We start from the raw sequence: 56416 nt of genomic DNA on the forward strand, positions 1-56416 counted from the left end.
AAAGCTGGGGATCACGGTCAAGACATATGTGACACTAAAAGCTGCAAATGATCGCTGGATCACACTATTTTAATTCATTAATTGGCTGCGGAATGACAGCTCGAAGATGGCAGTAGTTTTTTCATTATTGATGTTATTTTCATTCAACTTTCTATCCTCTAGCCTACGTGAATCATCAAAGACACCTTTGAAACAGGTTTACCACGGTGTATTGTTCAATACAAGTCTTAGATCCTCACTTTGAGTGCCAATATTTCATTGAAAATAAAAAAATACTTTTTATTAACGGTGAGACTTCAATAAGAGACGACGTGATGTGGGATAAAAAACCTCGCCAAAATTTAACAATTAACGACACACTCGTTTGTTATCTGCTTGATTCATCGTAAAACATATCACGTGTCATCGTATATGCTTTATGTACTTCATAGTTTTGATCTGTAACTTCTCCTGAAATCATACCTTGCCAATTTGACTTTAAACATTTTAACCGACCTTCAGTAAGATTGATCATCGACTTAGCACTCTCTAATGTAAACTGATCGCTCGGCTTGAACACAGTATTTTCATGATAGCCAGAATAAAGCCCCATGTTTTTTATCAAATCAAATTTCTTTACAAAATCTAATTGCGTTTCGTATCGCTTTAAATCTCGATTTCTTATTAAATCCAACTCATCATTTATATAGTCGAATTGTGCGAGCGATCTTAGTTTAGATTGATGACCTGTGAGCCTTTTATTGAAATGTTTCCAATCTATTTTTTCGTCACCTTTCAACCGAACTCTAGTTCCGTAAATCATTGGAATTTTAGCTATCTCTTCACTTGCTAGATGAGCTAACACGTAAGCTCGCGGAAAACGACTTGCATTGAAAAGAATTAATGATTCTTCTAGAAGTTCACAAGCATTTTGGTACGCCATTTCAGATAATTGGTTTAACTCGTTGTCTGCATACATAAATATAATCTCTCTGTACAGCCCCGAATTCAACTGCGAAGCGGCGCGTCTCAGGTGTCCACCTCCCGTGACTTGTTAAGGCCGACTTTGCAAAAGCTCCGACACCTCCATGTCAATTCGCTCGATCTTGATACCATTCTCGTAAATTTCATCGACATGCCAGTTTTCTGGTTCAAGCCAGTAACTACTTTTCTCTCCGAGCCGACGAGCTAGGTCAGGACCAAACTCCCGTGCATGTACTCCTGCAATTGACCAGAGATTTGATAGCTCATGCTCTTTTTCGATTGAGCGAGCCTCACCTCTATTGCGGAGCGCCAAATATTGCTTGGTTTCTTGCAACGCCTGCCGGATAGCCGATAAAGCTTGCTCTTGCTGGCGACGCTTGTAGTGACGCTCATCTCGAAAGTATTTCAGCAGTTCAGTTAGACCTTGAAGCATGACTTTCTCTCTAGCCTTGACGCCTGGGCTCAGGGGCGCGGAGGGAGGTACGAGCGAAGCGTCCCTTGTAGTCCCTTGTAAGGCAATTCATTTATGGCCTTACACTAAGAAAAGAGGCTCAAGAAAAAACTCTTAAGCCTCTTTCTGCTTCACTGGTTTACCACTCGTGCCCGCAGTCTCTGCACTGGCAATTGTCATCACCCCATGGGATAACATCATCAGAACCACAACTCGGACATTTGTCACAGTCCTTAACGGTGATGCAATGGATTCGTGAAATAGTTTTTTTGAAAAAGGTCATCTACGTTACTCCTATCAATGGTGTCCCGCCACGGGGCGTATCAACACAAAATCAGTTTTTATCTTTTCTACGCTTCTCATCTCCCGATTTCTGAGATGGTGTTCGGTCATTTCCTCTGTTCGTTCGGTGATCATGCCCTCCTGCGTTTTTGTTTTTTCCATAATCGATCACTCCATGCCTCTGATCGGATGATTCCGATTTTCCACCAAGCAATCCATCTAATATACCAATGCAACTACCTCATGATATTTGCTTGCTCATGTAAAAATCATTGGCGCTGAGCACTAGAACGCCTGACATTGTATTAGTGCGCATCCGCGGTTTCCCAAAACCGTTATCCGCACTCTCTTCTACCTAAATGTCTGCTAAAAATAGAATTTTTAACCTCTAATGAATACTGCCTTCCGTGAAAGTGTGCATGCCGCCTATCTCTATTCTGGGATAATGTGAATCTGTCATGGATAGACGCGCACGTTTTTGGCTGCACCTAGCCGATAAGCTGGTTAAGCATCCAGTCTTTAGCCACGCTACCGCCGATCAGTTGTCGGCACCAACACGCCATCGAGTTGGTAGATTTGGGGTTAGTTTATCAAGGGCTGTTTTGGTTTTCATGCGCTATTGTCCAAAGTGTTAGATAAGCCATATTTTGTGAGATGGGTGCAAAAGGCGGGACTGTTCGAAAGCTGTGCTCAAGCAAGCTATCACTAATATCGAACCTGAGAATGGGTATGGCAGGTGGGGAGTGCGAATCAACAGGACCTTTTATGGCGATTCATTTGCTACATATGTGCTACACAGCAAAATAAAAAGCAAAAGGCCTGAGTGGTTACTAACCTCTCAGGCCTTTCTATAACTGGTGGCCCCTCCCAGACTTGAACTGGGGACCAATCGATTATGAGTCGACTGCTCTAACCACTGAGCTAAGGGGCCGAGTGGATTGGGATTATAGGGGAAGGCAAACAGGGTGTCTAGTTGTAAGGGGGGTCAATTCAGTATGGTTTTTGAGCACTTAGCGCAATGGTGGCAAAACAAGCGCCGCCAGTGTGACGGCACTCATGCTTTACTTACTGAGTTCTGTGACACCACTTACTGGATGGCGGGGTCTTCGCTGTTGTCATCGGCGGGCCAGGTTTCTTCTTCCGGTGGCCAGGCGCTGTTGTCGTCTTCTGGTATTGGCTGGGTGTCGCAATCCGTGCCACCTTCAGGGCAAGTCACCGCTGGCTGGCCGTCTGCAGGCTGCATCGGCTCGTCATTCGCCATTGCCGGGCCCGCTAGGCCAACTATCATCATCAGTGCGCTCAGAGTCAGTGCTTGGTTGTGTGTTTTCATGGTGTTCTCCTTCCTAATAGTGTCGTTGCCCTTGAGGACAGAAACACTATCTCGCACTCGTCGCACTGCCCTGTCATTCCCTCGCTATAAGGCGGTAAAAGGATTGTGTCGTTTGTCGCCAATTTATCAGCATTGTCAGTGCTTGATTAAATCCCCCTCCTGCGGTCAGAAAACCTTCAAAATGGTGTGTTAATGGTTAATTGATGGCCTTTACGCTCGGATTTGTCGCTTGCATCTTGCTGACACGCGCTTTACCATCAAAGAATAATTAAACACAAATATCGATTTAATATTCAATATAGCGCGTCATTTAGGGATAAATATGAAAAGCGACCTCTACCAGCAATCACTGCTCACCTTACTCGACTTGTCACCTCAGCAAATCCACGATCTGATTGATGATGCCGCCGCCCTTAAAGCGGCCAAAGCCTGTGGTGAGGAAACCCCACAGCTGACGGGCAAAAACATTGCCCTGATTTTTGAGAAAACCTCAACCCGTACGCGCTGTGCGTTTGAAGTGGCGGCGTTTGATCAAGGCGCACAAGTCACGTATCTCGGCCCCAGCGGCAGCCAAATTGGCCATAAAGAGACCATGAAGGACACCGCGCGGGTGTTAGGGAGAATGTACGATGGCATTCAGTATCGTGGGTTTGGTCAAGAGGTGGTAGAAACCTTAGCCGCCCATGCCGGTGTGCCGGTGTGGAATGGCCTTACCGATGATTTTCATCCCACTCAAGTACTGGCGGATTTACTCACCATGCAAGCGCACAGTGACAAGCCGCTCAATCAAATCGCTTTTGCGTATGTGGGTGATGCGCGCAATAACATGGGCAATTCGTTGATGGTGGGCGCGGCGAAAATGGGGATGGATTTACGCCTGATTGGCCCTAAAGCCTATTGGCCTGAGGCGGATTTGATTGCCACCTGCCAAGATATTGCCGCCAGTACTGGAGCAACGATCACACTCACGGAAGATACGGCGGCGGTGAAAGGCTGTGATTTTATTTATACCGATATCTGGGTGTCGATGGGCGAGCCAGAATCGGTTTGGGCGCAGCGGGTGGCGGATCTCACCCCTTATCAAGTCAACCCCGGTTTGATGGCCGCTACCGAGAACCCAGATGCCAAGTTCATGCACTGCTTGCCCGCGTTTCATAATGACGAGACTGGCGTGGGCAAAAAAATTGCCGATCAATACGGGCTCAATGGCCTAGAAGTGACCGACGCGGTGTTTGAATCGGCGCAGTCGATCGTCTTTGATCAAGCCGAGAACCGCCTCCACACCATTAAGGCTGTGATGATTGCCACACTCGTCAAAGCAAGCGTGTAAACGATTGCACTTTTGCTTGCACAGCACAAATAGGGGCGTATAATTCTGCCAGATTTCACTACACGGCCAGAAGTTATGTTGGTTATTCCACCCACAAACAGCGATTTATCCGCCCCATCGCGGGACGGCATTCGCATTGGTCGTGATCGTAAAAGCCTCCGTCTCGGAGGTTTTTTTTTGCCTGTAGCACACTGCAAAGAAAGGGACTCGCGTTATGGCCAATACGCTTTATCACAAACATATTATTTCCATTCCCGAGCTCAGCCGCGACGAGCTAGAGTTAATCGTTGCCACGGCGGGCGAACTTAAAGCCCGACCGAACCCGACGCTGTTAAAAAATAAAGTGATTGCCAGCTGCTTTTTTGAAGCGTCAACCCGCACGCGGTTGTCCTTTGAAACCGCGATTCAGCGCCTTGGCGGCTCGGTAATTGGTTTTCCCGACGGCGGCAATACCTCGTCAGGCAAAAAAGGCGAAAGCTTAGCCGATTCGGTCCGTGTGATTTCTTCTTACGTTGATGGCTTTGTCATGCGTCACCCAAAAGAAGGCGCTGCGCGATTAGCGTCGGAGTTTTCACAAGGGGTGCCGGTGGTGAACGGTGGCGACGGCGCGAATCAGCACCCGACCCAAACCTTGCTCGATTTGTTCTCGATTTACGAAACCCAGGGCCGCTTGGATAACTTAAATATTGCCATGGTGGGGGATCTCAAATATGGCCGTACCGTGCATTCGCTGACCCAGGCGTTATCAAAGTTCGAGGGCAACCGCTTCTTTTACATCGCCCCGGATGCACTCGCCATGCCAGAGCACCTGCTTGATGAGCTTGCCGCGGGCGGCCACCCTTATAGCCTGCACAGTAGCATTAGCGATGTGGTGCCTGAGTTAGATGTACTTTACATGACACGGGTGCAAAAAGAGCGCTTTGATGAGTCAGAATACGCCCACATTAAATCAGCGTTTATTTTAAGTGCCGGCATGCTGCGAGATGCCAAGCCGAATATGAAGGTGATGCATCCGCTGCCACGCGTGGATGAAATTACCGTTGATGTCGATAAAACCCCGCACGCGTATTACTTTGAGCAAGCAGAAAATGGGGTGTATGCCCGAGAGGCTCTACTCGCGCTGGTGTTAAATGAACAGGTTGAAGGAGTTGCAAAATGAGCACGGATAATAAACTACAAGTCGAAGCGATCTGCCACGGCACTGTGATTGATCATATCCCCGCGCACATTGGCTTTAAGATCTTAAACCTGTTTCAAATGCATGGTAGCGATCAGCGGATCACCATTGGTTTGAATCTGCCTTCGTCGGCGCTCGGCAGTAAAGATCTGATCAAAATAGAGAACGTGGTGATCAGCGAAGATCAAGCCAGTCAGCTTGCCTTGTACGCGCCACAGGCAACGGTAAATCAAATTGAAGATTATCAAGTGGTCGCCAAGCTGCCGCTGACATTGCCTGAGGTGATTCAAGGGGTGTTTAGCTGCCCAAACTCTAACTGCATTACCCATGGCGAGCCGGCTGTCGATAGCTCATTCCGAGTGCTCACGGAGGCAGACGATGTGAAGCTCTGCTGCAAGTACTGTGAGAAGGTATTCTCACGCGAGATCATGACCGAGCGTCACTAGTCCTCGCTGTCTAGCCCTAGTGCGAGGGTGCTCGGTTGCGGGCGCGCTTGCACTGCGCCTGCCGCGCGCGTAACACATAAAAAAACCAGCATCGAGATGCTGGTTTTTTGTCATCGTTTAACCTGCCAAGTGGTTATTTCACCACGGTAAGCGTCGGCTTGCCTTTTTTACTCGGCGTCGCTGGCGCTTCTGGTTCGTCATCGGCCTGTGGCAGTGCGTCTGGATCGTCAACACTGTCAACAGAGACAAGCGATGGCTCGTCCTCTTCGGTCGGTGCCGGCTCGAAGGTCTCGTCCTCGAACATCTCGTCATCAGCGTTGGCGTAGGCAGGCTCCATTTCAAACATGGTCCCGGCGCCATTTTCACGCGCATACAGTGCAAGCACGGCTGCCATTGGCACCATCACTTGCTGCGGTTTACCGCCAAAGCGCGCGTTAAAGCACACATGCTCGTTACTGAGTTCAAGATTACCGACTGCTCGCGGGGCGATGTTCAGTACAATTTGCCCGTCTTTGACGTAATCAAACGGTACTTGCGTCCCTGGTAAGGTCGCATCGACCACAATGTGTGGCGTGAGATCGTTGTCCAGTAACCAGTCGTAAAACGCCCGAACCAAATAAGGACGGCGCGGTGTCATGGCAAATTCAGATGTAGACATTATTGACCTGTTAGTCGCATTTCACGTTCAGCTTCTGTCAGTGAGGCGAGAAACGAATCACGCTCAAACAGACGCGTCATGTAGTCTTTGACTTGCTTTGAGCCCTGACCGGTCAGTTCGATACCCAGTGCAGGTAAACGCCATAAAAGTGGCGCTAAGTAGCAATCAACAAGGCTAAATTCTTCACTTAAGAAGTAAGGATCTTCGGCAAAGACAGGCGCCAGAGCCAGGAGCTCTTCACGTAATTGCTTACGGGCTTTATCCGCCTCATCCGCACTGCCCTGCATGATCTGATCCACCAAGGTATACCAGTTACGCTTAATGCGATACATCATTAAGCGGCTTTGTGCTCGCGCGACAGGATAAACCGGCATCAATGGCGGGTGAGGGAAACGCTCATCCAAGTATTCCATGATGATGTCTGCGTTATACAGCGCTAACTCACGGTCAATCAAGGTTGGAACAGAGTTATAAGGATTTAAGTCAACCAGATCTTCTGGCAGATTATTCGGATCCACCAGCTCGATTTCTACACTGACACCTTTCTCTGCGAGGACGATGCGTACCTGATGACTATATAAATCAGATGCGTCAGAGAATAACGTCATCACCGAGCGTTTATTGGCAGCAACAGCCATCAACCCCTCCAGGATGTTCAATATCAATAGAAAGCAATGGGGACTCAAAGCCCCCATTGCGGATTAGCAACACACTAGATTAACCGATCAGTGCACATCGCGCCAATATTCTTTCTTGAGGAAGTAAGCCAAAATCAAGAATACCACGAAGAAACCGATCACCCACCAACCGAGTTGCTGGCGCTCAAGCTTCACCGGCTCACCGGAATACTCGAGGAAATTGACCAAGTCTCGGACGGCATTATCATACTCGCCCTTACTCAGCTCGCCGTTACCGTCAGACTTCAGACCGACAAATTCCTCAACCGGCTCACCATCCACCATGCGTGTTTCGTAAACCTTACGAGGCGTGCCTTGAAGCTCTTCAAGCACATGCGGCATGCCCACGTTAGGGAATACCGTATTGTTCACGCCAAACGGACGCGATGGGTCAACATAGAATGAACGCAGATAGGTATAGATCCAGTCAGTACCACGTACACGCGCGACCAGCGTCAAGTCAGGCGCTGGCGCACCGAAGTACTGTGCACCCGACTCTTGACTCATGGCGTTAGTCATTAACTCACCATAGTCCGCATTCTTGTCGACAATCAGGTGTTCTTCCATCAAGTCTTGTGGAATGTTCAGATCTTCTGCGACACGCTGATAGCGCTGATACTGCGTGGCATGACAGCCGAAGCAGTAGTTCATGAACATTTTTGCGCCACGTTGCAATGAGGCTTTATCCGTTAAATCGTTGTTGGCGTCGTCCAAGTGAACGTTACCGCCCGCGGCCATTGCCAAAGAGGGCAACAGCGCGCACAAGATTACAATCCATTTTCTCATTTGAATGTCACCCTCTCTGGTAGCGGTTTTGTTGCCTCATTTTTGCTGTAGAAGAACAACAGCACAAAGAACATGAAGTAACAGAAGCTGAAGATCTGCGCCAGCAAGGTGTACGTTGGAGTCGCTGGCAACGCGCCCAGAATGCCGAGAGCTACAAACGCAATCACAAATTGCACAATGTTTGCCAAGTGCAGTTTGCTACGGTAGCGATACGAACGCACGCGACAACGATCTAACCATGGCAACAAGAACAGCACCACAATCGACGCACCCATGGCGATAACACCAATCAGCTTGTCAGGAATCGCACGCAAAATTGCATAGAAGGGCGTGAAGTACCAAACCGGAGCAATATGCTCAGGGGTCTTCAGCGGGTTCGCGGCCTCAAAGTTCGGTGGCTCAAGGAAGTAACCGCCCATCTCAGGGTTAAAGAAAATCACATACGCGAACAAGATACCAAACACACCCACGCCAATGAGATCTTTCACCGTGCCGTATGGATGGAAAGGAATCGAGTCGATGATCTTATATTTTTTGGTGTAATCAGGGTGGAACGTAAACTGTGACTGCTGGCCATCGTCATCCGCTTCGCCTTTAGGCAGTTTGGTGTCGATACCATCTGGGTTGTTAGAGCCCACTTCGTGCAACGCTAGCACGTGCAACGCGACTAACAACAGCAAGACAATCGGCAAGGCTACCACGTGAAGCGCAAAGAAGCGGTTCAAGGTTGCGCCTGATACCACGTAATCACCGCGGATCCAAAGCGTTAAGTCATCACCAATCACAGGAATCGCACCAAACAAGGAGATGATAACCTGTGCCCCCCAGTAAGACATCTGTCCCCATGGCAGCAGGTAGCCCATAAAGGCTTCTGCCATTAACACCAAGAAGATCAGCATCCCAAACAGCCACAGTAGCTCACGCGGCTTCTGGTACGAGCCATAAATGAGGCCGCGGAACATGTGCAGGTACACCACCACAAAGAACGCCGAGGCCCCAGTGGAGTGCATATATCGGAGCAGCCAACCGTACTCGACATCACGCATGATGTATTCAACAGAAGCAAACGCACCTTCCGCTGAAGGGTTGTAGTTCATGGTTAGCCAAATCCCGGTAACAATTTGGTTAACCAGAACAATCATCGCGAGCACACCAAACATATACCAGAAGTTAAAGTTCTTCGGCATTGGGTACTCGGTCATGTGCTTGCGATACGCATTCATCGCGGGAAGGCGTTTCTCAATCCAGTTAGCAAAACTTTCCATTACGCAGCCCCCTCATCTTGTCCCACCAGCACTCGCTTGTCGTCCAAGTACATATAAGGTGGAACGACCAGGTTAAGTGGTGCAGGTACGCCTTGAAAGACACGTCCAGCCATGTCAAATTTTGACCCATGACACGGACAAAAGAACCCGGCTTTCACTCCACTCACTTGCTCACTGAAGCTGTCTGGTAGATAGGTTGGTGAACAACCAAGATGGGTGCAGATACCAACCGCGACAAAAATTTCAGGTTTAATAGAGCGGAGCTGGTTGGTTGCATATTCCGGTTGTTGCGGCTGTGCTGATTGCGGATCGCGCAATTGGTCTTCAAAGCTTGAAAGCTCCTCAACCACGGCGTCGCTACGGCGCACAATCCACACAGGTTTTCCTCGCCACTCGACACGGATCATTTGTCCGTCTTGCAGCTTACTGATATCGACTTCGACCGGCGCGCCCGCCGCTTTGGCTTTCGCGCTTGGGTTCCATGACTTAATAAAAGGCACGGCAACTGCTACGGCCCCTAAACCGCCAACAACTGACGTCGTCGCAGTCAGGAAGCGGCGTCGGCCGGTATTCACTGGCGCATTGCTCATCCAACATTCTCCCATGTGCTCCCGCTTGGATTTTTATTTTGTCCTTTGCGTCCATGGAGCGTACGGCTTACTTAAAAACGAATATGTAATAACGGCTGACTGGGATCAGTTCGATTAAATCTTAGCTGCTATTACGTCGGCTAGATGATAGAGAAAACCCTACTTTTTGACAAGATAAAGCTACCTTTTTGTAACAAATGTGAGCGGTGTGCACAGAATTATGTAAAGGGTAATAAAAATGTTGGAAAGTGCGCGCTTATACACTGTTTTAAAAGGGAATAAAGAGGTAATACCCTACCTTATTGGATCAGGAAAAATTGCATAAAAAAAGCCTGGCGTGAACACCAGGCTTTTTGTAGCAAATCTGACGATAACGTCGATTAACGCTTCGAGAACTGCGGGCTACGACGTGCTTTACGAAGACCCACTTTCTTACGCTCAACTTTACGCGCATCACGCGTCACAAAGCCAGCTGCACGTAGTGCAGGACGTAGTGACTCGTCATACTCCATCAAGGCACGAGTAATGCCGTGACGGATTGCGCCTGCTTGACCAGAGATACCACCACCAGAAACGGTGATGTACAGGTCAAGCTTCTCAGTCATTTCTACCAGCTCAAGCGGCTGACGAACAACCATGCGAGCGGTTTCACGACCGAAGTAAGTGTCGAGAGAACGCTTGTTGATCTCGATGTTGCCGCTACCCGGCTTGATGAAGACACGAGCTGCGGAGCTTTTGCGACGGCCGGTGCCGTAGTATTGTTCTGCCATTGCTTTATTCCTCTTAGATGTCTAGTACTTGCGGTTGTTGTGCCGCGTGCTTGTGCTCAGAACCTGCGTAAACTTTCAGTTTACGGTACATAGCACGACCTAGAGGACCGCGTGGCAACATACCTTTAACGGCTTTTTCAATCACCAGCTCAGGTTTTTGCGCGATCAGTTTTTCAAAGCTGATTGACTTGATGCCACCAATGTAGCCAGTGTGGCTGTAGTACATCTTGTCAGATTTTTTGCGGCCAGTTACAGCCACTTTTTCAGCGTTGATAACAACAATGTAGTCACCAGTGTCAACGTGAGGCGTGTACTCTGGCTTGTGCTTGCCACGCAGACGCGTTGCAATTTCAGTGGCCAGACGGCCTAGCGTTTTGCCTTCAGCGTCTACAACGAACCAGTCGCGTTTTACAGTTTCTGGTTTAGCAACGAAAGTTTTCATGCTAATAATTACCCGATTAATAAGTTTCACTTCAGGAGCCTAAGCTCCCACTGTTAAGCGTCCATACATCACCCCTTCGAGTGGTGGTACACCCGGCCAAAGCCTTTCAACAGTAACGGTGGGTCGCGAGATTATAGGGAAGAGTGGAGAAAAAATCACCTCCTTTTCGCAAAAAAATTCCGCCGTTTTTCTCAGTTGGTTATTGTTTGACTGTTCGCCAGCAGACAGCCTTAGGGCAAATGAGGCAATGCGAGATAGTCATGGCTTTGCATTTCAATCAGGCGTGACTGGCAACGCTTAAACTCAAACGCTAAACGGTCGCCATCATAGAGGCTATCGAGTGGCACTGCCGCTGAAATAATGAGTTTGACGCTACGCTCATAAAACTCGTCTACCAGCGCAATAAACCGACGCGCAGCATCGTCTTGTGTACTGTGTAATTGCGGCATGTCAGCGACTAATACCGTGTGATAAAGCCGCGCAATTTCCATGTAGTCGGTTTGACTGCGGGCGGACTGACACAGCTCAGCAAAACTAAAATGCGCCACGCCATCGCCATTTTCAATGGTATGTAGCGGGCGGTTATTTACGTCTATCACTTGGTCGCGCTGCCCCCCTTCCCCATTGAGTTTTTTGAAATACGCCTGCATCGTCTCGGTAGCGGTATCGCCAAGCGGGTGATAAAAAATAGCCGCTTGGGTCAGAGTACGCAGGCGATAATCAACGCCTGAGTCAACATTGACCACCTCACAGTGCTGATTGATTAAGTCAATGGCGGGCATAAAGCGTGCGCGCTGTAATCCGTTCCAATACAGTTCATCAGGCACGATATTTGAGGTCGCGACCAAGGTGATCCCGCGGGCAAATAGCGCTTCCATCAGGGTCCCTAAGATCATGGCATCGGTAATGTCCGAGACAAAGAATTCGTCAAAACACAGCACGCGGGTTTCTTGTGCAAACTTATCGGCGATTTGCGGCAATGGATCCGCTTCGCCATCCAGTATTCTTAGCTCTTGATGTACCCGATGCATAAAGCGATGAAAGTGCATGCGCATTTTGTTATCAAAAGGGAGTGCGTGAAAAAACGTATCCATTAAATAGGTTTTCCCGCGTCCCACACCGCCCCAAAAGTATAGGCCTTTTACTGGGGTCACAGAGGCCGGTTCGCGCTTTCGCCAAGGCAACCAGCTGCGCTTTTCTGGCGTAGTGGGGGGGATGGGATGAGCGAGTAAACGGTGGTAGAGCTCATCAAGTTTCTCGACCGCCATACGTTGCGCGGGGTCTTCGATAAAATGGTGGTGAGTCAGATCGTTATTATAATGTTCTAAGGGCGTCATTCCTTGAAAGCCTCGTTGGTTATCGCCATCGTTTTCATAGTAACACGCGAGCGAGAAAGAGAAATACGCGCGCATAGGAGTACCACGTTCGCGATCTGGCATGTATAGTGAACACACGTTTCATCTTGCTAAGCCACCAGCAGATGTACGATATTATTATACTTAGGCAAGTGATTTCGCTTGCCCTGACTGACTCCCGGATACCCAGGGTGTTCAGTCAATGTGAGAGCACAAGGAGCAGTTATGGCCTGGATTAATAGCCTGATCTTTCTCGTCATCGGTATCGCGGTGGGCTTTTTTATTGCCCGTATGACCACGCGCGATCTCAAACAACAAAAAAATATGAAAAGGGAGCTAGAAAAGTCACGTTACGAGCTCGAGCAATACCGCCAAGAGTTGGTGGATCACTTTGCGCAAAGTGCTGAACTGCTTGATACCTTATCGAAAGACTACAATAAGCTCTATCAACATATGGCCAAGACATCGTCGGATCTGATGCCTGACTTGCCCGACCAAGATAATCCCTTTGCCAAGCGTCTAGGGAAAATCACCAACCTGGAAGTAGACACCGCCAGTCATCCACCTCGTGACTATTCTGGCAGCGCCTCGGGCTTGTTAAAAAGCGACGAAGGCTCGCGCGCCAGCTGATCGAGGATTGAACTTTTTCAGATTGTCCCCACTCTCTATTGGTACGTCGACAATTGGAGTTAACCCATGATGAAAAAGTCTTTACTCGCAATTAGCGTCGCCGCGCTAACTCTTGGCGCGGCCCTTTCTCCTCTACCAAGCTATGCCGCCTTGCCTCAAGCGGTAAGCGGTGAAGCCATGCCCAGTTTGGCGCCAATGTTAGAAAAAGTCTCACCAGCCGTGGTCAGTATTGCGGTGGAAGGCAACAAGGTGTCTAAGCAACGTATTCCTGATGCATTTCGGTTTTTCTTTGGTCCCAATGCCCCGTCTGAGCAAGTCCAAGAGCGCCCTTTTCGTGGTTTGGGATCGGGGGTGATTATTGATGCCGATAAAGGTTATATCGTGACCAACCATCATGTGATTGATGATGCGGATGAGATCCGTGTCCAACTCAAAGATGGCCGCGAATACGATGCAACCCTGATCGGCAGCGACGAAATGTCTGATATTGCCTTATTGCAGCTCGATGAGAATGCGAAAGATCTGACGCAAATTCCACTCGCTGATTCGGATCGTTTACGTGTTGGTGACTTTGCCGTTGCGATTGGTAACCCATTCGGGCTCGGACAAACTGTCACCTCGGGGATCATTTCAGCACTGGGGCGCAGTGGTTTGAACTTAGAAAACTTCGAGAACTTTATTCAAACCGATGCGGCGATCAACAGTGGCAACTCCGGCGGCGCGCTGGTCAATCTCAATGGTGAACTGATGGGAATCAACACCGCGATTTTGGGCCCGAACGGCGGCAATGTCGGGATTGGCTTTGCGATACCGGTGAATATGGCGAAAAGCTTGGTCGACCAAATCATCGAATATGGCTCGGTACGACGCGGCATGCTTGGCGTGACTGGCCGGGAATTGACCGCCGAGTTAGCCGATGCCTTTGGGCTCGCCACCCAGCACGGCGCCTTTGTTAGTCAGGTAATGCCTGACTCTGCCGCTGACGATGCTGGGCTCAAAGCCGGTGACATTATTGTCTCTGTCAACGGTAAGAGTATTCGCAGTTTTAGTGAGTTACGCGCCAAAATTGCGACGTTAGGGGCAGGCAAAACCGTTGCGCTCGGCGTGATCCGTGACGGTGAAACCCTCGAGATGGAAACAACCCTTAAAGAAGCGGCTCAAACGCAAACCAAAGCGGATAACCTGCACAAAGCTTTGGCTGGCGCAGAGTTGAAAAACCATGATGCGAAACCAGCAGGTGTCGAAGTTGCCACGATTGAAGAAGGCTCGCTTGCCGCTCGATATGGACTACGCGCGGGCGATGTTATTATTGGCGTCAATCGACACAAAGTAGAGAGCTTGGGCGATCTGCGCAAGCTGCTCGAGGATAAACCGGGTGTGCTCGCCCTTAATATTGTGCGTGATAACAGCTCGCTTTATCTCGTGATTCGATAAACCGGCGTCTATTCACACCTTAATATTGATGCCTGCCACGTCGGCAGGCATTTTTATTGGCTCATGGTTTTTTTATCCGCCCAGGACGGTGATGATTTCCACAACCCGACCTCACAATGCTATTCTCTAGCTTCGCTTTGTTTTGCTTGAGGATGGCATTGTTTATGCTGGCTTTACTTGTTCGTTCCGTGGTTATTGGCCTAGTCACGGCTGCCTTGCTATTAGTCGCGGTGCCTGATTTGCGCTCGGGCGTGTTATCCGAACTGTCTTTTATTGAAAGCGACGACCAAGACACGGCAGAACTGGTGTCCTTTAGCTATGCGGTCAAGCGCGCCTCACCGGCGGTCGTCAATATCTACACCCGTAATTATACCGGTAACGATAAATTAGAGCTTAATACCCAAGGATTAGGCTCTGGGGTGCTCATGAGCGCTAAAGGCTATATCGTCACCAACTATCATGTTGTCGCCGAAGCCGACCAAGTGATCGTCGCCTTGCAAGATGGGCGTATTTTCACGGCACAGATGGTGGGTAAAGACCAGCGTACGGACTTAGCCGTGCTCAAAATTCAAGCCGAAAATCTCCCCGTGATCCCGGTCAATCAAAATTATCAACCCACGGTGGGCGATACCGTGCTCGCCATCGGCAATCCGTATAATTTAGGGCAAACCACCACCTATGGCATCATTTCCGCTACCGGCCGGACCGGGATGAGCTTTTATGGTCGCCAGGATTTTCTCCAAACCGATGCGGCCATTAACAGAGGGAACTCTGGCGGGGCGCTGGTAAACAGTCGCGGTGAGCTCGTCGGCATCAATACCGCCTCTTTTCAACAAGCAACCGACCTTGAAACCTATGGCATTTCCTTTGCGATCCCTTACCGTTTAACCGCAAAAATCATGAATAAACTGATTGCCGATGGCCGAGTGATCCGCGGCTATATTGGTATCGATGGCCGTGATGTAAACCCGGTGATGGCCCGATTATTAGATGCCGAGCAGCAACGTGGGGTCATGGTCGCTGGGCTTGATAAAAACGGACCTGCAGAAAAAGCGGGGATTCAGCCTCAAGATTTGATTATTCAAATTAACGACAAGCCGGTGCGCGGTGCACGCGGTGCGATGGATATGGTGACCGATACACGTCCTGGCTCAACGCTTAACATTACGCTGATCAGAGACGGTGAAACCCTGACCTTGCCGGTCAAAGTGGGCGATGAACGCCAGCAGCGTTAATCAACGCATAGCGAAAATAGGCGCCCATAAAAAAACGCCAGCCTGTGAGGGCTGGCGTTTTTTGTGTTAAGGCATGAAGGCCAATTAGCCTGCGATATCACTGGACTCGTTCGCTTCATCGGCGTCAATGCGCTCTATTTTAGCTCCTAAAGCCTGCAGTTTATCTTCGATACGCTCATAGCCTCTATCGATATGATAAATACGATCCACCAAGGTTTCGCCCTTTGCAATACAGCCGGCAATTACCAAGCTGGCAGAGGCGCGCAGATCCGTCGCCATCACTTGTGCCCCGCTTAGGCTATCGGTGTCACCACAGATCACGGTATTGCCTTCAATCTCTGCATGAGCGCCCATACGTTGTAATTCCGGCACATGCATAAAGCGGTTTTCAAAGATGGTTTCGGTGATTATTCCAGTGCCTTTGGCCACCAAGTTCAGCAAGCTAAACTGAGCTTGCATATCGGTTGGAAAGCCCGGATGTGGCGCGGTACGCACGTTCACGGCTTTGAGCTCGCGGTCTGTCATGTCTAATTCGATAAAGTCATCACCCGTCACCACCTTGGCACCGGCTTCTTCCAATTTATGAAGGACCGCTTCGAGTAACTCTGGCGAAGTATGGCGACACACAATATGCCCACCAGACACCGCGGCCGCGACCAAGAAGGTGCCGGTTTCAATGCGATCTGCCACCACGGTGTGCTTACCGCCGCCAAGACGCTCTACGCCTTCAATCTCAATGCGATCGGTGCCTGCCCCCGTGACGTTTGCCCCCAACATGTTGAGGAACTTGGCCGTATCGACAATTTCTGGCTCACGCGCCGCGTTTTCAATCAGCGTGGTGCCTTGCGCTAACGTCGCCGCACTCATGATGGTGACTGTCGCACCGACGCTGACTTTGTCCATCACGATATGCGCGCCTTGCAAGCGACCATCGACGGTTGCACGCACATAGCCCTCATCCAACGTGATGGTGGCACCGAGCTGTTCAAGGCCGTTAATGTGCAAATCCACGGGCCGCGCGCCAATCGCACAACCGCCAGGCAAAGACACTTCGCCTTTACCGAAGCGAGCGACTAACGGCCCAAGTGCCCAAATAGACGCACGCATGGTTTTCACGAGATCATAAGGCGCACAGAGCTCAGTAATCTCACTGGCATCAACATGCACTGACCCATTGCGACTCACCTTGGCCCCTAAGCGTGATAACAGGGCCATCGTTGTGTCAATATCGCGTAACTTAGGGACATTCGCGACTTCGACTGGCTCTTCAGCCAGTAATGAAGCAAATAAAATCGGGAGGGCGGCATTTTTTGCGCCAGAAATGGCCACATCACCTTTAAGCGGGCCATTGCCCGTCACTCGAAACTTTTGCATCATATCCTCTTACAACTGCATCAGCTTTTTATCGCGTGCCCACTCAGCCGGTGTCATCGCTTTAATGCTGACCGCATGAATATCATTACGCGCAATGTGATCCGTTAGCGGACCATAGATCGTTTGTTGCTTTTTTACGCGTGACATACCGTCAAACATCTCTGCAACAGCGATGACCTCAAAGTGGCTGCCATCACCTTTCACATGCAGCTCGTCCACTGACTGAGCCTGTTCTGAAAAAGCGGCCTCTAAAATGGCTTTCACGTCGCTTGCTTCCACGTTTAAACTCCTTGTTGATGCTCCGCATCGTCAAAAAATGTGTCTAAATTACTCAGCGTTAACAATAGTTTTAGCTGTTCAGGCATCCCTTGATACCGTACCTGCTGTCCTTGATGACGCAGCGTACGATCAAGGTGGAGCAACATCGCCATTCCTGCTGAATCCACACGTGATAACGCACTTAAGTCTAACGTTAAGGCGTTATCGGTTGGGATCCATTGGTGACGCTGACGCCAAAAGGCAGGCACTGTGTCACGATCAAGCCGTCCTGACAAGTGATAGTGCTGCTCGCTGCCAGCCGTCAAGTTGACGCTCATGATGCATCCTGTTTTTGTTTATCTTCACGACGGATGGGCCGCTTGGCGATCTCTTTTAATTGTTCGACCACGGCATCAATACCATCACGACGCAGTGGTGTCTTCCACTCAGACTGCTTCGATTGGATCATACTGACCCCTTCAGCCGTCACGTCATACGCTTGCCAATTTCCTGTCCGCGTATTTTTACGTAAGCTAAAATCCAGACGAATAGGCGGACGTGATGCGTCAGTCATATCGACGCGAACTTTGACAATTTTATCATTCGGATCAATCGGTTTATCCTTTTGAACCTCAATGGTTTGGTCGTCATATTCGAGTAAAATCTGTGCATAGGAGGCAATCATGTACTCGGTGAAGGCCTCGGTAAATGCATCGCGCTGTTCAGGCGTTGCCTTGCGATAATACTGGGCGCCTAATATCAGCGACGCCGCATAGCGCGTATGGATATAAGGTAGGAGTTCGTCTTTGACGACATCACGTAATAAATCGGGATCAGCACGGAGCAGGGTGCGATCTTTGCGTATGCGCGAAAACGTATTCTCTGCGACTTGTTCGATCAGCTGATATGGGTTGGATTGGTCGACCGGCTCACTGGCCTGTACCGTCTGTCCAAGGCTGACTAACATTAAGCTCAGCGCCGAGCCAAATGCGATAAGTGTCTTTCTCATGCCATTTACTCCTTGTCACCCATGCTGTAGAGGAACTGACCAATCAAATCTTCTAAGACAAGGGCCGACTTGGTGTCTTGGATTTTTTCTCCCGCCTCTAAATAGCCAATGCCGAGCGCTTCATCGACAAACCCTGGGGTAATACCGATATATTGCTCGCCCAGCAGCCCTGCAGTGTAGATCGACGCCGAGCTCGATTCCGGGAAACGTCCCGCTTCTTCACTGATTTGCAGTGTCACTTGTGGGACATAGGTGTCTGGATTGAGCGAAATATCCGTTACCTGGCCAACAGTAACGCCCCCCACTTTGACAGGGGAGCGCACTTTTAACCCACCAATATTGTCAAACTCAGCGGTGAGGGTGTAGGTGTCTGCCCGCCCCCAACGCTGAACATCGGCGACTTGAAACGCAAGGGCTAATAGCGCTGCAATCCCTGCGATCACAAAGCAGCCTACCCAAAATTCTGTTTTACGACTCTGTTGCATGATTAATTCCCAAACATGAGTGCAGTAAGGACAAAGTCTAGGCCGAGTACGGCCAGCGATGAATGTACCACAGTACGTGTGGTCGCGCGGCTGATCCCTTCCGAGGTTGGCGTGGCATCATAACCGTTAAAAAGTGCAATCCAGGTCACGGCGATAGCAAAAACGAGGCTTTTGATCAGCGCGTTACCCACATCGTAGCCAAGGTCGACCGATGCCTGCATCACCGACCAAAAGCTGCCATGATCAATGCCTTTCCAGTCTACCCCGACCAGCTCGCCGCCCCAAATCCCGACCAGCATAAAGATCACCGCCAGTAAGGGCATGGCGATGACGCCGGCCCAAAACCGGGGCGCAATAACACGACGCAGCGGATCAACCGCCATCATTTCTAAACTCGATAGCTGCTCGGTGGCTTTCATCAAGCCAATTTCAGCGGTCAGCGCGGATCCCGCCCGCCCAGCAAATAGCAGCGCTGTGACCACAGGGCCAAGCTCGCGCAGTAACGATAAAGCAACCATTTGCCCAAGGCTGGTCTCGGCACCAAAGTCCGACAAGACTAAATACCCTTGCAGGCTTAATACCATGCCGATAAATAACCCGGAGACAATAATGATCGCGAGTGAGCGTACTCCGACAGAATAGAGTTGTTGAATAAGCAGTGGGAAGGTTTTACTCGGTTGAGGACGCCCCACCAGCGCACCGGTCATCACAAAGGTGGCGCGGCCCATTGACTCAGCCACACGCATGGTTCGACGACCCATGTCCGCGATTTGTGTTTTAATCACCGAAAATCTCCTGCTTTAACTCACCCGCGGGATAACGAAATGGCACGGGTCCATCGGCATGCCCTTCTAAAAACTGCTGCACCCAAGGGTCTGGATTATCTCGCAACGATTGCGGCGATCCACTGGCGATAATACGGCTATCGGCCAAAAGATACACTTTATCGGCAATGCTCATCACTTCAGGCACGTCATGTGAAACGACCACACACGTTAGTCCTAGTGCTTGGTTGAGTTGACGAATCAAGGTCACCAGCACGCCCATGGTAATGGGATCTTGTCCTACAAAGGGTTCATCAAACAAAATGAGCTCAGGATCAAGGGCAATTGAACGGGCCAGAGCCGCTCGACGGGCCATACCGCCTGAGAGATCGCTGGGCATTAATGCGGCAGCCCCTCTTAATCCCACCGCCTCAAGCTTTAGCATTACAATGGTATGAATCATGGATTCATCCAAGTCTGTGTGTTCGCGCAGCGGGAAGGCAACATTATCGAATACCGACATATCGGTAAACAGGGCGCCTGATTGGAAGAGCATACTCATGCGCTGGCGGACATCGAATAATTGGCGACGCCCTAGCGAGGGAATGGAGTGGCCATCAAAAATAATATCACCGGCGTCTGGCTTTAGCTGGCCGGCGATCAAGCGTAGTAACGTGGTTTTACCGATACCTGAGGGCCCCATAATCGCGGTGATTTGCCCACGTGGTACCTGCAAGTCGACATGATCAAAAATGCATCGGTCACCCCGTGAGAATGTCATCCCATTGATATCTATCAGGCTCTTTGCTGCCATGGCCGCATCTCATGGTTGGAAAGGAACAAAATGAAGTGGCTGATAATAAGGTGTCACCCCGCCTAACACAAGCCAGCCTGCGTATCGGGCCAAGCAGGACGTGACCCACCCCTGATAATAGCAGCCAACAAACGGTTTATATGTCAAGACGAGGTCAATGTGCGCCCCTTGCCCTGTGACGCGCCTTAGCCGCGATATAAGCCTTGGCGACGATACCAGCCTTAGCTGCAATACAAACCTTAACCGTGGCGCAATCGTTAATCGCGAGCAGGCGGCCGTTTATCGGTGGCCGTTCCACGGCGGCAACATCAAGATGATCCTGTCACAGCAACCCGCTTCATGGTGAACCATCTTTATCGTATCCGTAAGTCAGTGGGTGGAAAATGCCGGAATTGATAACTCACATGGGGGCTTTTTGCTTCACATTTCCCCCTTTAACCGTCAGAATTGCCCCTCATTTGAACCAAATTCACAACGCAAAGGATAGGTGTCATGGTTATAGCGGTTGCCATACTCATTGTTGGACTCATCGTGCTGGTATGGAGTGCCGATCGACTGGTCTTTGGCGCGGCTGCAATCGCGAAAAACTACGGCGTTTCGCCTTTAATCATCGGCATGACGATTCTCGCCATGGGATCGTCGGCACCGGAAATGATGGTATCTGCCAACGCTGCCCTCGCCGATAAAACCGATACCGCAGTGGGGAACGTTTTAGGCTCAAATATCGCCAACATAGCGCTTATTATTGGTTTTACCGCGCTGATCAAGCCGCTGTCGATTGGGTCGACCATTATTCGCCGTGAACTGCCACTGATGCTTGGGGTCACCGTCCTCGCGGGGGCCTTGCTTTGGAATAATCATCTAGGGTTTTTCGAAGGGGTGGGACTGATCACACTGTTTGTGATCTTTATTTTAATGATGATTAAAATTGGTAAAGATTCAGGTGATTCCGACCCAATATTGGCCGATCAGCAGTCTGACATTCCTAATGATGTTAGCAACCTGAAAGCGGCGATATGGATTATTATCGGCTTGCCTTTACTGTTGCTGTCATCGGATCAAGTGGTCGACTCCGCGGTTACCATCGCTCAGTATTTTGGCATGAGTGATCTGGTGATTGGCTTGACCATTATCGCCATTGGCACCAGCCTTCCTGAGCTTGCCGCTTCGATTGCCGGCGTCATGAAGGGTGAAGATGATTTGGCGGTGGGTAATATCATCGGCTCGAATGTGTTTAATATTCTCGCGGTCATGGCCATTCCTGGGTTACTCAACCCCTCAGCGATCAGCGAATATGCCATGAGTCGTGATTATTATATTATGCTGGTGCTGTCTATTATGTTGCTGGTGTTTGCGTTGGGCAAATCACGCAGTATTAATCGCATCGAAGGCGCCGTTTTCTTACTTTGTTATATCGGTTACCAAAGTTACCTATTTATTAACGCTGCCGCCTAAACGGACACAGTACAATGAGTGAATACAGTTTTGACTTTCGCCGCGCCGGGCTGGATGTCCTTAACATTGAGCAAGACGCGATTGCACAATTAAAAGCCGCCATTGATGATCGTTTTGAGGCGGCTTGCCAGCTGATGCTGAACGCCACCGGCAAAGTGGTGGTGATGGGAATGGGTAAGTCAGGCCATATTGGCAAAAAAATTGCCGCCACCCTCGCCAGCACTGGAACGCCTGCGTTTTTTGTCCATCCTGGCGAAGCAAGCCATGGTGATTTAGGCATGATCAACCAAGGCGATGTGGTGCTCGCGATCTCTAATTCCGGCGAGGCCGGTGAGATATTAACCTTGCTACCCGTGATTAAACGCTTGGGCATTCCGTTAGTCTGTATGACGGGCAATGCGCAATCTAGCATGGGGCAGTTAGCAAAAGTGAATCTCAACATTCATGTCCCGCAAGAAGCTTGCCCACTGGCATTAGCTCCTACCTCGAGCACCACTGCCACCTTAGTAATGGGCGATGCCCTTGCCATGGCCTTGATGCAAGCAAGGGGCTTTACCGCGAATGACTTTGCGCTTTCGCACCCGGGCGGTGCATTAGGACGCAAGCTGTTACTGCGCATCAGTGATTTGATGCATCAAGGCGCGCGTTTACCCGAGGTACCCGAAACAGCCACCGTGCGCGATGCTTTATTAGAAGTGTCTGAAAAGGGCTTGGGGATGACCGCTATCGTCGATGCTGATCAACAGCTGACCGGCATTTTTACCGACGGTGACTTACGCCGCTTGTTAGATATGCGAATTGATTTGCATACCACCACCATTGGCTCGGTGATGTCAAAAGGCCCGGTGACGATTGAGCCGGAGTTGCTCGCGGCAGAAGGACTTAAACTCATGGAAGAGCGAAAAATTAACGGGCTGTTGGTTGCCAAAGACGGCCAGCTGCTTGGCGCCCTTAACATGCATGACCTTTTAAAAGCCGGAGTGATCTAATGGCTTCTACCGTAATTGAAACGCTGTACGGCCCTATCGCCGCCGACGTATTCCAGCGTGCCGCTGCCATTCAATTACTCATCTGTGATATTGATGGGGTTTTTTCTGATGGTCGCGTCTATATGGGCAATCAAGGCGAAGAGCTCAAAGCATTCCATACCCGCGACGGCTACGGCATAAAATCATTGATGAACGCCGGGATTGAAGTTGCTGTCATTACAGGCCGCCAATCTCAGATCGTTGAGAACCGAATGCGCACACTGGGTGTCAAACATGTGTATCAAGGCCAAAGCGACAAGTTAGCCGCGTACCAAGATTTGTGTTCGCACTGTGATGTACTTCCCGCACACACAGCTTATATTGGTGACGATTTGATTGACTGGCCAGTGATGGAAAAAGTGGGGCTGTCTTGTTGCGTCGCAGATGGCCACCCACTGCTAAAATCGCGTGCTGATCATGTCACCCACATTGGTGGTGGGTTTGGCGCGGTGAGAGAGGTCTGTGATTTGCTGCTAGAAGCCCGTGGCGAGCTCGATCAACACAAAGGTTTGAGTGTATGACTCGGCGGCTAGGCCTGCTTTTACTGATCGTGCTTTGTGCACTCAGCGGCTATTACCTATTGGCCCAGCACCGTTGGCAAAAGGTGCAACAGGTCACCCCTGATGCAGAAAAGCCTTTGTTTACCGGCGAAGACATTGAAACGGTGCAGTATACTGCTGACGGTGTGCGTAGTTATACCGTTGAAGCCAAGCATCTTGAGCACTACGCCAAAATCGATGAGACCCATTTTAATGAGCCTGTACTTTGGACCTATCAAGACGGCCAAGATGAAGAGTGGCGTGTGAGCGCAAACTACGCCGTTTTATCGGACGAGCACCTGCTCACTATGACGGGCAATGTCCGTATTTTTAATTTACTGCCGAATGCACAAATTGATTCGGTAACCACCGACTCTGTGACCTTAAACCTCACAACACGAGATTTTTGGTCCGATAGTCCTACCACCATCACGGGCACCCGTTTTCAAACCACAGGAAAACGCGTGAAGGGCAACTTCGGTAGCCACCAGATGGAATTGTTAGACGATGTTAAAGGCCGATATGAAACGACCCCTCGTTAAAGCACTAGCAGGTGCGATGTTGCTATTTTCGCACTACTCACTAGCGCTGAGTAGCGACACCGAGCAACCTATTCACATTCAATCTGAAAGTCAGCATTTGGACATGGCCACCAATACGGTGACCTTCACACAAGATGTCGTGCTCACCCAAGGCAGCATTAAAATCTTGGCCGATAAACTGATCGTTATCCGCCTGGAGGGGAAAGATGGCAGTGAAACCATCGAAGCCTATGGTAAACCGGCAACCTTTGAGCAAACCATGGATGACGGCAAACAGATTCATGGCGAAGCGAACAAACTGCGTTATGAAGTCGGTAATGAATATCTCAAAATGTCGACCAATGCGATGCTCGAGCAAAGTGGCAACCAGGTAGAGGGCAATGTGATCACCTACGAAATCGACAAACAACAATTGGTTGCCGAGAGTGATAGCAACAAACGGGTCACCACGATTTTACAGCCGACAAGTAAAAAAAATTCATCCAATAACGATTCATCTGAGTCAGACGCGGAATAAGAGGCCACATGGCAACACTGACAGCGGCCAACTTGGCAAAAAGTTATAAAGGGCGAAAGGTCGTCGCCGATGTAAGCTTGGAAGTGAAATCCGGTGAAATCGTCGGTCTGCTTGGCCCGAATGGTGCGGGAAAAACCACCTCATTTTATATGATTGTGGGCTTAGTGGCCCGTGATGAGGGGGCGATTTATATCGATGATAAAGACATCAGCATTCAACCCATGCACAATCGCTCTCGCTTGGGGATCGGTTACTTACCGCAAGAAGCGTCGATATTTCGTAAACTCAGCGTCTACGATAATCTCATGGCGGTGCTACAAACGCGTAAATCCTTGACTAAAGAAGAACGTCAGGACAAAGCCGAAGACTTGTTGGACGAGTTTAATATCCAACATATTCGTGACAGCTTAGGCATGGCGCTTTCTGGGGGTGAACGCCGGCGGGTTGAAATTGCGCGCGCCCTCGCCGCGAACCCTAAATTTATTTTGCTTGATGAGCCCTTCGCTGGGGTTGACCCGATTTCGGTTATCGATATAAAAAAAATCATTGAACACTTACGTGACCGTGGTCTCGGTGTGCTCATCACTGATCACAATGTACGCGAGACGCTCAGTGTCTGTGAGCACGCTTACATTGTCAGCCAAGGTCACTTGATTGCACACGGCACGCCTGATGAGGTGCTCAATGATGATCACGTTAAACGGGTTTACTTGGGCGATCAGTTCAAATTGTAGGATCGGCTCACGCTAAAAAATGCCAATCAAGGCTATAGTTAAATAAAGCGCTTGCTCTGTTGACCAGAGCAAGCGTTTTTAACCTCTTTGGTCGTTGAAAAAGGAAAGGTGTAAAGCCTCTATGAAACCCACGCTTCAGCTTAAGCTTGGACAACAACTCGCAATGACACCACAACTGCAACAGGCGATTCGTCTGTTGCAGCTGTCGACGTTGGATTTGCAACAAGAGATCCAAGAAGCGTTGGAATCCAACCCTCTATTGGAACATGACGAAGGCCAAGAGCAAGACACGGATCAACGTGATAGTCAGCACGATCAGCATGCGGCCTCACAAGAAACGGCAACCGCCAGTGCCGATACCATGGAAACATCCGATGCGTTCGAAAAAAACGAAATGCCGGATGATCTCCCAGTTGATACGACATGGGACCACTTATACTCTGCTGGCACCGGCAATACCGGTGTGGGTGGATATGATGATCAGCCCGTTTATCAAGGGGAAACCACGCAGACGCTATATGACTATTTAAAATGGCAGCTTGAGCTCACGCCATTTTCCGAAAACGATCACGTGATTGCCATGGCTATCATTGATGCGGTGGATGACCAAGGCTATCTCTCAGTCAGTACCGAGGATATTTTAGATAGCCTCGGCAGTGATGATATTGAACTGGATGAAGTTGAAGCGGTGCTTAAACGCGTCCAGCACTTTGATCCTCTGGGGATTGCGGCGCGTTCACTGCAAGAATGTTTAATGCTGCAACTGGCCACCTATGATGACAATACGCCCTGGCTGGCAGACGCGCGCAAGGTCTTGACCGAACATATGGACTTACTTGCCAATCGCGATTATCGCCAACTCATGCGAGAAACCCGTCTAAAAGAGCCGGAGCTTAAAGCGGTGATGCAGCTCATCCACAGTTTAGAGCCTCGCCCGGGTAACTTAATTGTCACCAACGAAGCTGAGTACGTGGTCCCTGATGTATCCGTGTTTAAACACCAAGGCCAATGGGTGGTACAAATTAACCCAGATAGTGTGCCTAAACTGAAAGTGAACGAGCAATATGCCGCTTACGGACGCAATGGCTGCAGTGCATCTGATGGCCAATTTATTCGTTCACACTTACAAGAAGCAAAATGGCTGATTAAGAGCTTGGAAAGCCGCAATGACACCTTACTTAAGGTGACGCGCTGTATCGTTGAGCACCAACATGACTTTTTTGAATACGGCGAGGAGGCCATGAAGCCCATGGTCTTGAATGATATTGCCCTTGATGTGGATATGCACGAGTCGACCATTTCCCGTGTCACCACACAAAAGTATATGCATACGCCTCGCGGTATTTTCGAGCTGAAATACTTTTTCTCCAGCCATGTGAGCACCGACAATGGCGGTGAATGCTCATCGACGGCGATTCGGGCCTTCATAAAAAAATTGGTCGCTGACGAGCCGGCAAACAAGCCACTCAGTGATAGCAAGATTGCCGCATTGCTGGCCGAGCAAGGCATTAAAGTTGCAAGACGGACCATTGCCAAGTACCGAGAGTCACTTGGCATTGCGCCGTCAAACCAGCGCAAGCGTCTATTGTAGACGCCTCAACAGAAGGAAAATGTGTATGCAAATCAACCTGACTGGACAGTCTGTCGACATCACGCCACCATTGCGCGAGTATGTGGAAACCAAATTTGCTAAACTCGAGCGCTTTTTCGAGCACATTAACAATGTCCATGTTGTACTGAATGTTCAAAAGCTTGACCAAATCGCAGAGGCAACGCTCCATGTAAATAACGGCGAGCTCCATGCGAAAGCACAGTCGCAAGACATGTATGCGGCCATTGACGGGTTGACCGATAAACTGGTTAAACAACTGAGTAAACACAAAGAAAAGCTCAAACAGCATTAGGCTATGGAACTTAAAGATGTACTTTCAGTGGACTGCACGCGTAGTGCTGTCCACTGCTCCAGCAAAAAACGCGCCCTGGAAATTATTAGTCAGGTTGCTGCGGATAAAATGGGCACTAACGCGCAAAAATTGTTTGAATGCATGCTAAGCCGTGAAAAACTCGGCACCACAGGCATTGGCGCGGGGATTGCTATCCCACATGGGCGAACACTTGAGAGCCAACAGGCTATCGGGGTGTTGTTGCAATGTGCGGAACCTATCGAGTTTGATGCAGTCGACAAACGTCCGGTGGATTTGCTATTCGCGTTACTGGTACCCGATGAGCAATGTAAGGTGCACTTACAAACCCTTTCGAGTATTGCGGAGAAGCTGAACGATAAACAGCTATGTCGTCAACTTCGCAGTGCTGACTCAGACCAAGAGCTCTACAACATTATTACGCAATAAGCCATCAGGCTAACGGGGAACATTATGATGCTAAAAATTGTCAGTGGCCGCTCTGGCTCAGGCAAGTCAGTGGCGCTAAGGGTACTCGAGGATCTTGGCTACTATTGCGTCGACAATTTACCCGTTAACTTGCTGCGTGACTTTGTCGTGTCACAAGATGACGCCGACGCCAAAATCGCGGTGAGTTTAGATATCCGTAACCTTCCGAATGCGAAAGAGCCGATCGCGGATACTTTAGAGGCATTACGACAAGTCTGCGATGTGACACTTTATTATTTGGATGCGGATGACAAGGATCTGATCAAACGATTCAGTGAAACACGGCGTTTGCATCCGTTATCGCGACATAATTTGTCGCTTGAGCAAGCGATCCAAGCCGAAAAGCAACAGATGGCACCGATAAAAGCTCATGCCGATCGCGTTATCAACACATCCGGGCTCTCTATCCACGATTTGAGTGAATCTGTGCGTGCCTTGGTGCTTGGCCGCACCAGCAACGATCTTGTCATGGTATTTGAATCGTTCGGCTTCAAGCATGGCTTGCCCGCCGATGCCGATTATGTGTTTGATGTTCGCTTTTTACCCAACCCGCATTGGGAGCCCACGTTACGACCCCATACTGGCTTAGAAAAACCCGTCCGCATGTTTCTTGCCGCTCAGCCAGATGTCGCAATGGTGATCGCGCAAATTAAGGGCTTTTTAGAGTCTTGGCTCCCGGCGCTTAAAAATAACAACCGCAGTTATGTGACCGTAGCAATCGGCTGTACCGGTGGTAAACATCGCTCTGTCTATGTTGCCCAGTATTTATCTGATTATTTTCATGAGTTAGGCGAACAGGTGCAAATCCGTCATCGCACGTTGGAGCAACAAGGATGACCGCCTTGTCAGCACAGGTCTGTGTCCGTAATCGCCTTGGCCTCCATGCCCGCGCCGCGATAAAGCTGGTTGAGTTAGTGCAAGACTATGATGCGCAAGTCACCCTACAAACCGACACTAAGTCCGCTAATGCAGACAGTGTGATGGCGATGCTGATGCTCGAATCAGCACAAGGCGAAACGATCACAGTGTCGGCCTATGGCCCTCAGTCAGCGTTAGCCCTAGATGCAGTCAAAGCGTTATTTGAGGCGGGATTTGACGAAGACACGGTCACCTCTCACGCCACGACGTAAGCCTGTGCGTTCATTGCCCACAATTCCCGCCTTCAACCGATTTGTCATGAGACAGACACCCCTGATTGGGTTAGAATTTTAGTCATTGCATTTGGGGGAGTGACCGATGGCAGAGTCAACAGAACAAGAACAAAGTAACCAAACCCACCAACGTCTCCAAGAAGTCACTCAACTCCTTGAGCAAGGGATGTTCGTACGCGTACGTCGCATGCTTGAGGACATGGAGCCGGAAGATACCGCCCACCTGCTAGAAGCATCGCCGCCAAAAGGGCGTCTTGTTCTGTGGCAATTAACCGATCCAGAGGATCAGGGGGAAATCCTTGATGAGCTCTCGGAGGACGTTAAAGACGGTATCATGGTGCGGATGGCGCCCGATCAGCTTGCGGCAGCCACCGAGGGCATGGAGACCGATGATGTCGCCTACTTGCTGCGTAGCTTGCCTCAGGACGTTTCTCAAGATGTGCTAGCGCAAATGGATTCCCAAGATAGGACGCGGGTGCAACAAGCCCTTTCCTATCCTGAGGAGTCTGCAGGCGGGATCATGAACACCGACGTCGTCACTATTCGTGATGATGTCACCGTGGACGTGGTCTTACGCTATTTGCGCATGCGCGGTGAGTTACCCGATACCACCGATACCTTGTACGTGATTGATCCCAATGGCCGATTAATCGGTAATTTGCCTATCAGTGCCCTCTTGGTGAATCAGCCGGATGTCGCCATTGCTGACATCATGGAGGATCCTGATGAAGCGATCAGCGTCACCATGGATGATGGCGATGTCGCCCATTTGTTTGAGCGTCGTAACTGGGTTTCCGCCCCTGTTGTCGACGAGCGTAATCACCTCGTCGGTCGGATTACCATTGATGATGTCGTCGATATTATTCGTGAAGATGCCGAGCATTCGATGATGAGTATGGCAGGCTTGGATGACGAGGAAGACACCTTTGCACCGGCTTTTAAAAGTGCACGTCGTCGTAGCATTTGGCTTGGGATCAATGTGCTCGCCGCCCTAACCGCGGCGTCCGTCTCTAATATGTTTGAAGGCACCCTGGATAAAATGGCGGCAATCGCCGTTTTAATGACCATCGTCCCTTCTATGGGTGGTGTAGCGGGTAACCAAACGGTCGCACTGGTGATCCGAGGGCTTGCCGTCGGCCATATCGGTGATTCCAACACCCGCTGGTTACTGGCCAAAGAAGCCACCGTGGGGTTGATGAACGGGCTGATTTGGTCCGCTATTATTGGTGGCATTGTGGTGGTTTGGAAAGGCAGTATTGAGTTAGGGTTAATTATTTCCGGTGCAATGCTGGTCAACCTATTTATCGCGGGCATTGCTGGGGTCGCAATACCGACATTGCTGAAAAAATACAATATCGATCCGGCGTTAGCGGGCGGCATGGCGCTCACCACCATCACCGATGTGGTCGGCTTGCTTGCCTTTTTAGGCTTGGCGACGCTGTTTATTACTTAACGCAGATAAGGTTAATCGGCCACGATGTGTGGGGTTGGTCCACGAGAAAAATCACGACAATAAACCCAAAAAAAGGCGAGCCAGTGGCTCGCCTTTTTGTTATTACACTAAACCGCTGCGGTGCTAAACAGCTGTTACGCTTAACCGCTTTCCGCTAAACAGGTATCACTTTATTCGTCCAAGAAGCTGCGCAGTGTTTCTGAGCGGCTTGGATGACGAAGTTTACGTAGCGCTTTCGCCTCAATCTGACGAATACGCTCACGAGTCACATCAAACTGTTTACCCACTTCTTCCAGCGTATGGTCAGTATTCATTTCAATACCAAAGCGCATACGCAGTACTTTCGCTTCGCGTGGCGTAAGACCGGCTAAGACATCATTGGTTGCCATCTTAAGGTTGTTCGACGTCGCCGAATCCATAGGCAGTTCCAACGTGGTGTCTTCGATAAAATCACCTAAGTGTGAATCTTCATCATCACCAATCGGTGTTTCCATCGATATCGGCTCTTTGGCAATTTTCAGCACTTTGCGGATTTTATCTTCTGGCATCAGCATCCGCTCTGCCAATTCTTCCGGTAACGGCTCGCGGCCCATTTCCTGCAGCATTTGGCGCGAAATACGGTTGAGCTTGTTGATGGTCTCAATCATATGCACCGGAATACGAATGGTCCGTGCTTGGTCTGCAATCGAGCGTGTGATCGCCTGACGAATCCACCAAGTAGCATAGGTTGAGAATTTATAACCACGGCGGTATTCGAACTTATCCACCGCTTTCATCAAGCCAATGTTACCTTCTTGAATCAGATCCAAGAATTGTAAGCCACGGTTGGTGTATTTTTTCGCAATCGAAATCACCAAACGCAAGTTCGCCTCAACCATTTCTTTCTTGGCACGGCGTGCTTTCGCTTCACCAATGGACATGCGACGGCTAATATCTTTGATACGCTCGACCGACAGGCCAGTTTCGTCTTCGATAATTTTTAGCTTCTGCACACAACGGCGTAGATCTTCTTCGTAACGTGCGACACGCTCTGCGTAAGGCTTGCCTGAATTAAGTGCTTGGTCAATCCATGCATCTGACGACTCGTTACCGCCAAACAGTTGCACAAAGGTTTTCTTCGGCATTTTCGCCTGATCGACACAAAGACGCATCACCAAACGCTCTTGGGTGCGAACCTTGTCCATGGTCTGACGCATGTCTTTTACCAAACGATCAAACTGTTTGGGGATCAGACGGAACTGTTTAAATGTCTCAGACAATTCTTCGATCGATGATTTAGTGCGGTCGTCATAACGCCCGTACTTCTGAATCGCGGTTTCCATTGCCGAATAAGTACGACGCAATTCGCTGAACTTTTCACGTGCGAGCTCAGGATCGATACCGACATCTTCCTCACTCTCATCGTCTTCGTCGCTATCGTCTTTGTCGTCGTCTTCATCTTCGTCATCCAGCTCTTTTTCACTGAGCTCGGAGCCGATATGGGTCGCGGTCGGGGCGACATTGTCCTGTTCGGGATCGATAAATCCCGAAATGATGTCGGTTAAGCGAAGCTCTTCGGCTTCAACTTTGTCGAATTGATCAAGCAGTGAAGCAATCGAGGCCGGATATTCCGCCACCGAACACTGCACCTGATTGATGCCATCTTCGATACGCTTGGCAATATCGATCTCGCCCTCACGGGTCAACAGCTCGACCGTCCCCATTTCACGCATGTACATGCGAACGGGATCCGTGGTGCGACCAATCTCGCTCTCCACACTCGATAGAGCTGCCGCCGCGGCTTCTGCTGCATCTTCGTCGGCCACGGTTTCTGACATCATTAACTCATCGGCATCTGGCGCGGCTTCCACCACTTGAATGCCCATGTCATTAATCATCTGAATGATGTCTTCTATTTGGTCGGAATCGACAATGTCTTCCGGGAGGTGGTCATTAACTTCGGCATAGGTCAGATAGCCTTGCTCCTTGCCTTTTGCGACAAGCAACTTTAGCTGTGACTGCGGATTTTGATCCATAGACGATATCCAACTTCGGGTCTGAGTGAAGAATTTAGTATGCGGAAACGCAAACCGCCAATTTTAACAAATGTCACCTTTGCTGGCTACTTTCTAAACGGACTGGCTCTGTATAAGGAGCATCAGTTCCCGCTTCTCTTCGACTGATAAGCCGACGGTATTTGACTTCGCTTGCAACTTGGCTATTTGTTGTTCGACACACTGGGCGAGTATTCTATCCAGTGAATCGCAAAAAAGTTCTGACGCATTTTCATCGTCAACATGTAGGTCCCAGCCAGCCAAACGGGCTAACAAGGCTTCTTGTTTGGTTCCCCGCCAGTGCTCTAGCAACTGACCGGTAGTGATATGGGGGCGCTGTCGACAGATCTCAAGGAGCGGGTTTAACAACGCTAACCCGGGTAAATCAATGGTGTCTGCCGAGGGTAACGGCGGCACTTCTTGACCAAGCATGGGGTACTGCACCAATAAGGCAATCACCTCACGCATGGGTGTACGCTTAATGTCAGGCTGACCATGGACCTTAACAGGTTGTCCTTGCCGGCTGATTAGCGTATCCAACTGGTGATCATCCATAATACCGAGCTTTTGCCCTAACGTATTACGTAAATAAAGACGTAACGTATCACCCGGCACTTTCTCAATCAGTGGCACGGCTAAGTTAGCTAGCTTGGCTTTGCCCTCTCGGCTACTGGTATCCACCTGCTTGAGCAAGGTATTAAACATAAAGGTCGATAAGCTTTGCGCCTCGCTTAAGCGCTGCTCAAAACCTTCTTTCCCTTCTTGGCGGATCATGGAGTCAGGATCATCGCCATCGGGCAAAAACATAAACTTCAGCTGCCGACCATCATGAATATAAGGCAGGGCTTGCTCCATCGCACGCCATGCCGCATCACGACCGGCACGATCACCATCGTAGCAACACAGTATAGTACTGGTTTGCCGGAACAGGGTTTGAATATGTTCACCTGTGGTAGAGGTCCCCAATGAGGCAACCGCATAGTCAACGCCAAATTGCGCCAACGCCACCACATCCATGTAGCCTTCAACCACCAAAATACGTTCGGGGTGGCGGTAAGACTGCATCACCTCATACAAACCATACAACTCACGACCTTTATGAAAGATCGGGGTTTCAGGTGAGTTAAGGTATTTAGGCGTGCCATCTCCCAATACCCGGCCACCAAAACCAATCACACGACCACGTCGATCGCGAATCGGGAACATAATGCGGCCACGAAAACGGTCATAAGTATGGCCATTGTCATTTTCAATCAGCATCCCTGCCGTTAACAGTTGCTGCTGATCGGCTTGGCTGCGCCCAAAACGTCGCTTAATCGTATCCCATTGATCAGGAACGAACCCGACACCAAACTGTTTTACCACTTCTCCGGATAATCCGCGCTGTTTGAGATAATCGATGGCCACTTGCCCAGCATCGGTGCGTAATTCACCGCTGTAGGTACGCGCAATGGCTTCCATCATCTCGTAGATTTGGCGCTTATCATCACTTGGCATGCTGGGCCGTGCGGAACCCCCCGACGACTGCTCGCGAGGTACCTCTAAACCCAGACCACTGGCTAGCTCTTCGATCGCTTCCGGAAATTCGAGCCGTTCGAATTCCATCATAAAGTCAATCGCATTGCCGTGCACACCACATCCGAAGCAGTGATAAAACTGCTTATCCTGGCTCACACTGAATGAGGGGGTTTTCTCGTTATGGAACGGGCAACAGGCACTATAGTTTTTGCCTTTTTTCTTGAGCTTGACCCGTGCATCTATGATCTCAACGATGTCGAGACGTGAAAGCAAGTCATCAATGAATGCGCGCGGGATTCTGCCTGCCATAACCTGAAATTTATAAGGAGAGAAGCAAACAAGCCGCGCCGTCCATAATGGAAAGCACGGCTTGTTATAAAGTGAGGAACATCTAGCCTAGGTGTGCTTTGACACGCTGGCTTACTTTCCCCATATCAGCACGGCCCTGTACTTGGGGTTTTAATACCCCCATGACGTTGCCCATGTCTTGCATTGACGAGGCACCCGTTGTTTCAACGGCTGCTTTCACCAATGCGTCGACGTCGTCATCGCTCAGAGGCTGGGGTAGAAATTCTTCTATCACCGCGATCTCAGCAAGCTCTACATCGGCAAGGTCGTCACGACCGGCTGCTTGGTACTGGGCTACGGAATCACGGCGCTGCTTTACATTTTTGGTCAACACAGCCAGGATTTCATCATCGCTTAGCGACTGACGCGTATCCACTTCTTGCTGCTTGATTGCTGCCATTACCAGACGAAGCGTACCGAGGCGCGCTTTGTCTTTTTGTTTCATCGCCGTTTTTTGCGCGTCTTTTAGACGTTCAAGCAATTCCATAGCATTTTCCTGAATCTATCGTTATTAGTACATACGTACGCGGCGTTGGTTTTCGCGTGCCAACTTTTTCAGGTGACGCTTTTGAGCAGCGGCTTTAGCGCGTTTGCGAACGGTAGTTGGCTTTTCATAGTTCTCACGACGGCGAACTTCAGAAAGAATACCTGCTTTTTCACAAGAGCGCTTAAAGCGACGCAGTGCTACGTCAAATGGTTCGTTTTCACGTACTTTAACTACTGGCATGTGCCTTTCACCTCGGGGGTTGTCAGTTACTGCTGGCGAACAATTGGCCAGCCTTGATTAAAAATGGTGCGAAATTCTAATCCGAAGAAGGGGTGAATGTAAAGCGCATCTAGCGAATTACTTCTAAGCCATGTAAGATTGCGCGCACGGTCAGTCTATTCTGACCCTCTCTTCTCCGCTTCGATCATCACATTATATCATGTGGGCAATGATCTTAAATACACAATCTATCGGCTGTTAACCTGAGGTTATGATGCGCATTTTAGGCATAGAGACATCTTGTGACGAAACCGGCGTTGCGATCTACGACGATCAGGCAGGGCTTTTGTCACACCAACTTTACAGTCAGGTAAAACTGCATGCCGATTATGGCGGCGTTGTTCCCGAGCTGGCCTCACGCGATCATGTCAAAAAGACCTTGCCCTTAATTAAAGCGGCCATGGCGCAAGCGAACCTTACGCCCGACCAACTCGATGGCATCGCCTATACTGCCGGCCCAGGTTTAGTGGGTGCGTTACTGGTTGGATCCACCATTGGCCGCAGTCTTGCGTATGCATGGCAAGTGCCCGCCGTGGGTGTTCACCATATGGAAGGTCATTTACTCGCGCCCATGCTTGAAGACAATCCGCCCGCTTTTCCTTTTGTCGCCTTGCTGGTGTCAGGCGGCCACACCTTATTAGTAGAGGTGAAAGGCATTGGCCAATACCGTATTTTAGGTGAATCGATTGATGATGCTGCCGGTGAGGCGTTTGATAAAACCGCGAAACTGATGAATCTCGATTACCCGGGTGGCCCATTACTGTCTAAACTCGCCGAAAAAGGCACCCATGGCCGCTTTACCTTTCCGCGTCCGATGACTGACCGCCCAGGGTTAGATTTCAGCTTTTCTGGCCTCAAGACCTTCGCGGCCAACACCATTGCCGCCAACGACACCGATGATCAAACACGAGCAGACATTGCCTATGCATTCCAAGATGCAGTCGTCGATACGCTGGCAATTAAGTGTAAACGCGCCTTAGACCAATGTGGCCTGAATCGTTTGGTGGTTGCCGGTGGAGTCAGTGCTAATCGTTATCTACGTGAAAAGCTCGATGTGCTGACCAAAAAACGTGGCGGCGATGTATTCTATCCTCGCCCTGAATTTTGCACCGATAATGGCGCGATGATCGCCTACGCGGGCATGCAACGACTTAAAAACGGTGAGCATATGGGACTCGGAGTTAAAGCTCAGCCTCGTTGGCCACTAGACACACTCGCGGCTGTTGATAGTGAACAGACAGACTCATGACATGACGCGATAACCCATGGCGAATCAATAAGTCGCACCATCGCGAAAATAGTGCAATCATCCCCAAAAGGCAGCCATCGGCTGTCTTTTTTGATTTAGGCACGGTGGTATCTCGCTCGGTGCATCGCGCTCTATCGCTCTCGCCGCCACCAACGAAGTAAAACAGGCTTTTCTTCTCCATCCAGCAACCGTCGGATATTGTCGTAATGGCGAAATAAAATCAGGCAAGAAAGCATGGCTACAGGCATGGTAAATTGCGGCTTAATCCACCAGGTAAATAACGGGGCGACAATCGCGGTGACGATCGCGCTTAATGACGAATAGCCGGTTAAGACCAAGACTAGCCCCCAGGTGGCGACCAGCAATCCAGTGAGACTTAACCCGATCGGTGCCATTGCGCCGAGCGCGGTAGCAACCCCTTTCCCGCCTCGAAAATGAAAAAACACCGGATAAATATGACCAAGGCATGCAGCAATCGCGATTAGCCCCAATAAAAAAGGATTGATCCCGATTAAGTAACTAAGCCACACCGGGATCGTGCCTTTGAGCATGTCGCATAACAGCACCAGTGCCGCCGCAAACCGTCCACCGAGCCGATAAACATTGGTCGCGCCTGGATTTTTAGACCCCTGATCTCTGGGATCGGGTAAGCCAAAGGCACGACAAACCAGGACGGCACTAGAAACAGAGCCGAGTAAGTAGGCAGCGATGATGATGGCAATGGCCAGTGCAGTCATGTGAAATCCCTAGAGTTTGTGCCGCATTCGTTGCTATAGTGCGCCCACGTTCATCGATAAACCTATCATGGATCGGAACGTATCACGTATCCATCTGTCAATGGACACATCCAATGATACGAACTTTCTTACCACAGTGGTATCCGACCTGTCACGGAGTGTGAAAAAACATGGATTCCGTATTCATAGAACAACTCGACGTGTACACCACTATCGGTGTTTACGATTGGGAACAAACCATCCAGCAAAAGTTGGTGTTCGATATTGAAATGGCGCACGACAATCGCCCTGCGGCCCAACAGGATGACGTCACCCTTGCGCTTGATTATGCTAGCGTCAGTGACGCCGTTATTGCCCACGTTCAAGCCAGCCGCTGCGCGCTCATCGAGCGCGTCGCCGAAGAGGTTGCGAGCCTGATCCAATCTCAATTTGGCGTGCCTTGGGTGAAAATCCGCGTCGCCAAACCCGGCGCTGTGGCGCCCGCACAGTCTGTAGGCGTTGTTATAGAGCGAGGCACACGGTGACACAAGCATTAGTCAGTATCGGCTCGAACATTGAGCGCGATTTTCATATTGAAGCGGCCGTTCACGCTCTGCGTCAACTCGATCCACAGTGTCGGTTTTCTCGCATTTTTGAAGCCGAGCCGGTCGGGTTTGAAGGCCCTAACTTTTATAATCTCATTGCCGAACTTCATACCGCCCAGCCATTAGAGACCTTTTGGCAGGCCATCCGCGATATCGAACGGCAGCATGGCCGTCAGCGTGATGACATTAAGTATCGCGATCGTACCTTGGATATCGACTTACTCATCTTTGGTGATCACTGTCAACCCAGTGGCCCTACCCTACCCCGCAACGATATCTATAAATTTGCTTTTACCCTTTGGCCGCTCGCCGAACTGTGTCCAACACAAGCGGTGCCGGGAGATGGTCGTACCTTCGCTCAACTTTGGCAGGCATTTGACCAGCACCAACCACTATGGCCTATTGATACGCCGGCCTATTTGAAGGATCAATCATCATCATGAGCCTATTCGAAGCCTTCTTTTTAGCCTTGATTCAGGGACTGACTGAGTTTCTTCCCATTTCCAGCTCCGCGCACCTGATCCTTCCTTCCCAGTTATTTGGTTGGGCCGATCAAGGGTTAGCGTTTGATGTGGCCGTGCATGTGGGCACGTTGGCGGCAGTCATCGGCTATTTTCGCCGTGAAGTCCGGAATTTGCTCGGCGCGTTTTTCGCATCCTTAGCAGGAAAACACAGCCGCGATAGTCAATTAGCTTGGATGATCGTCTTAGCGACTATCCCAGCTTGTCTTGCCGGGCTGTTCCTAAAAGACTTGATAGAATTGTACTTACGCTCGGTATGGGTGATCGCAGCCACTACCTTGGCATTTGGCGCCCTATTGTGGTGGGCCGATCGTCACGCGCGGCTTGCCAATGACGAATACCAAACCACCCAGTCGCGGGCATGGTTGATTGGTATCGCACAAGCGCTGGCATTAATCCCAGGGACATCTCGCTCTGGCGCGACCATCACCGCCGCCTTAATGCTGGGCTACACACGCGAAGCCGCGGCACGATTCTCGTTTTTGATGTCGATTCCGATCATCACTCTGGCGGGTTCCTACCTTGGTTTGCAACTGGCAACGAGTCCTGAGCCGGTTGCGTTAGAGCCAATCGGTGTGGGCGTGTTGGTTTCGTTTGTCAGTGCATATGCCTGTATCCACGCGTTTTTGAAATTGGTCACGCGCGTGGGAATGCTTCCTTTTGTTATCTATCGTCTGGTACTCGGCGCGGTCTTAATCGCTTTTATCGCCGGATAAAACAGGCACCGCTGAGTAAAAAAAACCAAGCACGAGAGCGCTCGTGCTTGGTTTATTTTTTTGCCTCGGCTTTTTTACCTCGTCCTAATTGCAGCGCTACGTCCTGATTGCAGAGGGTCGTGGTCGAGTGGCTAAAACACCTTACTCACCAGCCACCTTCATTGAATCAATAATGATCGACCCGGTTTGAATCTGACTGCGGGTTTCAATGTCAGTGCCGATGGCGACGATATTGGCAAACATGTCATTCAAGTTACCAGCAATGGTGATCCCACTGACTGGGTACTGTATTTCGCCCTTTTCCACCCAAAAACCAGCGGCACCGCGTGAGTAATCGCCGGTGACTGGGTTAACACCTTGCCCCATCAGTTCGGTAACCAGCAATCCGGTTCCTAATGTTTTAAGCATGGCATCCGTATCTTGGCCTGTGTGGCTCACATACCAGTTATGAATCCCGCCGGCATGACCTGTGGGTGCCATATCTAGCTTACGGGCGGCATAACTGGTCGCTAGATAGGTTTTCAAGATCCCTTGCTCAATAATGCGTCTGTCTTGTGTGATCACCCCTTCGCTATCAAACGGCGCACTGGCGGCCCCTTTACGCACATGGGGCAATTCATTAATAGTGAGCCAATGCGGAAATATCTGCTCGTCCTTTTTGTCTAATAAGAACGAGGATTTGCGGTACAGTGCCGATCCGCTAATCGCCATGACCAAATGACCAAACAACCCCGTTGCGACACTACGATCGAACATCACGGGCACTTGGCATGTCGAAACACTGCGCGGGTTCAAACGGGCAACCGCATGTTTGGCCGCTTCAACCCCGACAAATGCAGGGGTCCATAAATCGGCTTTGTCACGCGCCACTGTGTAGCTCATGTCACGCTCCATGCCGCCCTCGCTTTGCGCAATCACCGAGCAGCTTAGCGCCTGTTGACTTGACGGATAGCTCCCGAGCATACCGTGGCTATTGCCATATACTCGGATCCCATAGTGACTGTCATAGCTGGCACCATCACTGAACTTGATCCGGCTGTCATGATTCAGGGCTGCTTGCTCAGCTTCAATCGCCAATGCCGCGGCGGTATCCGGTTCGGGCTCATCCGGATAAAACAAGTCCAAATCCGGGTAGTCGAACGCCATCAAGTCTTTCGGCGCCGGACCACCAAAGGGATCGGGCGAGGTATAGCTCGCGATTTCTAACGCGGCTTCGACCGTTTTAGCTATCGCTTTTTCAGATAAATCGGTGGTGGAGGCGCTGCCTTTACGCTGATCGCGATACACGGTGATGCCGAGCGCACCATCTTGATTAAATTCAACGTTTTCGACTTCGCCCATTCGCGAGCTTACACTGATGCCGGTACTTTTGGTGATAGCGACTTCGGCTTGATCACTTCGCGCCGACGCCATATCTAGCGCACGACTTACCGCTTGGCGAAGCTGCTGCTCTTGTTCAGCGACCTGTTGTTTCACACTCATAGTTGACCTTTTTGATTCGCATTCGAGTTCGACATCGTGAGCTCAGCGAGGCTATGATAAAAAAGCCCGCGTTTGGGCGCGTTTCTTGTTAACATACGTGTCATTGCACATTCTCACTGAGGTTGAACATGGGCCGTAAAAATAAACCCGCTCCCTGGGAGGAAGAGGAAGAAATCATCTGGGTTAGCAAGTCCGAGATGAAGCGCGATATGCTTGCTTTACAATCGCTCGGCGAAGCGCTGGTTAAACTCAAACCCGCGGTATTAGAAAAATTCCCGCTTGATGACAACTTGCTCTCTGCGATTCTCGACGCACAACGTTTAAAAAACGAAGCCCGTCGACGCCAGCTCCAGTACGTGGGCAAATTGATGCGATCGCGCGATCCTGAACCGATACAAGCGGCGCTCGATAAGTTGCAGAACAAACATGCTCAACATAGCATGGCGCTACAAAAAATTGAGCAGCTACGCGATCGTATTATCGATCAGGGCGATAGTGCGATTAGTGATGCGCTCTTACAGTATCCTGATGCTGACCGTCAGCGTTTACGCCAGTTGGCACGTCAGGCTCAAAAAGAGCAACAGCAAAATAAGCCGCCCAAGGCCTATCGCGAGATCTTCCAATATCTCAAAGGCTTTTACGACCAAAGCCTATAAAACAATACGCCAGTGCCTCGCACTGGCGTAGATTGGTTAAGATTCGGTGCCACCGACGGTCATCGCATCTAATTTCAATGTCGGTTGACCAACACCAACAGGCACGCTTTGCCCGGCTTTCCCGCAAACCCCAACGCCAGGATCAATCGCCAGATCATTGCCCACCATCGATACCTGCTGCATGGCTTCAACACCACTGCCAATTAAGGTCGCGCCTTTCACCGGAGTAGTGATTTCACCCTTTTCAATCAGGTAAGCTTCTGACGTGGAGAATACAAATTTCCCCGAGGTGATATCGACCTGCCCGCCGCCAAAGTTCGGCGCATATAAGCCTCGCTCAACACTGGCAATGATCGATTCAGGGGTACTGTCTCCACCTAACATATAGGTATTGGTCATGCGTGGCATCGGCAAGTGTGCATAAGACTCGCGACGACCATTCCCGGTGGGCGCCACACCCATGAGTTTGGCATTGTGCTTATCTTGCATATAGCCTTTGAGTACGCCATTTTCGACCAATACATTGTACTGGCCTGGCACCCCTTCATCATCGATACTCAACGAGCCGCGACGATCATTCATGGTGCCGTCATCAACGATGGTACATAGAGGAGAGGTTACTTGCTCACCAAGGCTACCGGTAAATACCGATGACTCTTTGCGGTTAAAGTCCCCTTCTAACCCGTGACCGACCGCTTCATGCAGCAACACGCCCGGCCAACCTGCGCCCAACACCACGGGCATCGTCCCTGCTGGTGCCGCGTCTGCACGAAGGTTGACCAGCGCGAGACGGATAGCTTCATCAGCAAATTGCAACGCGCGCGACTTACCCGCCTGCTCGTGCAAAAAGACCTCGTAACCATAGCGGCCACCGCCACCAGCACTGCCGCGCTCACGACGACCATCTTGCTCAACTAACACTGAGACCGATAAGCGCACCAAAGGACGAATGTCGGCGCCATAGGTACCGTCCGTCGCCGCAATCAGCACTTGCTCATACAAGCCGTTTAAACTGGCATTCACTTCTTTGACGCGTGGCTCTTTAGCACGAATATAGCTATCGATTTCTTTTAATAAATCAATTTTCTGCTCACGCGTCAGGCTTCCCAGCGGATCGATGGGCCCATAGTAAGGGGTCGCTTGGACGGCACGAAAGGCGCTGACCTTACCGTGTCCACCCACAGGTGCAATGCCCCGCGCCGCAGTCGCACTTTGCATCAGCGCATCAATGGTAAGTTGATCAGAATACGCGAAGCCGGTTTTTTCTCCGCTAATTGCTCTGACACCAACACCACGGTCGATATTAAAGGAGCCGTCTTTAATAATGCTGTCTTCCAGCGCTAACGATTCATGCCAAGTGGATTGGAAGAAAATATCGCCATAGTCAATCTGGCGACCGCTTAAGTGCGCCAGCGTCGCATGAAGCTGCGACTCACTCACGCCCGCCGGGCGCAGTAAGGTTTCTTCGACCTGTTCCAGACTCATTCGCTTACTCTTGGTTGTGGCCGCCGAGCTGGCAGCCGAAAGAAAAAGATAACGCGCCGAGGGTGCGCTATTTCAGTTGGCTTTGCAACCGGGTATGAGACAGTACGGGCATCTTGCCCCGAATGGATTCACTGACACTAAAATCAAGCTCTGCCCACGTCACCCCGGGTTCACGCCCCAGGGATGTGACCACTTGCCCCCAGGGATCAATAATCATCGAGTGCCCCCAGGTTTGCCGCCCTTTACTGTGCTCGCCACACTGGCCTGCGGCAATAATCCAACACTGGGTTTCAATTGCCCGAGCGCGTAGCAGGGGCTCCCAATGCGCTTGACCGGTCACGCGGGTAAAAGCTGCCGGCACGGTGATGACATCGGCCCCTTGCGCGCGTAGCGCTTGGTACAAAGGCGCGAACCGTAGATCGTAACAAATGCTCAACCCTAGGCAACCGAAGGGCGTATTCACCGTCGACAGTTGGTCGCCCGCAGCAAAGTAATCTGACTCTCGATACCGGCCATGCGCATCAGCCACCTCGACATCAAACAAATGTAATTTATCGTAGCTGCCCCGAAGATGCCCGGCATTATCGAACACTAAACTGGTACTGCTCAGCAGCCCGTTGTCATTTTGGATGGGAAAAGCGCCCACCACTAACCAAAGGTCGTACTGGTGCGCCAACTTGGCAAGCTGTTGCTGTAACGGGCCATGGCCCAATCGTTCAGCATGACGTTGATAATCATGTTTCCCGCCAAACACTAACGCATTTTCTGGGGTCAGCACCAGTTTCACGCCTTGATCACTGAGTCGGTGCAAACTGGCTTGCAGTGTCTTCATGTTATGGGCGGGATCGGCACTGGATGTCATTTGGATAACACCGGCTTTCATCATGCTCACTCCTTGGCTTTTTCTGCCTGCTCGCGCAATCGTTCAGTCGCTTCGGGGGGAAGGGCTAACGCTTCTTGGTTACGCGACACTTCCCGAATATCTGGTGTGCCAATCGAACCTGTCACTTGGTAGCGTACTTGGGTAAACACATCCATCACCGGAGAAATTGCTGTCGTCACCGCGAGTACATACAGCGCGGTTTGCGGCGTAACCGCAAAGGCACTTAATACCGGGATCCCTGAGGTAATATCCGGCGTAAAACGCACATCCGCATTGACTTGGTTTTCCACTAAATTGGCAATACCTTTGATAACCATATCACCGGCAATGCCATCCATGCGGATATTATCGGTGACCAAGACGCCATTTGTGATCACGGCCCGCCCCGTGATGTCATCAAACGCCAGCCCATCGTCAAACACGCCCGAGAAATCGAGCTGAATTTTACGCAAAATAGAATCTAAGCTAAATAACCCTAACAGTTTGCCCGCGCCACCAACACCACTGATATAACCGTCTTGGATATCCGCACTTACCTCGCCATTGAGGCTGGATATATCAGCTTGCCAAGGTAAACCGGCATAATTCAGTGCGGCTTGGGTGGTAAAGCTTGCATCTTGGATCCCACCACTGACGCCAAATCGTCCCATGAGATCCGAGGTACTTTCGCCACCCAGCGCTAACGTCAATGCGGTTTGATGGCGCCCTTGTTTATCTATCCGCCAATGCCCATTGACCGCTGCATGGTTATTGCCGCTTTTTACCGTCAGTGACGACAGTGTTAGCTGCTGATCGTGTTTATTGACAACGGCCTCGACACGTCCCAGTCGATACCCTTCTAACCAAAGATCATCAATCGTGAGGCGTGATGGTGGAATGGCCGCCAGTAAGGCTTTGTCTGCTTGGGAATCCACAGGCTGAAAGAGTGGTGCGTCGGTAGGTTGGGTCTGGTCGGACGGCTGTCGATGGATATGCCAGTGATCAATATCGACAGTTAAACGACCTTCTATTGGCCAGTTTGCTTGTCCGCTGAGCTCTTGACTGCCGACCAGCACATGCCATCCCTTCGCTTTTTGACGCGCGGCCACTGATAAGTCATGAAAAGCGAGCTTCCCGGCCGAGAGTTGATCGACTTTGACATTCACACGTTGCGGTATCGGTAAGCCAGGGTATTGATGTTGCCGATCCGGCCATGCTTGCCGCACGTGTTTCCACACTGCGTGCCACGCGTCTACATCCAAGCGTGCAAGTGCCAGATCAAAGCGATGACCGCGAGTGGCGAGGAGTGTGGGTTGTTTATCGCCAACTTGCCACTGACTGGACACAAATTCTGGGGTCGCACCTTGGGTATTAATTCGTGCTTGATAATTCACATTTGGCAACTGTACGCGCCCCGTTAACCCTTCACGGTTACCGCTTGCTTCTATATGCGCCTGCCCTTTTTGCCAACGCGGTTTGTGAAGCGGCGCAGGCAGCGTTGATTGCAGTGGTGTCGTATCGACATCAATGCCGAGCTGGTAGTCAAACCCCGTATCATGAAGGGTAAGATCGAGCCCAGCCTGCCAACGTGCGCCACCAGAAAGGTAAGGCTTGAGCGGCAGCGATAACTGGTTCAGCAATGGCACTATGTCCCAATCCGCCTCGATACCTACATCCAACTGATAGCCGGCAGAGGCAGCTTCGCCCGCAAGATCTAGGTTGATAGCTTGCCCCAGCCACTGAGCACTCATCGATTGGGCCGTGATGCCATCGTCGTCAAACGCCAGTGCCCCCGAAACATTGTCCAAGGCCATAGCAGGCGTTTGAATCCTGACTTGGTTACCCGCAAAGTCCACCTTGCCGCTTGCATGAGGTTGCTCACCATCAAGCGGGATCGATAAACCTAACTGCGCATTGACTAATCCGTCGACGTTGATATGGGTTAAGGCGGCACCGACCGTATCCACTAATGGGGTGGCCAGCATATAGCGGTGTACCGCGTCTCCTGTCGCCGAGAGCGAGGCCTTGAGTTCAAGGCGACTGTCTGCCTCGGTCATGTCGACAATGTTTGCCTGAACCTGACGACTGACGGCATCGTTTAAGCGAACATGATCCCCCTCAATCGTCAGGCCTGCGTTGTCGAACAAGAGTGTCGCATCAAGCTCTGTCAGCGTCGGCCAGGCGGTATCAAAGCTAAATGCCCCATTGCGCAGCGGCACCTTGGCTTGAAAAATGCCATCATGCTCACGGTATGGAAAACTATCTAGGGCACCAAACCAAAGAATTTCACTGCCCTCGGCTTGGCCTCCTTGAATGGCACGTGATAAATATCCGGTCAGTGATTCAGGCAGGGCGCGCGTTGGCAAATAACGCCACGTTTGTCCGGCATCGGTCACATCGGCATGGGCGTAAAGCGCAAGAAATGGCGCCCCCTGCTTGGGAATATCAAGACGAAAGGCGCCGGTTCCGTGAACATCTGCACCGGTGACCGCTGCCTTTTCGCTCCAAATCGAGACGCCTTGGCTCGTCGGTTGCCAATTGAGGGTGAGCTGACCTTGTTCAAGTGGCAAAGGCGCTTGAAAAAAGTCGCCATATGGCAGCGACTGCGCGCCAAGTTCAAGCTGTGCCTGACCACGTCCTCCCTCGCCAGATAGGGTAGCATTTAAGCCATGAAACGCCGGAAAATACCCCCAGCGTTCGGCCGACACCTCGGTCAGTGTCGCTTGATAGCGTAGCGGCGTTGTCGGTTGTTTGCTTAATGCGAGGGATTCAACCTGGCCCGCCGGTGCCAGCGCGGCCGCTATACGGTGCTGTTGTTCCGACTGACTGACCAAGCCGAGTAAAGGCTGTAATAAGGCAATATCCAGGTCGGCCGCATTGAGACGCCAACGCTCGTTCGTTCCTTGCCATGACAGCCGAGAAATCGCAGGGGCTGTGGTGGCATTTTGCTTCACCCATACTCCGTCCGTATCCACGCGCCACGCACGTTTGCCTTCTGCGGTCAGTTGGACTTGGCTATCTTTCACCGCCCAGGTTTTTGCCTCTTCCGTGCTGTCATACCATTTGAGCGCGAGATCATCAATCGATAACAACGCATCACGGGGTTGGCCGCGTTCCACGCGCACCCAGGCTTGGGCATCTAAACGCGCCGCATCAATGGTCACTGAGGGCGTTAATGTTTGCGTGAGCCACGGCGCGAGATCCATCGCTTCACTGGCAAGATAAAAATCGCCAGTCAGGGTGTCGACGCCGTGGGTTTCAGTGAAAGCGGCTTTAACACGCACGGCTTCTAACTGGGTTCCTTTCACCCCAATTCGCGCTTGTACCTGATGTTGTCCTGCTTGATTACGCCAAAAGAGATCCTTGATAGTTAATACTTCTGTTTCAAGCGATGGGGTCACCAGGATGACTTTGGCGTTCGGTATCGAGAATTGGCCCAAACGGGCAAGGAAGAGATCTTCAAGCCGGGCACGCACATTGGTACCCGTGTCTTTTTCTGGCAACTGACCGGTATCCAGCACCAGGCCATCGAGTGTTACATGAGAAAAAACCGGTTGCCAACGCATCAGTGTCGCGGAGACATCAAGCTGTAAATCAATATGCTGAGCCGTCAAAAGCGCCGATCCATTATCGCTCGTCGCTAGAGAGACATTTTTTAATGTCAGTGAAGGGGTCAAATTACGCCACTGCCCGGCGATGCCCTCAAGTTGCGCACTGAATCCCGTCTGCTCAGACACCCATTGCCGCAACGGCGCTTGCAAAAGCTCAACATTGGGCAATAGAAAACGCAAACCGCCTATCAATAAGGCGGTGATGACTATCATGCTGATCACGCTGGTCATTAACCAGCTGACACTTTTTCTCACCCAAGCCATGGCTTACATCATTACTACGTCAAACTGTTCTTGTGTATACAAAGGCTCTGACTTCACTTTGACTTGCTTACTAATAAATATTTCCAATTCAGCCACAAGGTGAGAGTCTTCACCGGCAAGGGCTTCAATGACTGCCGGCGCGGCATAGACAACAAACTTATCCGCATCATAGGTACGATTGACCCGAGTGATTTCTCGCAACACCTCATAACAGACGGTTTCCACGGTTTTGACCGAGCCACGCCCATCACACGTTGGACATCCACCACACAGCACGTGTTCGATGCTTTCTCGTGTCCGCTTACGGGTCATTTCGACCAAGCCTAACTGGGTAAAGCCATTAATGTTGGTTTTTACTCTGTCTTGGCTCAATGCCTGCTCAAGCGAGTGCAGCACCCGACGGCGATGCTCATCCGTGCTCATATCGATAAAGTCGATAATGATGATCCCGCCCAGATTTCTCATCCGAAGCTGACGTGCAATAGCGCGAGTGGCTTCAATGTTGGTATTAAAAATGGTTTCATCGAGGTTGCGGCGTCCAACAAAGGCGCCGGTATTAATGTCGATGGTGGTCATCGCTTCCGTTTGGTCGATGATCAGGTAGCCGCCCGATTTTAGCTGTACTTTACGCTCTAACGATCGTTGAATTTCGTTTTCCGTGTCATACATATCAAAGATGGGCGCTTGTCCGTCGTAATACGCCAACTTATCGGCTAATTCAGGCACAAATTCGGCGGTAAACTCTTGTAGCTTTTCATAGGCCTGTTTGGAATCGACCCGAATCAAGTCTAACTCAGTGCCGACAAAGTCACGGACAATGCGCTGCGCCAACGCAAGCTCGCCATACAGCATGGACTTGGTTTTATATCGGGCGCGTCGCTCTAATACCTTGTTCCATAATCGCTTTAAAAAGGCGGCATCTTGCGCCATTTCATTATCTGTTGCGCCCTCAGCGGCCGTGCGAATAATAAAGCCACCCAGCTCGTCACAATACTCACTGACGATGCTTTTTAGGCGTTTGCGCTCATATTCGCTCTCGATCCGTTGCGATACGCCCACATGGGCAGCGCCAGGCATGAAAACCAGATAGCGCGAGGGCAAGGTAATGTCAGTGGTTAAACGCGCGCCTTTTGTGCCTAGCGGATCTTTCACCACCTGCACCACAATATCTTGCCCTTGACGGACAAGTTCGGAGATATCGCGAACTTGAAATTGCTGTTTCTCGTTTTCTGATACGCATTCGGTATGAGGAACAATATCAGAGGCGTGTAAAAACGCGGCCTTCTCTAAGCCAATATCGACAAAGGCTGCCTGCATTCCAGGCAAAACACGACTGACCTTACCTTTGTAGATATTGCCTACAATTCCGCGTTTCGCTTCACGTTCTATGTGAATTTCTTGGAGGTTGCCCCCCTCTATCATCGCCACCCTCGTTTCACTGGGTGTGACGTTTATTAACAGTTCCGCACTCATGGTTTCCCCGATGTCTCAAAAGTGGGGCCTAGCGCCACTCGTTGGTGCGCTCAGACCGAAAATTGTTTGAGCAGTTGCTCGGTTTCATACAGTGGCAAACCAACGACGGCGTGATAGCTTCCATCGATACGGGTCACAAACTTACCGCCCAATCCTTGAATCGCGTATGCACCGGCTTTATCCGCGGGTTCCCCCGACTGCCAATAAGCATCAATCATCTTATCCGTCAGTGAACAAAACCAGACTTTGGTGGTGACAACGGTGGTGACTTGCTTGATGGCATTTGCCACTGTCACGGCCGTCATCACTTGATGCTCTCGCCCAGACAGCTGTTTAAGCATCCGGGTTGCATCGGCTTGATCTATCGGCTTTTCCAGTACTTGGTCACCATCAACCACAATGGTATCCGCGCCAAGTACCGGGATGTGCCCACCCGTTTGTATCACGCCGGCTCGCGCTTTATCTTGCGACAAGCGTGAGACATAGGCATAGGGCGATTCGCTCGCGTTTTGTTTTTCCTCTACATCGATGACGACACGGGAAAAGTTGACGCCCATTTCGGTGAGCAGTTCATGGCGTCGAGGCGATCCCGAGGCCAGGTATAAATCACAATGCATAGTCCCTCGCTAACGAATGGCAAACCGACGGCGTAACCGGCGCAATAGTAAGAACACCCAGGGCCACAGTATGAAGTTAAGCACACCCGCCCAAAGCTGTTCAGGATTAAACTGTACGTTAGAGACTAAATACTCCGCCCAGAACTCGATCAATTTTCCAGCCAAGGTCAGTAAAGACAGTAAAAGCGCTTGGTGCCAATAGGACATATTGCGCAGTAATTGAAAATTAAGCGCGACAATATATATCAAAATGGCCATGGTCATCCCTCGAACGCCCAAGGTGGAGCCCAACATCAGATCCCATAAAAGCCCGACTACTAACGCTGTCCCCACATTCACTCGATGTGGCAACGCCAGAACCCAGTAAAATGCGACGAGCAAGACCCAAGAAGGACGAAAAGGCGCCAGTTCACCGGGCCAAGGAGCGGCCTGCAAAATCAACGCAACCATGAAGGAGAGCCAAATAACCAATTGGCCACGAAATGTCACATTTGCCATTATGGTGATTCTCCCTCGCTACCTGACGACGACGCAGAGTCAGATGACGGGTTTTCTTGCTCAGATGACGATTGACTCATAGGCCGATCGGAGGGCGCATTATCGGCTTTTTCTGGGGTTGGCCAGACTAAAAGAAGATAACGTAACCGATCGAATTTTACTGCGGTTGTCGCGGTGACTTGCGCAAAGGGACGTTTATTATCAAACGAGAATTCTGTCACCGTGCCCACTGGATAGCCTTCAGGAAAGACGCCGCCAAGCCCGGATGTCACTAATTTATCGCCCACTTTAATATCCGTGCTACTCGGAATATTATCCAAACCGATATAGGCGGTGGTCCCACGGCCAGACGCTATCACGCGAATATCATTGCGCATCACTTGAACTGGTACCGCATGAGTAGGATCAGTGAGTAACAAGACACGGCTATTATGCGCACCGACATAAGCAACCTGTCCGACGACCCCGTGTTCATTGATCACTGGCTGCCCTTCATACACACCATTGGTGCGTCCTTTATCGAGCATCACTTGGTGTTTATAGGGATCAGAATCGACCGCCATCACTTCAGCGACCATTTTTCGTTCATCACGAATAAACGACGATCCGAGTAGCTCACGTAAGCGTTGATTTTCGCGCTCTGTCTGTGCCAATAGAAGCTGATCACTTTCGAGCTGCAACACTTGTTTGCGTAAGGCGCGATTTTCAGCCACTACACGTTGATGAGCGCGAAACTGCATCACTAATTCATCAAGGGTGTCACGAGGCACATTCGATGCATACTGAAGCGGTGCAACCAAGGTGTTGAGGAAATAGCGGACCCCGGCAAAAGCATCAAGACGACTATCAGCCAGCATAAGGCTGACTGATAGTAGAAGCGCGAAAAACAGGCGTAATTGCAGAGACGGTCCTCTGCCAAACATAGGTTTCATAATGAAAACAACCTGTTTGTTGGCACAGTCACGTTAATCTTCGCTAAAAAGATCGCCGCCATGCATATCGATCATCTCAAGCGCTTTACCCCCACCCCGTGCAACACAGGTCAGTGGATCTTCCGCCACAACCACCGGAATCCCCGTTTCTTCGGTCAGTAAACGATCGAGATCGCGCAGAAGAGCGCCGCCGCCGGTAATCACCATGCCGCGCTCAGAGATATCGGACGCAAGCTCTGGTGGACACTGCTCTAACGCCACCATCACTGCCGAAACGATACCGCTCAGCGGCTCTTGTAGCGCTTCCAAGATTTCGTTGGAGTTAAGCGTAAAGCTACGTGGGACACCTTCAGCAAGGTTACGACCGCGAACTTCAATTTCGCGCACTTCATCGCCCGGATAGGCTGAACCAATCTCGTGCTTAATGCGCTCTGCCGTCGCTTCACCAATCAAGCTGCCATAGTTACGGCGAACATAATTGATAATGGACTCGTCAAAACGGTCACCACCAATACGCACTGATGAGGAATAAACCACACCATTAAGCGAGATGACCGCCACTTCGGTGGTACCACCACCGATATCAATCACCATCGAACCGGTCGCCTCGGAAACCGGCAGGCCAGCGCCAATCGCCGCGGCCATCGGTTCGTCAATCAGATAAACTTCACGCGCACCCGCGCCCACGGCTGATTCGCGAATGGCACGGCGTTCAACTTGGGTAGAACCACAAGGCACCGCCACTAGCACTCGTGGGCTCGGACGCATGTAGCTATGATCATGCACAGACTTAATAAAGTGCTGTAACATTTTTTCGGTGACATAAAAGTCAGCAATGACGCCGTCTTTCATCGGGCGGATCGCGGCAATATTACCTGGCGTTCTACCCAGCATTTGCTTCGCATCATGACCCACAGCAGCCACACTCTTAGCAGAACCCGCGCGGTCTTGACGAATAGCGACAACAGACGGCTCATCCAGAACAATGCCCTGTTCTTTTACATAAATCAGTGTATTGGCGGTTCCCAAATCAATCGATAGATCGTTGGAAAACATCCCGCGAAGTTTCTTAAACATGATGGTCAGTTAATCCTGCAAGCTGTGAAATCAGACAAATTGAGCTAAATGTATCAACGCGCACGGTAAGCAGCAAGATACGGTGCTTTAAACCTGAATGAGATCTGTGTTTTTTTTCAATGCGCTGTCATTTTGATGATTTTTCCATCAAAAACGCATCATTCCCTTTGTTTTTCTGCCGCGGGTGACTGGCATGATTCACCGATCACCAACGTCGTGGACGCTTGTTGTGAAGCCGTTGCCTCCTGATACATCAAATAACACGCGGGCGCTGGCTGCTCATGGAACAACCAAATAAAGTCAACGCGGTTTTGTTCAGGGTATCGTCGTATCTGCCAACGTGTGGTGTCCTGCAGCGCGCTCACTAACTTAGGCAGCGCACTGATTTGGGGATAGCCATATGTTACGCCTATTTCGATACCGTCGACGGTCAGTGATTGAGCAGGCTGATCGGTGATTTTCTCGGCTTTCGCCAAGGCAAACGTCCGTGTCGAGGCACTATCAATACCACTTTTTAACCCTTTCAACGCTGACACATTCGCATCGGCTTCATAATCATAGAACTTAGGTACCGCAATGACGACAAGAACTGACAAAATACTGACTAATAATACGGCTTCTAACCATCCACGTCCCTGTTGAAGTGCTTTTTTTTCCCTCAGCGTCATCGTTTTCCCCAACGGCGTCGCTTTTTCTGGGCAGGATGCGGTGACATTTCGGCACCCAGCAAACGCCCTTGCCCACCTGCCACACCAAGATCTTTCACCACGGACCACTCCTCATTCGTTTCCACACCGACGGCCAGCACCTCCGTGCTGGTTGCTTCACAAGCGCCCAACACACTGCGCAAATACAGCTGGTTTTCAGGGCGTTGGTGAATATTGCGGACCAGGCTACGATGCAGCTTGATATAAGCCGGTTGAATATCTTTTACGTAGTGAGTGCTCACTATCGTTCTGCCTGCTTGGTCAACGACAAGTCGGCACCCTAACGCGGCAATCATTCGTAAGCAAGGTCGCGCGGCATCAAAGTGCGAGACTAAAGCGCCCTCCGAGACTTCCACCAGCAGTCGATTTAATGTACTGCGTGGAGTTTGTAGCAAGGCATCACGCAGCCAAATCACAAATTCGCGCTGACATAGTGAGTATGCACTAACATTCACTGCATAGTTATCAATATAATCACGCGTTTTTAGCCACCATAACGCACGTCCTACGGTAGCCTTGTCGAAAGTAACATCCATGCCGACCCACTCGACCCCGGGCCAAAAGCGCGATGCTTTTAACACTTTACCTTTTTCGTCTTTAATTCGGCCCAAAAGTTCATAATGGAGACGGGTTTTGCCATCTCGTGCAAACACGGGTTGGCGGTAGAGCATGGGGCCTTCACCCGCCATTACCGACTCGAGTAAGGTTCGCCAACGTACACTGCCGCGTTTATCCAAACGGCTGAGTTGTTTATCAAACTGTGACCAGCCATTTTGTCCTGTTAGCTCCGCCGCTTTTAGCGCTCGCTCAGCTTCATCCATTAATCGGCCACGCCGCTCCCCCGCGCCAAAAGAAGTCATGCCCAAATGAAACCAGTTATCTTTATCCAACGCCTCTGACGGCGTCAGTTTATCTAAAGCGTTGGTGATTTGCGCCAAGAAAGGGTGCACTTCATCCCCTGCCTGGTTGACCAATAGGATGGCAAAATCAGACGCAAAGTAACGCGCAAGCACGGCATCGGGAAAACGCTGAGTCGCATTAGAAAGCACGTTACCGATAGCTTGAATCAAGTGATCCGCGGCCTCTTGACCATGTTGCGCGACCAACTCATCCCAGTCGGCGACACGGACTAAAATAACACTGCCTTGGCTCGCATCATCGGTGGCCAGTGTATGCAGCCGGTTATCAAACATCACGCGGTTCGCGGCTCCCGTCAGCTGATCGAGAAAGGTATTAGTGCGGATAAAGGTGTCAAAACGACTCCGCTCTTGCCGAGCCTCTTTAAGCTCCTCAATGAGCTGACTCAACGCAGCACTCGCGGGAATAGGCCATTCTCGAGGGTCGCCTTGCTGTGCCTCATCCAGGCGGCCCGCCAAAACTAATCGGCCACGCTGCTCCAAGACTTCACTGCCATACAGTTGCCGCCGTAACCATCCGATCCCCCACGCTAAACCAAGGACAATCACCAAAATCGCCGCCGACAACGAAAAGAGGGGGCCAATCGAATACGCAAACTCGGCATAAGGCGGGACAAATGTGAGTTTCACGGCATAACCAGGATGACTGTCGAGCGGAATATCTCGCGTGATAACTTGTTGTGTGGCGATCGTTTGATATTGGATTTGTTCGTATTGATACAAGATCCCGGTTTCTGAATAGATGGTCAAAGAGGTCACGTCACTGGCTTTGAGCATTTTGGGCAACCAGCGTGAAAAATACTGATTGTCTCGTTGCTCGCTCGCCATCTCTTGATCAATCACCTCGACCATGCCATCGACGTAATGCGAGATAAAGTCGATCCCCAGCTGGCGAAAACTGATAGCGCCACCAATAAATAAAACGAAAATGGCGCACACCACGATTAAGGTGACAAATGCAACGAGTCGGTTGGTCAGCTTCATTCCGCTGACTTTAATCGCATTAGCTGTTCTATCCATGATTCTCTGCTGACTGAGGTCGCCTTTTGGGGCTCGTAGCCGCTATTATCAGGCTTAGTGATCATAATGTGAATGCCTAGCCACCATCCGTGGCTACCTTTTCTTCCCCAAGAGGACTCATGGACTGGATTACCTGTACCAAAAGCTTTATTTGTGTGGTCGATCAGGGCTCGTTAGCACAAGCTGCCACGCAACTACATACCTCAAGCTCAGCCTTATCCAAACGCCTGAGTTGGCTTGAGCGCCAGCTTGGCGTGCAACTGTTAAAACGCACCACCCGAAGCTTGTCGATGACCGATGCCGGTGATCTTTTTTATCACCGAGCAAAAACCTGGGTCGACGATTGGCAACAATTAGTCAGTGAAACCACGTCTACCTTTGGGGAAGTCAGCGGCATATTGCGTATTGGTGCGCCATTGGTGACAGGGAACCGTTTTCTGGTCAACTTTATTGCTGAGTTTCTTGAGATTTATCCGAAAATCAAGGTTGAGCTCACCACCTTGACCCCAGGACAGCTCCCTGATCTTAATCTTGATGTGGTAATCAGCCGCGAGCTCGAGTACTTCAACTCTGCCAGCTATATTGCGGCAAAGCTGTTTGATTTTCAGCCTGGCTTTTTTGCCTCACCCACCTATCTTGCTCGGCACGCGCCGATTACCCACCCTGACCAACTAAGCCAACATAATATTTTGCTCTATGGTCACTCCCATCAGCCTCAAGAGCGGGTCTTCGAAGATGGCACACGTTTGCAGTTGTCGGGAAACTTTGTCTCGCCTAACCCTGAAGCCTTAGTGAGCGCTGCGGTCATTGGCATGGGCATTATTTTAGGAGGGGCTGGGACCGTGCAAAAAGAAATTGATCAGGGCTTATTGGTTCCCGTATTGCCTGCACTCAAGCAGCCACGCTCATCGGCTTATGCGTATTACCCCAAGTTGGAATACAACCACACGAAGACCAAGCTATTTATCGATTTTATTAAACAAAAAGTTAAACAGTTGTACATTTAGCACGCGCCACCCTTTTATGGGAGGCTAGGTTCTATCAGGGGTTAGGCGATTTTGGAAAAAGTATTTTATTTTTTGTCTATATATCACTAACAATTGCTGCGCTAGGGTAGGGCTAAACACTCACCTCACAGCGATACGATATTTATGTCTTACTATCATCCTCAATACCCTGATACGCCTGCGCTTAAAAAAGCAGCTAAAAAGCGTATTCCTGCCTTCGCGTTTGATTATCTTTGTGGCGGTTGTCACGACGAAATTGGGGTGGCGCACAATGCAAGCTCCTTCACTCAAGTAAAGCTGCAATCTGATTTACTCGCCCCGACCCCCGACATTGACTTATCGGTCGAACTATTTGGCAAACACTACGCCGCCCCATTCGGTGTCGCGCCCGTCGGATTACAAGGGCTGATGTGGCCAAAAGCGCCAGAAATTCTCGCGAAAGCGGCTTACAAGGCGAACCTTCCTTATGTACTCAGCACCGTATCCTCAGCGAGTCTTGAAACCATTGCCGAGATCTCTGAGGGCACGGCGTGGTACCAGTTGTATAACCCGACGGATGCCGAGATCCGTGACGATCTGATGGGACGCATCAAACGAGCAGGGTATAAAGTGCTGGTGGTGACGGTGGATGTCCCCACCTTTGGTTATCGTCCTCGCGATATCAAAAATGGCTTGGCCATGCCGCCCAAAATGAATCTTCGTAATATCGCGCAAATGATGCAATGTCCGAGCTGGAGCTGGCATACACTCCTTGCCGGTGTTCCTGAAATGCAGACCTTGAAACCTTACATGCCCAAGAATATGCCCACCAGCGAGCTGGCTAACTTTATGAATAATACCGTGATGGGCGCGGTCGACTTTGAGAGCCTAAAAGTGATCCGGGATAACTGGGATGGGCCATTAGTGCTTAAAGGGCTGGTAAACCCTGAGGATGTCGCACAAGCAGTTAAGCTGGGCGCAGATGGTGTGGTGCTATCCAATCATGGCGGCCGCCAGTTAGAT

General features: G+C 50.5%; 60 protein-coding genes and 1 tRNA gene (1 of these 61 cut by a window edge). 25 read left to right on the forward strand and 36 right to left on the reverse strand.

Annotated elements, in window-relative coordinates; genetic code table 11:
• Nucleotides 1–367: 367 nt before the first annotated feature.
• The 5 genes from BZJ21_RS07085 to BZJ21_RS07105 all read right to left on the reverse strand — a co-directional run bounded on the left by BZJ21_RS07085 (nt 368) and on the right by BZJ21_RS07105 (nt 3026).
• Nucleotides 368–958: an AbiV family abortive infection protein gene (locus BZJ21_RS07085; RefSeq protein WP_077669439.1), complete on the reverse strand. Its 591-nt coding sequence runs from the start codon at nt 956–958 to the stop codon at nt 368–370.
• A gap of 75 nt (nt 959–1033) precedes the next feature.
• A complete protein-coding gene (locus BZJ21_RS07090; RefSeq protein WP_077669440.1) occupies nt 1034–1396 on the reverse strand; it encodes a hypothetical protein in 363 nt (120 codons plus the stop codon).
• 315 nt (nt 1397–1711) lie between these two features.
• Nucleotides 1712–1858 (reverse strand): hypothetical protein, encoded by a 147-nt coding sequence (locus BZJ21_RS16295; protein ID WP_158075512.1) that lies wholly within the window; start codon nt 1856–1858, stop codon nt 1712–1714.
• Between the two features lie 693 nt (nt 1859–2551).
• Nucleotides 2552–2627 (reverse strand) — tRNA-Ile (locus tag BZJ21_RS07100).
• Nucleotides 2628–2783: 156 nt separating this feature from the next.
• Entirely contained in the window at nt 2784–3026 is a 243-nt protein-coding gene (locus tag BZJ21_RS07105; protein ID WP_077669442.1) for a hypothetical protein, read from the reverse strand.
• Between the two features lie 322 nt (nt 3027–3348).
• On the opposite strand from BZJ21_RS07105, the gene argF reads away from it, so the two are divergent.
• From argF to pyrI, 3 genes are all read left to right on the forward strand, one after another.
• On the forward strand, nt 3349–4356 hold the full coding sequence (gene argF, locus BZJ21_RS07110) for an ornithine carbamoyltransferase (protein ID WP_077669443.1): 1008 nt from the start codon (nt 3349–3351) through the stop codon (nt 4354–4356).
• Nucleotides 4357–4570: 214 nt separating this feature from the next.
• Complete coding sequence (gene pyrB, locus BZJ21_RS07115) at nt 4571–5515, forward strand: aspartate carbamoyltransferase (protein WP_077669444.1); 945 nt, start codon at nt 4571–4573, stop codon at nt 5513–5515.
• Nucleotides 5512–5979, forward strand: coding sequence for an aspartate carbamoyltransferase regulatory subunit (pyrI, locus tag BZJ21_RS07120; protein WP_021022651.1), 468 nt, complete (start codon nt 5512–5514; stop codon nt 5977–5979). The genes pyrB and pyrI overlap by 4 nt, the downstream gene beginning before the upstream one ends.
• 133 nt (nt 5980–6112) lie before the next feature.
• Here the strand turns inward: pyrI and sspB are convergent, their stop codons facing one another.
• From sspB to zapE, 8 genes are all read right to left on the reverse strand, one after another.
• Nucleotides 6113–6637 (reverse strand): ClpXP protease specificity-enhancing factor, encoded by a 525-nt coding sequence (gene sspB, locus BZJ21_RS07125; RefSeq protein WP_077669445.1) that lies wholly within the window; start codon nt 6635–6637, stop codon nt 6113–6115.
• Complete coding sequence (gene sspA / locus BZJ21_RS07130; protein WP_021022653.1) at nt 6637–7275, reverse strand: stringent starvation protein SspA; 639 nt, start codon at nt 7273–7275, stop codon at nt 6637–6639. The genes sspB and sspA overlap by 1 nt, the downstream gene beginning before the upstream one ends.
• 87 nt (nt 7276–7362) lie before the next feature.
• The gene (locus BZJ21_RS07135; protein ID WP_077660138.1) at nt 7363–8100 is read right to left on the reverse strand and encodes a cytochrome c1; all 738 of its coding nucleotides are present in this window, start codon (nt 8098–8100) and stop codon (nt 7363–7365) included.
• Complete coding sequence (locus BZJ21_RS07140) at nt 8097–9365, reverse strand: cytochrome b (protein WP_021022655.1); 1269 nt, start codon at nt 9363–9365, stop codon at nt 8097–8099. Before BZJ21_RS07140 ends, BZJ21_RS07135 begins: the two co-directional genes overlap by 4 nt.
• On the reverse strand, nt 9365–9955 hold the full coding sequence (gene petA, locus BZJ21_RS07145; RefSeq protein WP_021022656.1) for a ubiquinol-cytochrome c reductase iron-sulfur subunit: 591 nt from the start codon (nt 9953–9955) through the stop codon (nt 9365–9367). The genes BZJ21_RS07140 and petA overlap by 1 nt, the downstream gene beginning before the upstream one ends.
• 380 nt (nt 9956–10335) lie before the next feature.
• Nucleotides 10336–10725: a 30S ribosomal protein S9 gene (gene rpsI, locus BZJ21_RS07150; RefSeq protein ID WP_021022657.1), complete on the reverse strand. Its 390-nt coding sequence runs from the start codon at nt 10723–10725 to the stop codon at nt 10336–10338.
• 13 nt (nt 10726–10738) lie between these two features.
• Nucleotides 10739–11167 carry a 50S ribosomal protein L13 gene (rplM, locus tag BZJ21_RS07155; protein ID WP_025674468.1) on the reverse strand — a complete coding sequence of 143 codons (429 nt, stop codon included), beginning with the start codon at nt 11165–11167 and terminating at the stop codon, nt 10739–10741.
• A 230-nt stretch (nt 11168–11397) separates the two neighbouring features.
• Entirely contained in the window at nt 11398–12504 is a 1107-nt protein-coding gene (gene zapE / locus BZJ21_RS07160; protein ID WP_077669464.1) for a cell division protein ZapE, read from the reverse strand.
• A gap of 243 nt (nt 12505–12747) precedes the next feature.
• Between zapE and zapG the strand changes: the two genes are divergently transcribed.
• The 3 genes from zapG (at nt 12748) to degS (ending at nt 15821) form a co-directional block, all read left to right on the forward strand.
• Nucleotides 12748–13152: a Z-ring associated protein ZapG gene (gene zapG, locus BZJ21_RS07165; protein WP_077459892.1), complete on the forward strand. Its 405-nt coding sequence runs from the start codon at nt 12748–12750 to the stop codon at nt 13150–13152.
• A gap of 69 nt (nt 13153–13221) precedes the next feature.
• A complete protein-coding gene (locus BZJ21_RS07170; protein ID WP_101494562.1) occupies nt 13222–14586 on the forward strand; it encodes a Do family serine endopeptidase in 1365 nt (454 codons plus the stop codon).
• A 164-nt stretch (nt 14587–14750) separates the two neighbouring features.
• On the forward strand, nt 14751–15821 hold the full coding sequence (gene degS / locus BZJ21_RS07175; RefSeq protein ID WP_077669447.1) for an outer membrane-stress sensor serine endopeptidase DegS: 1071 nt from the start codon (nt 14751–14753) through the stop codon (nt 15819–15821).
• Nucleotides 15822–15905: 84 nt separating this feature from the next.
• Here degS and murA read toward each other — a convergent pair whose 3' ends face one another.
• Genes murA through mlaF form a run of 7 tightly spaced genes read right to left on the reverse strand, consistent with a single transcriptional unit; the run spans nt 15906 to nt 20525 of the window.
• On the reverse strand, nt 15906–17195 hold the full coding sequence (gene murA, locus BZJ21_RS07180) for a UDP-N-acetylglucosamine 1-carboxyvinyltransferase (RefSeq protein WP_077669448.1): 1290 nt from the start codon (nt 17193–17195) through the stop codon (nt 15906–15908).
• Between the two features lie 9 nt (nt 17196–17204).
• Nucleotides 17205–17459, reverse strand: a complete 255-nt coding sequence (locus BZJ21_RS07185) for a BolA family protein (protein ID WP_394329756.1) — start codon at nt 17457–17459, stop codon at nt 17205–17207.
• 17 nt (nt 17460–17476) lie between these two features.
• Nucleotides 17477–17791 (reverse strand): STAS domain-containing protein, encoded by a 315-nt coding sequence (locus BZJ21_RS07190; protein WP_021022665.1) that lies wholly within the window; start codon nt 17789–17791, stop codon nt 17477–17479.
• Complete coding sequence (gene mlaC, locus BZJ21_RS07195) at nt 17788–18462, reverse strand: phospholipid-binding protein MlaC (protein ID WP_077459895.1); 675 nt, start codon at nt 18460–18462, stop codon at nt 17788–17790. The genes BZJ21_RS07190 and mlaC overlap by 4 nt, the downstream gene beginning before the upstream one ends.
• A gap of 5 nt (nt 18463–18467) precedes the next feature.
• On the reverse strand, nt 18468–18947 hold the full coding sequence (gene mlaD / locus BZJ21_RS07200; RefSeq protein WP_021022667.1) for an outer membrane lipid asymmetry maintenance protein MlaD: 480 nt from the start codon (nt 18945–18947) through the stop codon (nt 18468–18470).
• Between the two features lie 2 nt (nt 18948–18949).
• Nucleotides 18950–19729 (reverse strand): lipid asymmetry maintenance ABC transporter permease subunit MlaE, encoded by a 780-nt coding sequence (mlaE, locus tag BZJ21_RS07205; protein WP_269087438.1) that lies wholly within the window; start codon nt 19727–19729, stop codon nt 18950–18952.
• Nucleotides 19725–20525 carry a phospholipid ABC transporter ATP-binding protein MlaF gene (gene mlaF / locus BZJ21_RS07210; protein ID WP_021022669.1) on the reverse strand — a complete coding sequence of 267 codons (801 nt, stop codon included), beginning with the start codon at nt 20523–20525 and terminating at the stop codon, nt 19725–19727. The genes mlaE and mlaF overlap by 5 nt, the downstream gene beginning before the upstream one ends.
• A gap of 492 nt (nt 20526–21017) precedes the next feature.
• Between mlaF and BZJ21_RS07215 the strand changes: the two genes are divergently transcribed.
• The 12 genes from BZJ21_RS07215 (at nt 21018) to mgtE (ending at nt 30334) form a co-directional block, all read left to right on the forward strand.
• Nucleotides 21018–21980: a calcium/sodium antiporter gene (locus BZJ21_RS07215; RefSeq protein WP_021022670.1), complete on the forward strand. Its 963-nt coding sequence runs from the start codon at nt 21018–21020 to the stop codon at nt 21978–21980.
• A gap of 14 nt (nt 21981–21994) precedes the next feature.
• The gene (gene kdsD, locus BZJ21_RS07220) at nt 21995–22969 is read left to right on the forward strand and encodes an arabinose-5-phosphate isomerase KdsD (RefSeq protein ID WP_021022671.1); all 975 of its coding nucleotides are present in this window, start codon (nt 21995–21997) and stop codon (nt 22967–22969) included.
• Complete coding sequence (kdsC, locus tag BZJ21_RS07225) at nt 22969–23529, forward strand: 3-deoxy-manno-octulosonate-8-phosphatase KdsC (RefSeq protein ID WP_021022672.1); 561 nt, start codon at nt 22969–22971, stop codon at nt 23527–23529. Before kdsD ends, kdsC begins: the two co-directional genes overlap by 1 nt.
• Nucleotides 23526–24089 carry an LPS export ABC transporter periplasmic protein LptC gene (gene lptC / locus BZJ21_RS07230; RefSeq protein WP_077459898.1) on the forward strand — a complete coding sequence of 188 codons (564 nt, stop codon included), beginning with the start codon at nt 23526–23528 and terminating at the stop codon, nt 24087–24089. Before kdsC ends, lptC begins: the two co-directional genes overlap by 4 nt.
• Entirely contained in the window at nt 24070–24606 is a 537-nt protein-coding gene (gene lptA, locus BZJ21_RS07235; protein ID WP_025744291.1) for a lipopolysaccharide transport periplasmic protein LptA, read from the forward strand. The genes lptC and lptA overlap by 20 nt, the downstream gene beginning before the upstream one ends.
• An 8-nt stretch (nt 24607–24614) precedes the next feature.
• Nucleotides 24615–25340: an LPS export ABC transporter ATP-binding protein gene (gene lptB / locus BZJ21_RS07240; RefSeq protein ID WP_021022675.1), complete on the forward strand. Its 726-nt coding sequence runs from the start codon at nt 24615–24617 to the stop codon at nt 25338–25340.
• 121 nt (nt 25341–25461) lie between these two features.
• Nucleotides 25462–26931: an RNA polymerase factor sigma-54 gene (locus tag BZJ21_RS07245; protein ID WP_077669449.1), complete on the forward strand. Its 1470-nt coding sequence runs from the start codon at nt 25462–25464 to the stop codon at nt 26929–26931.
• A gap of 25 nt (nt 26932–26956) precedes the next feature.
• The gene (hpf, locus tag BZJ21_RS07250; RefSeq protein ID WP_021022677.1) at nt 26957–27244 is read left to right on the forward strand and encodes a ribosome hibernation promoting factor; all 288 of its coding nucleotides are present in this window, start codon (nt 26957–26959) and stop codon (nt 27242–27244) included.
• A gap of 3 nt (nt 27245–27247) precedes the next feature.
• Nucleotides 27248–27691 carry a PTS IIA-like nitrogen regulatory protein PtsN gene (ptsN, locus tag BZJ21_RS07255; RefSeq protein ID WP_021022678.1) on the forward strand — a complete coding sequence of 148 codons (444 nt, stop codon included), beginning with the start codon at nt 27248–27250 and terminating at the stop codon, nt 27689–27691.
• Nucleotides 27692–27715: 24 nt separating this feature from the next.
• A complete protein-coding gene (gene rapZ, locus BZJ21_RS07260) occupies nt 27716–28567 on the forward strand; it encodes an RNase adapter RapZ (protein ID WP_021022679.1) in 852 nt (283 codons plus the stop codon).
• Complete coding sequence (locus BZJ21_RS07265; protein ID WP_021022680.1) at nt 28564–28860, forward strand: HPr family phosphocarrier protein; 297 nt, start codon at nt 28564–28566, stop codon at nt 28858–28860. The genes rapZ and BZJ21_RS07265 overlap by 4 nt, the downstream gene beginning before the upstream one ends.
• Nucleotides 28861–28966: 106 nt before the next feature.
• Nucleotides 28967–30334 (forward strand): magnesium transporter, encoded by a 1368-nt coding sequence (mgtE, locus tag BZJ21_RS07270; RefSeq protein WP_077669450.1) that lies wholly within the window; start codon nt 28967–28969, stop codon nt 30332–30334.
• Nucleotides 30335–30504: 170 nt separating this feature from the next.
• Here mgtE and rpoD read toward each other — a convergent pair whose 3' ends face one another.
• The 4 genes from rpoD to rpsU form a co-directional block, all read right to left on the reverse strand.
• Complete coding sequence (rpoD, locus tag BZJ21_RS07275) at nt 30505–32349, reverse strand: RNA polymerase sigma factor RpoD (protein WP_077576240.1); 1845 nt, start codon at nt 32347–32349, stop codon at nt 30505–30507.
• Nucleotides 32350–32442: 93 nt separating this feature from the next.
• Nucleotides 32443–34194: a DNA primase gene (gene dnaG, locus BZJ21_RS07280; protein ID WP_077669451.1), complete on the reverse strand. Its 1752-nt coding sequence runs from the start codon at nt 34192–34194 to the stop codon at nt 32443–32445.
• Between the two features lie 82 nt (nt 34195–34276).
• On the reverse strand, nt 34277–34720 hold the full coding sequence (locus BZJ21_RS07285; RefSeq protein WP_021022684.1) for a GatB/YqeY domain-containing protein: 444 nt from the start codon (nt 34718–34720) through the stop codon (nt 34277–34279).
• A 24-nt stretch (nt 34721–34744) separates the two neighbouring features.
• Nucleotides 34745–34960, reverse strand: a complete 216-nt coding sequence (rpsU, locus tag BZJ21_RS07290) for a 30S ribosomal protein S21 (protein WP_021022685.1) — start codon at nt 34958–34960, stop codon at nt 34745–34747.
• A gap of 253 nt (nt 34961–35213) precedes the next feature.
• Here rpsU and tsaD point away from each other — a divergent pair, with 253 nt between their 5' ends.
• Nucleotides 35214–36248 (forward strand): tRNA (adenosine(37)-N6)-threonylcarbamoyltransferase complex transferase subunit TsaD, encoded by a 1035-nt coding sequence (tsaD, locus tag BZJ21_RS07295; protein WP_021022686.1) that lies wholly within the window; start codon nt 35214–35216, stop codon nt 36246–36248.
• Between the two features lie 131 nt (nt 36249–36379).
• Here the strand turns inward: tsaD and plsY are convergent, their stop codons facing one another.
• Nucleotides 36380–36985 (reverse strand): glycerol-3-phosphate 1-O-acyltransferase PlsY, encoded by a 606-nt coding sequence (gene plsY, locus BZJ21_RS07300; RefSeq protein ID WP_021022687.1) that lies wholly within the window; start codon nt 36983–36985, stop codon nt 36380–36382.
• A 170-nt stretch (nt 36986–37155) separates the two neighbouring features.
• Here plsY and folB point away from each other — a divergent pair, with 170 nt between their 5' ends.
• The 3 genes from folB to BZJ21_RS07315 are packed head-to-tail and all read left to right on the forward strand — an operon-like array spanning nt 37156 to nt 38806.
• On the forward strand, nt 37156–37509 hold the full coding sequence (gene folB, locus BZJ21_RS07305; RefSeq protein WP_021022688.1) for a dihydroneopterin aldolase: 354 nt from the start codon (nt 37156–37158) through the stop codon (nt 37507–37509).
• Nucleotides 37506–38012: a 2-amino-4-hydroxy-6-hydroxymethyldihydropteridine diphosphokinase gene (gene folK / locus BZJ21_RS07310; RefSeq protein WP_021022689.1), complete on the forward strand. Its 507-nt coding sequence runs from the start codon at nt 37506–37508 to the stop codon at nt 38010–38012. The genes folB and folK overlap by 4 nt, the downstream gene beginning before the upstream one ends.
• Complete coding sequence (locus tag BZJ21_RS07315; RefSeq protein WP_077669452.1) at nt 38009–38806, forward strand: undecaprenyl-diphosphate phosphatase; 798 nt, start codon at nt 38009–38011, stop codon at nt 38804–38806. Before folK ends, BZJ21_RS07315 begins: the two co-directional genes overlap by 4 nt.
• Before the next feature lie 141 nt (nt 38807–38947).
• Here the strand turns inward: BZJ21_RS07315 and pmbA are convergent, their stop codons facing one another.
• Nucleotides 38948–40288 (reverse strand): metalloprotease PmbA, encoded by a 1341-nt coding sequence (pmbA, locus tag BZJ21_RS07320; protein WP_077459905.1) that lies wholly within the window; start codon nt 40286–40288, stop codon nt 38948–38950.
• Between the two features lie 128 nt (nt 40289–40416).
• Between pmbA and yjgA the strand changes: the two genes are divergently transcribed.
• Entirely contained in the window at nt 40417–40944 is a 528-nt protein-coding gene (gene yjgA, locus BZJ21_RS07325) for a ribosome biogenesis factor YjgA (protein WP_021022692.1), read from the forward strand.
• A 36-nt stretch (nt 40945–40980) separates the two neighbouring features.
• Here the strand turns inward: yjgA and tldD are convergent, their stop codons facing one another.
• The 10 genes from tldD to csrD form a co-directional block, all read right to left on the reverse strand.
• Nucleotides 40981–42429, reverse strand: a complete 1449-nt coding sequence (gene tldD / locus BZJ21_RS07330) for a metalloprotease TldD (RefSeq protein ID WP_021022693.1) — start codon at nt 42427–42429, stop codon at nt 40981–40983.
• 67 nt (nt 42430–42496) lie between these two features.
• Complete coding sequence (locus BZJ21_RS07335) at nt 42497–43315, reverse strand: carbon-nitrogen hydrolase family protein (RefSeq protein WP_077576249.1); 819 nt, start codon at nt 43313–43315, stop codon at nt 42497–42499.
• Between the two features lie 2 nt (nt 43316–43317).
• Nucleotides 43318–47166, reverse strand: a complete 3849-nt coding sequence (locus BZJ21_RS07340; protein WP_077669453.1) for a YhdP family protein — start codon at nt 47164–47166, stop codon at nt 43318–43320.
• Between the two features lie 3 nt (nt 47167–47169).
• A complete protein-coding gene (rng, locus tag BZJ21_RS07345) occupies nt 47170–48639 on the reverse strand; it encodes a ribonuclease G (RefSeq protein ID WP_077669454.1) in 1470 nt (489 codons plus the stop codon).
• Nucleotides 48640–48689: 50 nt separating this feature from the next.
• Nucleotides 48690–49256: a Maf family protein gene (locus BZJ21_RS07350; protein WP_021022697.1), complete on the reverse strand. Its 567-nt coding sequence runs from the start codon at nt 49254–49256 to the stop codon at nt 48690–48692.
• Nucleotides 49257–49265: 9 nt separating this feature from the next.
• Complete coding sequence (gene mreD, locus BZJ21_RS07355; RefSeq protein ID WP_021022698.1) at nt 49266–49754, reverse strand: rod shape-determining protein MreD; 489 nt, start codon at nt 49752–49754, stop codon at nt 49266–49268.
• Nucleotides 49754–50686, reverse strand: a complete 933-nt coding sequence (gene mreC, locus BZJ21_RS07360; RefSeq protein WP_077669455.1) for a rod shape-determining protein MreC — start codon at nt 50684–50686, stop codon at nt 49754–49756. Before mreC ends, mreD begins: the two co-directional genes overlap by 1 nt.
• 33 nt (nt 50687–50719) lie before the next feature.
• The gene (locus BZJ21_RS07365; protein WP_077459908.1) at nt 50720–51763 is read right to left on the reverse strand and encodes a rod shape-determining protein; all 1044 of its coding nucleotides are present in this window, start codon (nt 51761–51763) and stop codon (nt 50720–50722) included.
• Between the two features lie 158 nt (nt 51764–51921).
• Nucleotides 51922–52431 (reverse strand): hypothetical protein, encoded by a 510-nt coding sequence (locus BZJ21_RS07370; RefSeq protein ID WP_077669456.1) that lies wholly within the window; start codon nt 52429–52431, stop codon nt 51922–51924.
• On the reverse strand, nt 52428–54407 hold the full coding sequence (gene csrD / locus BZJ21_RS07375; protein ID WP_021022702.1) for an RNase E specificity factor CsrD: 1980 nt from the start codon (nt 54405–54407) through the stop codon (nt 52428–52430). The genes BZJ21_RS07370 and csrD overlap by 4 nt, the downstream gene beginning before the upstream one ends.
• 119 nt (nt 54408–54526) lie before the next feature.
• Here csrD and BZJ21_RS07380 point away from each other — a divergent pair, with 119 nt between their 5' ends.
• Together BZJ21_RS07380 and BZJ21_RS07385 are read left to right on the forward strand one after the other, a co-directional pair.
• Nucleotides 54527–55414 carry a LysR family transcriptional regulator gene (locus BZJ21_RS07380; RefSeq protein WP_077459909.1) on the forward strand — a complete coding sequence of 296 codons (888 nt, stop codon included), beginning with the start codon at nt 54527–54529 and terminating at the stop codon, nt 55412–55414.
• A 144-nt stretch (nt 55415–55558) separates the two neighbouring features.
• Nucleotides 55559–56416, forward strand: partial view of an alpha-hydroxy acid oxidase gene (locus BZJ21_RS07385; RefSeq protein WP_077669457.1) — the 5' portion only. Its footprint extends 303 nt past the window's final position; 858 of the gene's 1161 nt are visible here — the first part of the coding sequence; its start codon is at nt 55559–55561; its stop codon lies beyond the right edge, outside the window.

The sequence above is a fragment of the Salinivibrio costicola subsp. alcaliphilus genome (assembly GCF_001996185.1).
Classification (GTDB): domain Bacteria; phylum Pseudomonadota; class Gammaproteobacteria; order Enterobacterales; family Vibrionaceae; genus Salinivibrio; species Salinivibrio costicola.

Bases quoted from the DNA above. Each gene is read 5' to 3' on its own strand.
- BZJ21_RS07085 (WP_077669439.1), bottom strand. From the start codon at position 958: ATGTATGCAGACAACGAGTTAAACCAATTATCTGAAATGGCGTACCAA.
- BZJ21_RS07090 (WP_077669440.1), bottom strand. From the start codon at position 1,396: ATGCTTCAAGGTCTAACTGAACTGCTGAAATACTTTCGAGATGAGCGT.
- BZJ21_RS16295 (WP_158075512.1), bottom strand. From the start codon at position 1,858: ATGGAAAAAACAAAAACGCAGGAGGGCATGATCACCGAACGAACAGAG.
- BZJ21_RS07105 (WP_077669442.1), bottom strand. From the start codon at position 3,026: ATGAAAACACACAACCAAGCACTGACTCTGAGCGCACTGATGATGATA.
- argF (WP_077669443.1), top strand. From the start codon at position 3,349: ATGAAAAGCGACCTCTACCAGCAATCACTGCTCACCTTACTCGACTTG.
- pyrB (WP_077669444.1), top strand. From the start codon at position 4,571: ATGGCCAATACGCTTTATCACAAACATATTATTTCCATTCCCGAGCTC.
- pyrI (WP_021022651.1), top strand. From the start codon at position 5,512: ATGAGCACGGATAATAAACTACAAGTCGAAGCGATCTGCCACGGCACT.
- sspB (WP_077669445.1), bottom strand. From the start codon at position 6,637: ATGTCTACATCTGAATTTGCCATGACACCGCGCCGTCCTTATTTGGTT.
- sspA (WP_021022653.1), bottom strand. From the start codon at position 7,275: ATGGCTGTTGCTGCCAATAAACGCTCGGTGATGACGTTATTCTCTGAC.
- BZJ21_RS07135 (WP_077660138.1), bottom strand. From the start codon at position 8,100: ATGAGAAAATGGATTGTAATCTTGTGCGCGCTGTTGCCCTCTTTGGCA.
- BZJ21_RS07140 (WP_021022655.1), bottom strand. From the start codon at position 9,365: ATGGAAAGTTTTGCTAACTGGATTGAGAAACGCCTTCCCGCGATGAAT.
- petA (WP_021022656.1), bottom strand. From the start codon at position 9,955: ATGAGCAATGCGCCAGTGAATACCGGCCGACGCCGCTTCCTGACTGCG.
- rpsI (WP_021022657.1), bottom strand. From the start codon at position 10,725: ATGGCAGAACAATACTACGGCACCGGCCGTCGCAAAAGCTCCGCAGCT.
- rplM (WP_025674468.1), bottom strand. From the start codon at position 11,167: ATGAAAACTTTCGTTGCTAAACCAGAAACTGTAAAACGCGACTGGTTC.
- zapE (WP_077669464.1), bottom strand. From the start codon at position 12,504: ATGACGCCCTTAGAACATTATAATAACGATCTGACTCACCACCATTTT.
- zapG (WP_077459892.1), top strand. From the start codon at position 12,748: ATGGCCTGGATTAATAGCCTGATCTTTCTCGTCATCGGTATCGCGGTG.
- BZJ21_RS07170 (WP_101494562.1), top strand. From the start codon at position 13,222: ATGAAAAAGTCTTTACTCGCAATTAGCGTCGCCGCGCTAACTCTTGGC.
- degS (WP_077669447.1), top strand. From the start codon at position 14,751: ATGCTGGCTTTACTTGTTCGTTCCGTGGTTATTGGCCTAGTCACGGCT.
- murA (WP_077669448.1), bottom strand. From the start codon at position 17,195: ATGCAAAAGTTTCGAGTGACGGGCAATGGCCCGCTTAAAGGTGATGTG.
- BZJ21_RS07190 (WP_021022665.1), bottom strand. From the start codon at position 17,791: ATGAGCGTCAACTTGACGGCTGGCAGCGAGCAGCACTATCACTTGTCA.
- mlaC (WP_077459895.1), bottom strand. From the start codon at position 18,462: ATGAGAAAGACACTTATCGCATTTGGCTCGGCGCTGAGCTTAATGTTA.
- mlaD (WP_021022667.1), bottom strand. From the start codon at position 18,947: ATGCAACAGAGTCGTAAAACAGAATTTTGGGTAGGCTGCTTTGTGATC.
- mlaF (WP_021022669.1), bottom strand. From the start codon at position 20,525: ATGGCAGCAAAGAGCCTGATAGATATCAATGGGATGACATTCTCACGG.
- BZJ21_RS07215 (WP_021022670.1), top strand. From the start codon at position 21,018: ATGGTTATAGCGGTTGCCATACTCATTGTTGGACTCATCGTGCTGGTA.
- kdsD (WP_021022671.1), top strand. From the start codon at position 21,995: ATGAGTGAATACAGTTTTGACTTTCGCCGCGCCGGGCTGGATGTCCTT.
- kdsC (WP_021022672.1), top strand. From the start codon at position 22,969: ATGGCTTCTACCGTAATTGAAACGCTGTACGGCCCTATCGCCGCCGAC.
- lptC (WP_077459898.1), top strand. From the start codon at position 23,526: ATGACTCGGCGGCTAGGCCTGCTTTTACTGATCGTGCTTTGTGCACTC.
- lptA (WP_025744291.1), top strand. From the start codon at position 24,070: ATGAAACGACCCCTCGTTAAAGCACTAGCAGGTGCGATGTTGCTATTT.
- lptB (WP_021022675.1), top strand. From the start codon at position 24,615: ATGGCAACACTGACAGCGGCCAACTTGGCAAAAAGTTATAAAGGGCGA.
- BZJ21_RS07245 (WP_077669449.1), top strand. From the start codon at position 25,462: ATGAAACCCACGCTTCAGCTTAAGCTTGGACAACAACTCGCAATGACA.
- hpf (WP_021022677.1), top strand. From the start codon at position 26,957: ATGCAAATCAACCTGACTGGACAGTCTGTCGACATCACGCCACCATTG.
- ptsN (WP_021022678.1), top strand. From the start codon at position 27,248: ATGGAACTTAAAGATGTACTTTCAGTGGACTGCACGCGTAGTGCTGTC.
- rapZ (WP_021022679.1), top strand. From the start codon at position 27,716: ATGATGCTAAAAATTGTCAGTGGCCGCTCTGGCTCAGGCAAGTCAGTG.
- BZJ21_RS07265 (WP_021022680.1), top strand. From the start codon at position 28,564: ATGACCGCCTTGTCAGCACAGGTCTGTGTCCGTAATCGCCTTGGCCTC.
- mgtE (WP_077669450.1), top strand. From the start codon at position 28,967: ATGGCAGAGTCAACAGAACAAGAACAAAGTAACCAAACCCACCAACGT.
- rpoD (WP_077576240.1), bottom strand. From the start codon at position 32,349: ATGGATCAAAATCCGCAGTCACAGCTAAAGTTGCTTGTCGCAAAAGGC.
- dnaG (WP_077669451.1), bottom strand. From the start codon at position 34,194: ATGGCAGGCAGAATCCCGCGCGCATTCATTGATGACTTGCTTTCACGT.
- BZJ21_RS07285 (WP_021022684.1), bottom strand. From the start codon at position 34,720: ATGGAATTGCTTGAACGTCTAAAAGACGCGCAAAAAACGGCGATGAAA.
- rpsU (WP_021022685.1), bottom strand. From the start codon at position 34,960: ATGCCAGTAGTTAAAGTACGTGAAAACGAACCATTTGACGTAGCACTG.
- tsaD (WP_021022686.1), top strand. From the start codon at position 35,214: ATGCGCATTTTAGGCATAGAGACATCTTGTGACGAAACCGGCGTTGCG.
- plsY (WP_021022687.1), bottom strand. From the start codon at position 36,985: ATGACTGCACTGGCCATTGCCATCATCATCGCTGCCTACTTACTCGGC.
- folB (WP_021022688.1), top strand. From the start codon at position 37,156: ATGGATTCCGTATTCATAGAACAACTCGACGTGTACACCACTATCGGT.
- BZJ21_RS07315 (WP_077669452.1), top strand. From the start codon at position 38,009: ATGAGCCTATTCGAAGCCTTCTTTTTAGCCTTGATTCAGGGACTGACT.
- pmbA (WP_077459905.1), bottom strand. From the start codon at position 40,288: ATGAGTGTGAAACAACAGGTCGCTGAACAAGAGCAGCAGCTTCGCCAA.
- yjgA (WP_021022692.1), top strand. From the start codon at position 40,417: ATGGGCCGTAAAAATAAACCCGCTCCCTGGGAGGAAGAGGAAGAAATC.
- tldD (WP_021022693.1), bottom strand. From the start codon at position 42,429: ATGAGTCTGGAACAGGTCGAAGAAACCTTACTGCGCCCGGCGGGCGTG.
- BZJ21_RS07335 (WP_077576249.1), bottom strand. From the start codon at position 43,315: ATGATGAAAGCCGGTGTTATCCAAATGACATCCAGTGCCGATCCCGCC.
- BZJ21_RS07340 (WP_077669453.1), bottom strand. From the start codon at position 47,166: ATGGCTTGGGTGAGAAAAAGTGTCAGCTGGTTAATGACCAGCGTGATC.
- rng (WP_077669454.1), bottom strand. From the start codon at position 48,639: ATGAGTGCGGAACTGTTAATAAACGTCACACCCAGTGAAACGAGGGTG.
- BZJ21_RS07350 (WP_021022697.1), bottom strand. From the start codon at position 49,256: ATGCATTGTGATTTATACCTGGCCTCGGGATCGCCTCGACGCCATGAA.
- mreD (WP_021022698.1), bottom strand. From the start codon at position 49,754: ATGGCAAATGTGACATTTCGTGGCCAATTGGTTATTTGGCTCTCCTTC.
- mreC (WP_077669455.1), bottom strand. From the start codon at position 50,686: ATGAAACCTATGTTTGGCAGAGGACCGTCTCTGCAATTACGCCTGTTT.
- BZJ21_RS07365 (WP_077459908.1), bottom strand. From the start codon at position 51,763: ATGTTTAAGAAACTTCGCGGGATGTTTTCCAACGATCTATCGATTGAT.
- BZJ21_RS07370 (WP_077669456.1), bottom strand. From the start codon at position 52,431: ATGACGCTGAGGGAAAAAAAAGCACTTCAACAGGGACGTGGATGGTTA.
- csrD (WP_021022702.1), bottom strand. From the start codon at position 54,407: ATGGATAGAACAGCTAATGCGATTAAAGTCAGCGGAATGAAGCTGACC.
- BZJ21_RS07380 (WP_077459909.1), top strand. From the start codon at position 54,527: ATGGACTGGATTACCTGTACCAAAAGCTTTATTTGTGTGGTCGATCAG.